Below are 57,671 nucleotides of genomic sequence, written 5' to 3' on the forward strand. Positions count from 1 at the left end.
TTAACCAAGAAAGTATCTGCTCCCTTAGTCGCGGTGGGGACGGCCTCTGTAAAAGCTTTTGAAGATGTCGATGCCGGAATGGATACGGTGATCAAGAAAACAGGAGCGACCGGGGACAGCGCGAAAGGATTAGAGTCGACCTATACGAAAGTAGCCGGGAGCCTATCCGCCAGCAAATCGGATTTTTCGGACGTCGGGAACGCCGTCGGCGAATTAAATACGCGTTTTGGATTTACCGGGGATACTCTGGAAACCGCGTCCGAGCAGTTCTTAAAATTTGCATCTGTCAATGGGGTCGATGTAAATGATGCGGTCAGGCTGGTTTCCCGTGCCATGGGAGACGCCAATATTCCCGCGAGTGAGTACAGTACTGTATTAGACGAACTAACGGTAGCATCTCAGCAAAGTGGAATTTCAATTGACACTTTGACTGAGGATATTACAAAATACGGTGCCCCTATGCGAGCACTCGGATTTGATACACAGTCGAGCATTGCAATCTTCAGTCAATGGGAAAAAGCCGGAGTCAATACAGAAATTGCTTTTTCCGGCATGAAGAAAGCAATCGGAAACTGGGAAAAAGCCGGTAAAGATTCAAAAACGGAGTTTGCTAAAACTGTAAAAGGAATTCAAGACGGATCAATATCCGCAGAAAAAGCGATTAGTATCTTCGGGACAAAAGCAGGACCGGATATGGTTGACGCGATCCAGCAGGGAAGATTTAATTATGAGGATTTCATGAAAGTAATTGAATCTTCAAAGGGGACAGTATCAGACACTTTTACGAGTATTATTCATCCGGCCGATCAAATGAAGCAGGCGCTGCATGAGATACAGCTTGCCGGGAGCGACTTAGGCGGAGAGATCATGCAACAGCTTGCCCCAAAGCTCACGGAACTAGGGGATTTTGTAAAAGACTGCGCGGAAAAGTTTCAAAACATGAGCAGTTCCGAAAAAGATAATGCGCTGCAGCTGGCAGGCTGGGCAATCGCAGCCGGTCCTATTTTGTCAGTCAGTGGGAAAATGATTTCTACAACAGGAAAAATGATATCCGGAGTCGGAAAAGTAACTTCCAATATTGGCGGACTGACGGCAGCATTAAAAGTTTCAAAAACGGAGCATATCAGCTTGTCGGCAGCGGCAGATACTCTCAAAGATAAGAACACTGGGCTTGCAAAAGCACTCGGCAGTACCGGACTAAAAGCGGGACTTGCGGTCGCCGCGATCACGGCGGTCGGAATTGGATTCTATCAGGCATGGCAGAAAGCGCATGAATCACAGATAAAGTTTAACAGCGATATGGATTCCTTGTCTTCCAAAGCAGAGCAGACCAGTAAATCGTTTGAGGACTTGCATAAGGCATCTGCGGAAGCGATTACCAAAGGAGACTCGGAAACCGATAATTTGACAAGTTTGGCGGCGGAACTGGATACTCTGGTCGATGCGAACGGCAGAGTAAAGGAAGGACAGGAAGACAGGGTCAATTATATTCTGAGTCAGCTAAACCCGGCATTGGGACTCAATATGACAGCCGAAGATGGGATCATTCAAAAATATGATGAGCAGAAACAGAAAATTGGAGAATTGATCGCCAAAAAACAAGCCGAGATGGAGCTGGATGCGCATAAGTCGGAGTATGAGGCAGCGCTGCAGAAGCAGTCGTCAGCCTTAAAAGATATGACCGATGCGCAAAATGCCTATAACGAAAAGAAAAAAGAAACTGCCGAATGGCAGGAGAAAGTGGACAACTGGACAGTAAGTGATTCCGTGTCGCTTGGTTATTATAAAAAGAAACTTGCAGAGGCGACACAAGAGCAGGACAAAGCTGCAACGACTTTAGGGGAAACGTCTTCTGCTTATGGACAGTGCCAGCAGACGATTCAAAACTATTCTGCGGCATCCGCTGCGATCCAGCAGGGAAATTACAAATTAGCAGAAGAGTATTTATCGAAACAAACGCTTGCCTATACCACTGCAGGGCACGCAACAGAACAGCAGTTATCCGATCAGGTGACTTCGACGGAGAGTAATTATGAGCAGTTAAAAGCGGCCTATGACAGAGGGGACGCCGGAGTCACGGAAACAATGGTAAAGAATGCGGAGTCTCTGAGAGATAAGGCAAAACAGGAATATGCAAAGACAGGCAAAGCGGAAAGTGACGCGGTCGCACAAAGCGCAGAGGAAGTAAAAAACAAACTGGATTCTGAAGGCGCTGCAATTTCTGCAGGAGCCGCCGCATCGATTGCCAATATGAAGCCGTCGCTGCAGAACGCGGCGGAAGACGCCTATATGGGAATTTATTCCGGAATGGAGTTAACAGCGCCGCAGCTGATCAACTACGCCAAAGATCTCGGAATCAATCTGCCAACCGAACTTGCAAACTCACTTGCCGGAGCTTCTCCTAATGTTAGACAGCAGGCCGTCGATATGATTTTGCAGATACAGTCGGCCTCAGACGAGCAAAAGCCGGGTTTGATCGAAAATCTACAGCAGTTCGGAAACGATAACGGAATCAGTTTTACCGATGCGATGATTTCCGCCGTTGAAGGGCAGACTCCGGATTGCCAAAAGTCCGGAGCGGATGCAGCGGACGCAACCAATAATGGTGCAAACGGAGAGGGCGACCCGGATACTAAAAAAGTTTCTGCTGAAAACACTGGAAATGGTGCAAAAACTGCAGATGATGTTATTAGCGATGTGAAGGGAGAAGGAGATGCGGAAATTTTGGCAAAATCGAAACCAGAAGATGCCAATGCTTCTTGGAACACATGGCATGCGATTTCCGATTGGTTTAAAGGCAACCCAATTATGGTCGCAATCAAATCATTTTTTGGCGGAGGCAGTCCAGATCAAAATGCCAACGGCGGAAAGATCACAGACCCTACCTTAACTTGGGTATCAGAGGCCGGATATCCGGAATACATCATCCCGACAGACCCAACGAAACGTGCCCGGTCATTATCGCTGATGTCGAAAGCAGCGGCCGATCTCGGTATGCAGGATCTATACGCTACGATGGACAGAGCCGCCGAAAATGTAACCTATGCGAAAACATCGTATAACAGCGGTTTCGGTATGGATTATGCGGCTCTCTTACAAGAAATCAAAAAGCTCGAATTGATAAAAGGAGATACTTATCAAATTATCAATCCGAGAAATGATTCTTATTTAGAAGCTGCAAGACAAATTAGAAATAGTAAAAAGAGGTTATTGCGATGAGTAAGAATCTTACAATAACGCTTAGCAGCAATGGACAAACGTGGAAGTTTGGAAGCAAAACCACCTATGGAATTATTAGTATCGACGGATTAGATGCTCTGGATATTGCAATCTCGACAAAGGATAATGCGCAGTACGACGGAGCAAGCGTTGAAGGAGTACACGTTGGGGCAAGGCACATTACAACCGATATTAAAATTCCGGAAGATGACCGGTCGGAAGATCTGAGAGATTGGCTGTTAGGATTTTTAAACCCTCATTATGAGGGAATTATGACGATTGAAAGAGAAAATAGTAAACGAACAATCAATTACCGGGTTGCAGAACGGCATACGGAGCGGGATGATCTCCATACGCCTATGACGCTGGTAATTGATTTTTTATGTCCAGACCCTTATTTTTCCGGAGATACTTTTTCAAAAAACATTGCATCATCTATCCCTACTTTAAGTTGCGGCTTAGATGCGTGGGAGGGTGCGGGGCTTTATGTGGAATGGAAAGAGTTTTCCGATACGGTGACGGTAGACAATCATGGAGATCTTGAATCTGGAATCGACATCAAATTTAAAGCAAATGGAGCGGTTGTCAATCCGCAGCTCGATAATCTCACGACAGGGGAATTTGTACGGGTCATCACAACGCTTAAATCCGGAGATATCCTCACAATCAACACGAATCGCGGAAACAAACGAATTGAGCTTAACGGGAAAAACATCAGCAACTTAAAAGATCGCGGAAGCTCCTTTTTTCAGATTGCACCGGGTCAAAACGTTTTAAAGTACAAAGCAGATGATGGATATACCAATTTAGAGGTATATCCGGAATGGACAACAAGGTATATGGGGGCATGATAAATGATTGAATTTAGAGTGCTGAATGAAAACTTTGTGGAGATTGGAACGCTTGACTCGTTTACGTCTCTGATATGGGACCGCAAATATTATGACGTTGGCAGCTTCGAACTGCATGCTGAAACAAAATATTTTGAATTGCTGGTAAGTGCGAAATATCTATGGTCGGAATCTTTTGTAGATACAGCGGTAATCGAAAATATTGTGCTCGATAGGGAGAATCACGACTTGACCGTTTCCGGAGACTTTCTGGATGAGATTCTTCGTAACCGGATTATTACCGATATTATTAATGCTAATAAAACGCCGGAAGAGTTTATGCGGGACTGGATCAACCGATATTGTATAGCGGATCCAGCTAGGAGAATTGATAAGTTAAAGCTGCAAAATGCAACGGGAATCGGATATAAAGTGCCGGTGCAGACAAGAGGGGATGAGCTGCCGTCCAAAATCAGAGAAATTGCAACACCGCAGGAGTGCGGATTTCGACTCCGGTATGATTATTATCAAAATGTTATGTGGCCGGAGATCTATCAGGGAAAAGACCGAACGGAGGAACAGACCAAAAATAGTTTGGCTGTCTTTTCCGACGATGATGATTCTGCCACCATGAGCAGTTACACACGGGATAACACGAATGTTAGAAACTTTGCCTATGTAGCGGGAGAGGGCGACGACAATGCTCGCATGATTGTTACGGTAGATCAGACAAACGGAAAAAAACGCCGTGAATTATGGGTAGATGCCAGAGATGTTCAAAGAGACGATGGAGAGTCTGACAACAGCTATCGCCAAAAGCTGCTCCAGAGGGGCAAAGAAAAGCTCTCAGAATTACGGCTGTCTGAATCCTGTGAATTTGCGCCGGAGGAAGCAAATTCTTTAAAGTATGGCGTCGATTATGATTTAGGGGATTTATGTACCGTTCATGATCAGGGAACCGGCATCAAATATAACGCTCGGGTAGAAGAAGTATCTATCTCGATAGAAAAAGGCAGCGTTACTGTAACGCCGACACTTGGAAAGCCTTCCGTTGCGCTGCTAGGAGATGATGCAATCAGTAAACTGCAGGCATCTGTGAGCCATACCGGGATCGTCCCTTCTGCGTTGCCCGCACATGGAGGAAATGCAGAAAAGTGGGACGGATGGAAATGTGAAGCAGGCGTAAAAACTGTGACGCTTGGTTCTGACTGCGGAGCCAGGGTGTGTTCGTGCATTGGAAAAAACGATGTGTTTTTTGCATCGTCCGGAGATGGTTCCGGGAATGGCTGGGCACCTATTTCAATGGTCGCGCGTTCCGGAAATAACTGGGCGATCTGGTCAACAACAGCAGGAAGCGGAGCACAGTACTGTGTTGCGTATGCTCATTTTTATCAACAATAAAGAGGTGCTATATGAAAAAAGTTTATGCGGCGGTAGGAGCTACCGGGATCGTACTTGATTTTAGCGATGTAAAAATTGACGGATGGAAAGAAGGGGAAATCGATGAATTAGAGCCGGTTAAAGATGTGAATGGAAATCACAATTACAGATATGATGCCGGAGAAATCAGAGCGGCAACAGACAGCGAAAAAGAAAAGGAGTCCATGCCGCCGAAATATCAAAATATAGAATCAAGAATCGCTGATATTGAGGATGTCCTTTCTTTAGAAATCCTTGGAGGTGCTTCAAGTGAATGATTCACTATTTCGCATCATTTGCAGAGTAGTAAAAAGAAGAGTGGAGGAGGGGGAGATGTTTGATCAGATTATTTTAGAATACCCAAGATTAACAGAGGACGATCAATCGAAAATCAAAAGTGAGGTGGAAAAATGGCTTTAAAGTATGGAATCTTTCCAAGCAAAAAAACAGGAACAACCGATGATGGACTTCCCATTGGAGACAGGACAAACGATGCAGAATATTTAGCTCGTAAATATAGTGGGATTATTGGAAACGGTGTCCTTGCAAACCCATCAACCTGTGGTCAGGTACAGGCAAGCGGACAGGGGCTTAAAATTCTGATTAAACCGATCGATGTTTGGATTAACGGCTGGTATGCTTACGATCTCAATGAAGAGAGTATCACGCTGGCAGGAGTAACGAATGACCGGGTAGAAAGAGTTTTTGCAAGATTGAATCATCCGGAAAGAAAAATTGAAATCATTACAGGGAGCGGATCGACGGCTCCGAATTTGACCAGAACAAACGATATTTATGATCTTGCTCTTGCTGATATTACGCTCAAAAAGGGACAGACCGTTGTATCGCAGTCGAACATTCGGGACTTGAGACTGAATAATACATACTGTGGGATCGTATCGGGGCTAATTAAGCAAATGGATACCAGCACGCTGCTTGCACAGATGGAGTCGTGGTTCTCAGAACAAAAATCCGCTCAAGAGTCTGACTTTGAGCATTGGTATAACACATTTACTGCTCAGTCAAAATCTGATTTTGACACGTGGTTTACGGGGATCAAAAATGTACTGGACAGCAATACGGCCGGCCATTTACTTAATATGATCAATGCAGTCAATGATTCCAAAGGAAAAGCAAATGGGATTGCTGGATTAAATTCAAAGGGAGCTGTTCCACCAGAACAAGGTGGTACCGGCCAGAACTCACTTGTTGACAGCCGTAATGTGATGGGGTTAGGAAAAACTACTGGACCGCTGCCAATCAAAAATGGCGGAACAGAAGCCAGTACGGTAAGTGATGCCCTTAAAAATCTGGGATTGTCACCGGTGGTGATATCAACCGGAGATCATTATATCCTGTTGAAAGCAGGACCTATCATGAACTTGCGAATTTATGGAGCGTCGGCAAATGACGTTCCAACGATCCCAACACAGTATCGTCCGCATATAATAGATGCATCAGGATTTGCATGGGTGCTTGGTGACTCTCCACAGGCTGGAATCCTGATCGTGTCAGGATATAGTGGAAGAGTATCGTCTTATGTGACAAGTGGACCGGATACATCATCAACAGAGTGCCGCGGATCCGTCGTGTGGATCGCGAATTAGGAGGAGGATAAAAGATGACTCAACAAGAATTTGAAATTATAAAAGCGCTCGCTTATGAGGAGACGCCGGAACAGATTGCGACTGCGGAAGGAATCTCGATGTCGGATGTGGAAGCAATCAGAGAAAAATTTGCAGATGAAATTATTTCTGCAAAGGCCGATCTTAAGAAAGCGGGGTACTTAAAATGAAAGGAATAGATGTCAGTGCCCATAATGGCTTTATCAACTGGGATGCAGTCAAAGCAGCCGAATATGATTTTGCCATCATTCGAACCGGCTATGGAAACGATATCAGTCAAAAAGACAGGTGGTTTGAACAGAATATCCAGGGTGCTCATGCTGCAGGTTTAAAAATTGGCGTTTATCATTTCTCGTATGCAATCAGCATCGAAGATGCGCGTACAGAAGCAAATTTAGTGTTACAGATCATCGCTCCATATCGGAACTGGCTTACATGGCCGGTCTTTTTCGATTACGAATACGATTCCGTTCGGTGGTCAAGACAAAACGGAATCGATCCGGGACCGCAGCTTGTAACAGATATGGCACTGACATTCCTACAGACAATCGCTGCTGCAGGATATCGGGTCGGAAATTACACCAATCTCGACTATTATCGGAATTGGTTCCAAATGGAGCGGTTAAAAGACTACCCGATGTGGTTTGCACAGTATGAAGTCGATAGCCCAGCCGTTTCCTGCCCTCTTTGGCAGTTTGGCGGTGAGAATGTTCCGGGCTGCAGTGGATTGATCGACAGCAATATTGCTTTTACGGATCTTTCTAGCGGAAATCCGGTACAGTCAGAAGGTGAAAGTGCTATTTCAATCGATGTGTTCCATAGAGTGCAGACAGCAGAAGACGGCTGGCTTGCAGAAGTGCATAACTTTGATGATTATGCCGGGATTCGGGGACACAAAATCATTGGCTGGGCGATCCGCACTTCCCATGGATATCTGAAATATCGCGTGCATGTTTTGGGGAAAGACTGGCTGGAATGGGTCGATACCCGCGACGGATACAATCTTGCAGATATCAACGGATATGCCGGAAATGGAGAGCAGATCGATGCAATCGAAGCTTACTTTGTTACGCCGGACGGAGAACCATATCAGTACGCCCATTACAAGGTCAGCCCTAATCTGCAAAGCTATTACCCGGAGCAAATCGACGACAATACCAATAGCGGTATGGACGGATATGCAGGCGTATTTGGCAATACCATTGATCGCGTGCAGTTAGAAGTTGAATGAGAATAAAAAGGAGAAAAAAATAAAATGGATACATTAACAAAAACAAAGGCGGTATTTACTGCCGTCGTAGGAGTGTTGGCGTCTTGGCTTGGAGAACTCGCCGTGCCAATGTTGGTATTGGTCATTTGTAATCTGATCGATTATGTTACGGGATTAGCGGCAGCATCAAAGCGCGGCCAAAAAATCAGCAGCTACCGAGGTATTCAGGGCATTGCAAAAAAGGTTTGCATGTGGCTTTTAGTCGCGGTCGGTGCTGTGCTTGACTGGCTTCTTTCTTATGCAGGCGACAAACTCGGAATGACCATTCATCTTCCGATGCTGATCGCGTCGCTTGTAGCTGTTTGGCTGATCTGCAACGAATTAATCAGTATCCTAGAAAACATTGGAGATATCGGAGCGCCGCTGCCTAGTTTCTTAGGACGCCTCGTTTCGATGCTCAAGAGTAAGGTCGACTCTCAGGTGCCGGAAGATACCAGCAATCAAAAGTAAATATCTACACAAAACGATCCCCAGCTATCCTTATTTTTTAGGACGGTTGGGGGATTTTTTGTTGTTAATACGTCTAATTACTCCATTTTAATTATGTTGAATCTTGACCAACTTTCGCACAAAGTGTTCCATTTTATGGGATTTAAGAGTATTATTAACGCAATGTAAATTTATTTTATAGGAGATAACTTTGATGAAATTGCCATTGCACCTGATTCTTAAGTTTCCTAATACATTTGATGTTGCTGGAAATGGAACCGATACGATTGAAGAACATAAATCATTATGTGAAACTAACAATAGATTAATATGGGGAGAAAGTTCTCAGCGAACACCAAACGGCGTTTCTGAAAAAAACAGGGAAAGAATAAAGCAACAAATACATGATGGTATAAATACATACACCTTTTTTTTAGCCAATAATAAAGGCAACCAAGAACTATATGTAGGCAGAATGATAAATATTTACGGCAAAGGTGAAATACCATCAACTAGTGAATTAAAAAAATATATTCCAAGTTATTATGCTTCGAATGTTGGAACTACTTCAGATACGGCTAATTTATTTGTAGATGTTACTACATTCTTTAAAATTGACACAAATTATTTAGATTCTATTACAGTTGAAAGTACCGGAAAGATTATTACTACTATCCATAATTCAAATTCTATTTTTCTAGTAAATATAAACAATAAATTGGAAAAAACATTAGCGGAACTAATAGCTAATTCTGAATTAAACTACCAGTATCAAATTGAAAAAGTAAATGCACCTCAAAGTAGCTCAATTGAAGACTCTCCTAAAAAAAAGCCTATAAAGACATTAGTCAATGGAACTAAAGCATACACGAGAAATCCAGAGACTGCTAAGAATGCAGTTGTTGCTGCAAAATATCAATGTGAAATTGATGGTAACCATAAAGATTTTATTTCAGAAACCACAAAAGAAAATTATGTTGAGGCACATCACTTAATACCAATGGAATATCAAGATGATTTTGAAAGTAGTATTGATATTGAAGCAAACATTATTTGTTTATGTGCAACTTGTCATAAAAAATTGCATCATGCCATAATGTCCGAAAAAAAGCCATTAATTGAAAAACTATATTATCAAAGAATAAAAAGGTTAAAAGATTGTAACGTTAATATAACTTTGCAAGATTTGCTAAAACACTATGATTGTAATGGCCCAGCGTTTTTGTAATACAACTGTCTAAACTGATTCAATCCATACCTCGCTTCATAGGGCGTTCGATAATCGTTGTAAGAGTGAGGGCAAACCTGATTGCACCAAAATAATTGAGGGTATATGAGATATCAGAAACTAAAGTAGAGAACAGTATAGTCATTAGTGTGGGTTAGAAAAATATTGTCCTTTTAAACAGGCGAAATTGCTAAGCAATAAGTTATAATATAAAAAGATGAAAAATATTATATGATTTCTTAAGGCAGTTGTAATGTCAACGGACAAGTATTTAAAAAATTGCATGATTTGAAATTTAGGGAGGATGTTATAGGATGGATGATAAGCGAAAAGTCTCACAGGAAATTTTTGATTCTGTCAGTGATGGCGTACAGAAATTGGCACAACTATTTCCATCTGCCGTAAAAGATGGCGAGGTGGATTTTAACGCACTGAAAGAGGAATTGGGGCAATTTACTCCGGTCGGAGCTGAAAAATATGAACTAAACTGGGCAGGTAAATCAGATGCAAAACGGATTGCCCGTGAAGACATATTGGGCAGAACGTTGAAATATGTGCCGCAAGACAGCAAGAATGCCGATACCACCGAAAATGTTTATATCGAAGGTGACAATCTTGAGGTGCTCAAACTTCTGCGCCAAAACTATTACGGCACAATCAAAATGATTTACATAGACCCACCCTATAATACTGGTAAAGACTTTGTTTATCACGACGATTTCACCATGAGCGGAGAAGAAAGTGCTGAAGCTGAAGGTGAAACTGTGGATGGCGAGCGCATGGTTATCAACCAGAAAAGTACTAACCGATTTCATGCTAACTGGCTCAATATGATGTACCCGCGCCTGAAAGTAGCAAAGGATTTGCTAAGAGAAGATGGAGTTATCTTTATCAGCATAGATGATAATGAGGTTGCACAACTCCGAAAGATTTGTGATGAAGTGTTTGGTGAAATAAACTTTATAGCACAAATTACTGTACTCAACAACCCTAAGGGACGTTCGCAAGATAAATATGTAGCCACATGCCATGAATTTTTACTTTGTTATTCTAAATCTGTTCTACCTAAAGGAGCGGTCTCCATACAAAAGACAGATGATGATATAAAAAGTGATTATCCTCTTGAAGACGAAAGGGGCACTTATAGGGAGGTGGAATTAAGAAACACTCATCGAGAATTCGGAAAGCACAACCGCCCCAATCTATATTACCCAATTTATGTGTATGACAGTGGACAAATTGCAATTACGCCCATATCGCAAGGAATCCCAGTTTACCCTATATGGGAAGATGGATTTGCAGGTTGTTGGACTTGGGGGCAAGACAAAGCAATCAATAATGCTGACCTTTTAACCGCTAAGAAAGTAAAAGGTTCATGGAAAATATATAGAAAATCTTACTCTGTGCAGGAAGATGGTAACGTCGAAAAACAGCTTAAATCTATATGGATTGACAAACGTTTCCATACTGAAAAGGGACAGGCAGTATGTAACGAGCTATTTGAAACTAAAAAAAAGTTATTTCAGTCTCCAAAGGCTGTTGATCTTATTACTGAGTTGATTAAGATGTCGAAGGCTTCTGACAATGATATCATTATTGACTTCTTTTCTGGTTCCGCGACGACCGCTCACGCAGTCATGCAGCTAAATGCAGAGGATGGTGGTAATCGTAAATTTATAATGGTGCAGGTACCAGAAGTTTGTGACAAGAATAGTGAAGCTTATAAGGCAGGCTTTAAAAACATTTGTGAAATTGGCAAGGAGCGCATCCGCCGTGCAGGTGAAAAAATAAAAACAGAAATTGAGCAGCAAAATGCACAGCTAGATTTTGATGAAGAACCAAAGCAAGTACCAGATATCGGCTTTAAGGTCTTTTGCACAGCAGATACTAACATTCGCTGGACGCATGAGGCACTGAAAGCCCAACAAATACATATTGATGAGTCTATGCTTTCCGACAAGGACAAGCTTGACTTTATGCCAGGCTTTAAAGATATCGATGTTGTTTATGAAATTTTGTTGCACCAGCGGGATATCCCTCTCTCCGCAGAAGTGGAAAAGCGGAATAAAATTGGTGAACGAACTTATTTTATCGCAGATACATACCTTGTCTGTCTTGAAGAAACAATTACAAAGGACATGTTGGAAAAATTGGCGGCAGTTGAACCGCTTCCAATTAAGTACATTCTGCGCGATAGCGCGTTTGAAGACAATATTTCGCTCAAGGATGAGACCATCCGCCGTTTGGAAGCCCTGATTGCCCGCAATTCTGGTGAGAATGAACAGACCTATACGGTTGAGTTTATTTGAGGGGGCGGAAAAATTGCAGGATAGAATAACCTTTCAGTTTGACGATAAGCTGGACTATCAAAAAAAGGCGGTAGATTCCGTTGTTGATTTGTTTCGCGGACTGCCTAAGAAAGCCAGTGGATTTTACTCAAATTTAAGTAGAGCAAAAAAGCTAGATGAGGGCAACCCAGTGCGCAATATTGAAATAGTGGGGGGAACCCGCCTACTTGAAAACTTGCGCTCCGTACAACTGCGCAACGGTTTGTTTGAGGACGATGAAATAAAAGGCAATAATTTTACAATTGAAATGGAAACCGGTACGGGCAAAACCTATGTATATTTACGAACCATTTTGGAATTGAACCAGCAATACGGTTTTACAAAATTTATGATTGTGGTGCCTTCCATTGCCATCCGCAAAGGGGTGGAAAAATCGATTGAAATGCTCAGCGAGCACTTTAAGAAGCTTGATTATAAAGATATTTTAAAACACAGCTTCGTGTATGACAGTAAAAATTTAAAAAATGTAAGCTGGAACTTTGTAGAAAACAAAGAGCTTTCGATTTGTATCATGAACATACAAGCATTCAATAAGGATACCAATAAAATTCGGACGGAAGATGAAGCCGGACAAAATCTGTGGGAGGATATCAAAGTAATTCGCCCTATTATCATCATTGACGAACCGCAGAAGATCGAGGGAACAAAAAAGAAAAAGAGCGCGTCTTTAAAAGCACTGGATGAGTTGAATCCATTGTTTACTCTGCGCTATTCCGCTACACATAAACGGCTCTATAATCAAGTGTATAAACTGGATTCTTATGATGCATTTCAAAAAGATCTCGTAAAGAAGATTGAGGTTAAAACAGTACACGGTACTGTAAGCAAGGATTTTCCTTATATCCGATATGTTGACTTTTCCGATAAAGCTCTCTCGGCAAAAATAGAAATTTTTTCTCAGACTCAAGGCGGAAAAATCCAATTTAAACTTTTTAAAGTGCGGGGCAATGCTTCGCTTTACGATCTTTCTGGAAATCTTTCACAATATTGGAACTATCGTGTGCAGGAAGACCCACATAAGCAGAAAACGCTTAAAATTGCAACACCGGATGGTATTGTTGAATTTAAAATTGGACAGTCCAATTTTGAGATCACGCAAACCGAAGCGGTACGTATACAAATCCGCCTTGCTATTCGAAGTAATATCGATAAGCAGATCAAAGTGCTGGAAAAAGGTAAAAAAATTAAAGTTTTAACTCTCTTTTTCGTTGATTCCGTAAACAAGGTACGTGATAACTCCGCTACGGATGGGCGTGGAGAATATCTGCGTATTTTTGATGAAGAGTATACCAAGATAATCAAAGAAAGCAAGTATCAGAATTTTTTTGAAGAGCACAAAAACTTGTTCCCGCAGTATAAAGATGCTCTTTCCGTGAGGGAAGGCTATTTTGCTATGGATAAGAATCAGAAAGCTGTCGATATTGAGGACTGGGACAGTTCGGTTAATGATACAGATGTTAAAGTTAAGGCAAAATCCCAGGAAGAGATCGATCGTGGCATTGAGCTGATTCTTGAACGCAAAGATGAACTGATATCCTTTAATGAACCACTTGCCTTTATTTTTTCACATTCCGCACTGCGTGAAGGTTGGGATAATCCAAATATTTTTACAATATGTGCACTAAAAAATAGCGGCAGTGAAATTGCTAAGAAGCAGGAAATCGGACGGGGACTGCGTTTGCCAGTTGATATCAATGGAGTGCAAAATAGAAAAGAAACAGATTTGAATGAACTCACGATTATTGCAAATGACAGTTATGAGCATTTTGCTGCTGCATTGCAAAAAGACTTTAATGAATCCATGCGTTTTAACAAAGATGAAGTAACGGAAGATATTCTTAAAAAAGTTTTATATAAAGCCGGAATCAATCCAGATAAAATCACTGATGAGCTTACAAGTATTCTTAAAGATGAACTTTTTTATGCGAGCATTATTAATACAAAGAATTTGCTGATCGGAAAACCTGAACAAAATGCAGAAAAACTAGATAAAATTAAATTTACAAACGATACTTTACATGAACATTCTATAAAAATCAAACAAGAATTCATAAAACAAATGATCGAAAAGGGGACACAAAAAATACCAATTAAAAACGGTGATAATGGCGATGTGGAAAACTATCAGTATTCTTATGTAAATGAAGGTGATTTTGCAGAAATACTGAGAACTTTGGAGCAAAGACTTTCAAAACGGACAATTTATACCACTGAAATTGATAAGGATACTTTTATTCAAAGTTGTATTGATGATATAAATGCTATATTGAAAGGTAGGCCAGTAAGAAATCTTTATTATGTGGAAACCGGTAAAGAAGAATTTAATAGTGTACAGAAAATGGCAATGACGAAGGCAAAAATTAAAGGAATTGAAAATATTGCTCAAAATGAAATTCACTCCAAAAGTGATTTTGAATTGTGCAATTATATCATGTATCATACCAATCTTCCGCGCTTTGCAATTTTTAAAATTTTGTGGGGCTTAGAAAAAAAAGATTTGCTTTCCAACCAGGATATATTAGAATTTGTTGTGGAAAGAATAAAAGATTTATTAATTGACGCAAAGGCAAATTCAAGCCAGTTAAGTTATGATGTGATTAACGGGTATTACTTTGATTCCCAGACAATTCTGGAAATGGACACTATCGACGAACAAATGCTTAACGATGCTAAAAAGCATGTTTATACAACAAATGAATCAAAGAGAAAAGCTATAAACAAATATTATCATGTAGATTCCGATGGCGAATATGATTTTGCACAATGGCTTGAAGATAATGACAACGTTTTGCTGTTTACCAAGATAAAAAAAGGCGGTTTTGTAATTGACACTCCCTATGGCAACTATTCTCCGGATTGGGCGATGGTTTATAGAAAAGGAAAATCAAATTTACGCCTTTGCTTTATTGTTGAGTCAAAGTTTGAGAAAAAAGGCAGAAATCTAATGGAAGAAGAAAAGTTGAAAATAAAATGTGCTAAGCTACATTTTAAAGCCGTATCACAGGATATTCAATTTGATTGGATTAACAGTATTGATGATTTTAAGACGAAGTTTAACGTTGAATAATAATTAAATAAACTTGGCATTATGTTTCATAGATTCACGGTAACTACAAATTACATATTTTGTTGACTTAATTCTTTTATAAGAAGTTTGAGACTATGAGGATGCAATGATGAAAATAAAAGCTGATGATTATTTTAACAATGGCTTGTTCGAAATAGCTCGTTTTGGCAAACAAACTGTGATGAAAAACATTATGACACCAGAGCAGCATCGTGAGTACACCCAGGAATTGAAATCAGATTATATGGGATTAAAGGAAAAAATAGATGCAAAGATTTTAGCTATTCGTGAAAAAGTAACGCATTGTAATCCCATTCAATTATTATCATTTTCGGCTGATATGTTTTTGAGGGATATGCTTGGCATCCAATCTGAAATTCAAGTTTCAAAGCAAGATATTCCAATAGAGAGAATGACAGAATACATTCAAAGTATTTTAGTTTCTTCACCTAATTACTTTATAGAAGATGAAGTATCAGACCCGAGTGAAATGTTCTATTCCATACAAAGTGATATTATTCAACTATATGCCTTAATAAATCGGTTTTATTTTAGTTGGGGAACTTCCCTTGAAGATTTACATCATGATTGGGATGAATCACTGATTAGGACTGTTGTAGAATCACAAATGTTATATCTTGTACGTGGGCAACGATATCAAGCCTTTGAAATTGAGTACTATGAAAGTCTGCTACTTATTCATAACGATGTTTTTCAAAGACTGTTTGATTTAAGCGCAACTGATATTATATCAGGAATAAAAAAACTTCAGCACTCGTTATCTCAAGGTATAATAGATGCCAAAAATAAACTTGAGGCACTCTTTGATGGGGTTCCCAATGATGAAAGTGTTGACTGTGAGAAATATTTTGAAGATCATCATGATGACTTTGAAAGGCTTTACAATGAGAGTGTTGGCACAAAATTACGCGAAGTAATAACTGTAACGAGTTGGAACGAGAAATTTGTAAAAGAGCTATCATATGGTTTTAATGATGATAAAAAATTTTTTGGAGAATCCGAATTTGCTGGATGGCCTGTTATTGATTTACCTATTCAAAAACGCCCTTTTATTAAAATTGGGGATAAATATTATTGCTTTGACTACTACTCGTTTATGGATAATTTCTATAGAGCTATCCAAAAAGCAGTCACACGTATAGAGCCGGGGTATTTGTGGAAAGACGGTCAGCAAAAAGCTAGTGAAAAAATGGTTGAAGATATATTCAAACAAATTTTACCGAATTGCTTGACATATCGAAACAATTATTATCCTATCAATGGGTCAACTAAGCACCTTACTGAAAATGATTTAATTGTTGTATATTCAAAAGTTCTGATTATTGTAGAAGTAAAAGCAGGATCTTTTGTATATACTCCACCGTTAACAGATTTCGATGCTCATATAAGATCGTATAAAAAACTAATTGAAGACCCAGATTTGCAATGCAAACGCACATATGATTATTTGAAAAGCACTGATTCACCAATTATTTATGATAGAGAGAAAAATGTTAAACTTCAACTAAACATGTCGGATATTTATGATATTTATATGATGTCAGTAACGGTAGACAATATAAATGATTTTGCTGCACGGGCAGAAAAGTTAAATTTTTTAAATTTGGGTTGCAATGCAATAAGCATTTCTGTAGATGATTTAATGGTCTATAGAGAGTACTTTCAATCACCACTTCAATTTCTACATTTTTTAAAGCAAAGGAGATTGGCAACTCAAAATAAAAAACTTGCATTAAGCGACGAATTAGATCATTTAGGCATGTATATAGCACATAATTATTACACATTTCAAACGGATATAGCTCCCCAAAATGCTTCCATCCGTTTTTATGGATATCGAGAAGCCCTAGATCAATATTTTGCTAGCCTTTACAACCCGCAATTTCATTTTGAAAAGCCTCTGCCTAAAATACCAGACTTATTTCTGAAAATTATAAATTATTTAGAACAAGCAGATATTGAAAATAAAGTGGAAATTGCAAATTATTTATTAGATTTTTCTTTTGATGCAAAAAAGGGACTTTGTGAGCAAGTAGGTTATACTATTCAGAGACAACTGAAAAGATCATGTCAGATAGCCATTAATGCAGCCGGTACGGGAGATTCGTTAAGATACACTTGCTTTGTTAATCAGCCCAGGATTTCTTTGTTTTCTGATAGCCAAAAAAGAGAATATGTTTTATCTTCTCTGCTTTGGAATCAGGATCCTGAACGAATATTGTTGGATTTATATTTTGACACAAATAAAACATTTTGCAAGTTGATCTTCAAAAAATATACAGAAAAAGATATTTCAGAAAATGAAAAAAGTGACTTGTATATGAAAGGAAAGCAACGTGCAACTAAGCGCATTGAAAAATATAAATTATCACACCCTGGAAAAATAGGGAGAAATCAACCATGCCCTTGCGGCAGCGGAAAAAAATATAAAAAATGTTGTGGACGTTAATGCAGAGTATTGCTAATTTCAATCACATTAATTTTCAGATCAATTGTTAATATAAAATGTATTTTTGGGGTGAGAGTATTACTTCTTTTACTATAAACTTTTTCAAAAGCCAAAATTTTGAAAGCTCTGCTAGAACAATATCCCAATATTTTAGTATTGACTATGAAGATGTAATTCATGAACTATATCCAAATTATCAAAGAGATTATAATCTATGTTATTTTATCAAAAAATTTAGAATCGATATGAAGCGTCAGTTCTTTGATAAAACATATATTACATGTAGGCATGCGATGACTACATGTGATGGATTAGAATATATGAGAAAAAAAGGACTACTAAATTTAAGGCAGATGCTCGAAAATGAAACTCCGCTATCCGTATTTTTATTAAAAAATGGTATCAGTGTTAATATAGACAAGAAAACAATTTATTGTGAAGGAATAAGTTATCCAATTCTACATAGTGACGAGCGATGCTCTAAATGTATTTTTAAGGAATATCAATGTAAATCTTTTTTCAATAATAATTTGCCTGATTATAAAAGTTGCGATTACAGAAATAAGTTGAATCTCTTAGAAGTTAAACTCTATTGTGATAAATGTGAAACAGAAGTTTTTATTAATGGAACGTTGGAAGATATATATAGATATAGCTCCATAAGATATTCTCCTGAGATACTCAATACCATAAATAATATTACTTGTTTTTATAATCGTAAAACAGGAAGTTTGCAAAGCAAGTGGATGAATATACCAAATAACAAATACTACATCCTTGAATTTGATAGCGAAATTAATAACTTTGAATGTATAAGTACAAATCACATGTGTGATGGATATGGAGAAATCAGTGATATATTACAACATTTTGGATACGACGAAAGTGACTTCATTGATAATAATGTAAATCCTATACTGTATCAAAATTTATTTATTTTAAAAGGACTGATAAACAACTTTATTTGGGGTGGTGCCCAAAAATATGGTCAGCTTTTTCCGGAAACCATTATTGAAGGAAATAATATTAGAGTGATAAGAAAACAAAATATAAATGATAGGGAAAAAGAGGAATTATAAAGGAAACAATGAAATATTTGTTTTTGACCTGTTGCTGCAGAGTTTCTAATTGCTATAAATCTGTCTAAGTAAAAAGATGGAAAACTCTGATATGTCATGCTTTGATATCTTAATGTTGCGGATAAAACAATTTAAAGCACTTTTTGACTTTGTACTTAATTGTCTTCCAACTAAAAAGAACCACCACCAACCATCCAATAAAAGGATAGTTGATGGTGATTTTTGTATGTGAATATAATTCACATAAGAATAAATTTATTTTTATATTATCTTCTTGCTTACAGCCCAGCAATTTTTTCGAAGCAATAAAACAATACAGTAAAACCGAGTGGGAATAGGAGTGGGAATAGGAAGCAATTTTTATTAATTAGGAGTGATAATAATCAACATTTATCAAAAAAGAAAAGCCGCATAAACTCAGCGTTCATGCGGCTTTGGCGGAGAAAGTGGGATTTGAACCCACGCGCCGGTTACCCGACCTACTCCCTTAGCAGGGGAGCCCCTTCACCACTTGGGTATTTCTCCAAGGTGAATTAAAATCATTTATATCAAATTTTTCAATCGAATTGGCAGTGGCGGAGAGGAAGAGATTCGAACTCTTGGTCCCTCGCGGGATCACTGGTTTTCAAGACCAGCTCCATAAACCACTCGGACACCTCTCCTTACAAGACGAGATTTATTTTATCATAAAAGGGATTCGCTTGTCAAGAGATTGAAAAAAAATATTAAAAAATTGTGCAAAAATTCAAAAAGAAAATAAAAACGAAAAGGGCAGATAAAAATCGATTCTTTACGAAAAGATCAATTCTTTTCCAGACAGGCACTTTACTTTTATGGGAAAAAACGCTATAATCATCTTGCAAGAATTGTCCAAGTTGACGATAAATTCACAAACGGAGGAATCAAGTAATGATGACAGAGTCAAAGGGCAGCGGTATGCTGACTAAATTGATTAAAAACCTGAAAAAAAATCCTCGTCGGATTATCTTTACCGAAGGGGAAGATCATCGTATTCAAGAAGCGGCATCCCGCCTGAAAAAAGAAGGATATCTGACGCCGATTATGATTGGTAATCCCGAAAAGGTACAGGCTGCAGCGAAGAAAAACGGAATCGACATTGATGGAATTGAGATTGTTGATATTAAAACATTCCCTAAATTTGATGAGTTCGTTGCAAAAATGGTTGAACTGCGCAAAGGAAAAATGGATGAGGCTGCATGTAGAGCGGCTCTTTCTAAATCCAACTATTTTGGCACCATGTATGTAAAAATGGGTTATGCCGATGCACTTTTGGGCGGTGCGACTTATTCTACTGCAGATACGGTTCGTCCGGCACTGCAGCTCATTAAAACAAAGCCCGGTAACAAGATCGTGAGCAGCTGCTTCGTTCTGAATCGTCCAAAGGCTGATGGCAGCGATGAAATGTATGTAATGGCAGACTGTGCTATTAATATTGATCCTTCTGATGATGATTTGGTTGAGATCGCTCTGGAATCTGCAAAGACCGCTCGTTTCTTTGATATGGATCCAAAGGTTGCGGTACTTTCTTACAGCACAAAGGGTTCCGGCAAGGGAGAGAGCGTGGATAAGATGCGTTCTGCTACTGAGAAGATTTTGGCTGCAAAACCAGACTTCGATGTAGATGGCGAATTCCAGTTTGACGCTGCATTCTCTAAAGAAGTCGGCTCTTTGAAGGCTCCAGGTTCAAAGGTTGCCGGTCAGGCAAACACCTTTATTTTCCCGGATATCAACGCTGGCAACATCGGTTATAAAATCGCTCAGCGCCTTGGTGGATTTGAGGCGATTGGGCCGATCCTGCAGGGCCTGAATGCACCGATCAATGACCTGTCCCGTGGCTGCAATGCTGAAGAAGTATACAAAATGGCAATTGTAACAGCTGGTATGGCTTGATCCTGTAAAAGATTTATATTTACTATTCTCAGTGGTTTCCTTTTATTTGAAGCAAATCTGTTTTATCGGAGCGTTTTAAGTAGGAGGGAGCCGCTTTTTATTATAAAAGCAATGGAAATTTGTATGATATGTAAATAATTGGGAATATTTTAAATAAATCTTATCTATTAGGGGGGAATCTCGATGAAAAGCCGAATTACAAAAATTACGGCGCGCTGGATTTTAGATAGCAGAGGCAATCCAACAGTAGAAGCAACGATGTTTTTAGCAGATGGAACTCACGCGAAGGCGGCAGTTCCAAGCGGGGCTTCTACCGGTCAGCATGAGGCAGTGGAATTGCGGGACGGCGGTGCGTTTTTTAATGGGATGGGCGTCAAAAAAGCAGTTCAAAATATTGAGCAGGAAATAGCACCGGCTTTGCATGGGATGGACGCCTGTGATCTGATGTCACTGGATGCTGCAATGTGTGCATTGGACGGTACCAAAAACAAGGAACGTCTGGGAGCCAATGCAATTTTAGCAGTCAGCATGGCAGCAGCCAGAGCGGCCGCAGCGAGCGGCGGACAGGCATTGTGGGAGTTCCTGCAGGAAGAAGAAAACTTCACAAGAACAAAGCCGCCGGTACCGTTTTTGAATGTCCTGAATGGTGGTGCTCATGCTGGAAATAAGTTGGATACCCAGGAATTCATGTTGGTGCCGCAGGGAAAAGATTTTGAGGAAAATCTGCGGCGCAGCGCGGAGGTTTATCATGCTTTAAAGAAAATTCTGCAAGAAAGAAATCTTTCTACTGCGGTGGGAGATGAGGGCGGTTTTGCACCGGAGCTTGAAAGTGATGAGGAAGCCCTTGACTGCCTGACAGAAGCGATACAAAAAGCAGGATATGAGCCCGATAAAGATTTTCAATTTGCATTGGATTTTGCAGCGAGCGAATGGGCCGATCAAGAAGGACATTATCTTCAGTCAAAGAGCGGCCATATTTTTACCACGCAGGAATTGGTGGAATATGAAAAGAAATTGATTGAAAAGTATCCAATCTGTTCTCTGGAGGACCCAGTTGGAGAGGAAGATTGGGAAGGCTGGAGAATGATCACAAAGGAATGCGGGGATCTGGTATGGCTGGTCGGCGATGATTTCTTTGTTACAGATTCTAAGAGGCTGCAGCGCGGCATTGACGAAAAATGTGCCAATTCGATTTTAATTAAGCTCAATCAAATCGGAACGGTTACCGAAACGCTGAATGCTATCCGCACAGCACAGTCAAATCAGTATCATGTAATTGTTTCGCATCGGTCGGGTGAAACAGCGGATACTTTTATTGCTGATTTAGCGGTGGCTGTTGGAGCGGATGCCTTAAAATCAGGTGCGCCGTGCCGCTCGGAGCGAACGGAAAAGTATAACCGTATGATGGAAATCCTTTCACCGCAAAAGTGAAATTTACTGGGAGAGGGCGACTGACGAACTTGTCAGCCGCCTTTTTATGCCTTTTTGAGAATGTTGCAGCAGTTAAAATTTTTTTAAAAAGTGCTTGACAATCAAAAGAGCCGAGTGTATTATTGTATTAAGTTGTTAATACAATTAAAAATAGAACTGGTGAAGACGAAAGGAGGAGAGACGATGGTATGGAAATTCACAGAAGATCGTCCAATTTATACGCAACTGGTTGAACAGCTTCAACTGCGGATTGCGATGGGGCAGTATCCTCCGGGAGGAAAATTTCCCAGTGTTCGTGAGTTAGCGTCTGAGGCTGCTGTTAATCCCAATACGATGCAGCGAGCGTTAACACAGCTGGAAAGCAGTGGCCTGATTTATAGCGAGCGTACCGCAGGAAGATTTGTAACAAAGGAGGCAGACCGAATTATGCAGATGAAAAAAGAGATGGCACAACATTTGATGACAGAATTTTTGCGTGGAATGAAAGAACTTGGTTTTACAAAAGAGCAGACGATTCGGCTGCTTCAGCAGATGGAGGAGGAATCAGTATGAATGAGCAATTAGAACAGACCGCCCCGATTCCACAGGTGCAGGGAGAGCATGCTCCTATATTGGTCTGTGAGCATCTGAGCAAATTTTATCCGCAGTGCCTGGCTCTTAATGATCTAAGCCTTTCGCTGCAGCCGGGCCGAATTGTTGGGCTTCTCGGCCCGAACGGAAGCGGAAAAACGACCCTTATTAAATTGATCAATGGACTTTTAACGCCTACCAATGGGCAGATCACAATCAGTGGAATGAAACCGGGCCCTCAGACAAAGGCGATCGTTTCTTATCTTCCGGATCGGAACAGCCTCCCGGAATGGATGACGACTGAAGAATTGCTTCATTTCTTCGCGGATTTTTATGCGGATTTTGATATTGGAAAAGCTCGTGAAATGCTTCAGCATTTGCACATCACAGAAAAAATGCGCTTGAAGACCATGAGTAAAGGAACCAAAGAAAAGGTTCAGCTGATTTTGACAATGAGCCGTGCTGCAAAGTTGTATTTGTTAGACGAACCGATTGGCGGGGTTGATCCGGCAGCCAGAGATTATATTTTGGAGACCATTATCAGCAATTACAGCAAAGATGCCTGCGTCATTATCAGTACTCATTTGATTGCAGATATTGAGAAAATTTTGGATGAAGTTTTGTTCTTAAATAGCGGAGTGCTTGTAATGCAGTCTAGTGTAGATGATATTCGGGAAAAAGAGGGTAAGAGCGTTGATGCGCTTTTCCGGGAGGTATTCAGATGCTAAGAAAGTTATTAAAATATGAATTAAAAGCAACTTCACGGACCTTCCTGCCGATGTATGGATTACTTCTTTTATTTTCGATTGCAATGCTGATTATGTTTAAGAATACATCCGGACCTTTTTCAACGACTCCCATGGTCCTCATTGGATTTTTGATCGGTATTGGATACGCTGCTTTAGTGACGGCAATTTTTGTGATGACTATCGTTATCAGCATCCAGCGCTTTAACCGCAATCTTTTAGGGCATGAGGGATATTTAAGCTTGACTCTGCCAACAACAATTGCGCAACATATCTGGGCAAAACTTTTGGTTTCCTGCCTTTGGGTAATCCTAAGCTGTATTGCTTTGGTGATTTCCGTTATGATCATGGCAGCGAATGACAATATGATGCGTGTCCTTTCGTCCATATTCTCTTCTATCGGTAAGGCAACTCAGATGTACGGCGGATCAGTTTGGGCTATGGGATTTTCTGTACTCGCTTTCATAGTCACATGCCTGCTGCAGTGCATTCTTGGCGTTTATATGGCAATCGCGGTGGGGTCTCTTTGCCCGAAGCATCGGGTGCTTACAGGAATCGGAGCCTATACGGTCGGCGGAATTGTGCAGGGCACTGTCGGCTATTTCTTCTTCAGAGGATTTGATCGAGCAACGAGTGCCGACGGTATCTTGGCAGGTTGGTTTCAAACGCTTTCTATAAGTGACAATTTCAGCCAAGTTGAGATCGATATTCGAGAGATGCATATGTTTTCGATTGCTCTAGGCAGTATGACAATCTTTTTCCTGGTGTTCTGTGCGATCTTCTTTGTAATTACGCATCAAATTCTCAAGAATCATCTGAATCTGCAGTAAAAAGGAGGAAGCTTCGTGGAACAAAAACAATATATTTGTCCCAAATGTGGGAATCAATCTTTTGAATCAGATCAATTTCAGGCAACCGGTGGGAATTTCGCAAAAATCTTTGATATTCAAAATAAGAAATTCTATACCATTACCTGTACGCAATGCGGTTATACAGAACTTTATAAGACAATGACTGACGAGGCGTGGAATATTTTAGACTTTCTGATTGGAAAATAATAAGCGGCAGCACTTCGGTATTTTTGAACTCGAAGTGCTGCTTTTTTTGGAAAAAGTGCGCAATGCGTTGACATTTGAAAAGAGGAGTCGTATTCTGGAACTATTAAGAATTTTGTTGAACGGGGGCTGTTATGGAAGCAATCCTTACAAAAAAACTTACAAAAATTTATTCGGAAAAAGTTGTTGCCTTAAATGACTTTTCTTTTACAGTTTCCGAGGGGACTGTTTATGGCCTGCTGGGCGGAAAAGGCGCCGGAAAGACAACTTTGGTAAAGCTTTTAAGCGGCCTCGAAAAACCTACTTCTGGAGAATGTACCATCCTAAATTGGAACCCGATGAAAGCACCCGAACAGATTCACCAGAACTGTGGAGTGTTAACACAGACGGCGGGATTGTATAAACAGATGACCGGATGGGAAAATCTGTTGTTCTTCGGAGGCGTCTCCGGACTAAAAAGAACAGAATGTGGAGAACGTGCAGCAGAATTGATGCGGGAATTGGATATTCTGCCGCTTCGAGATCAAAAAGTCTGGAGGTATACAACGAGTGAAGCACAGCGCCTATCGCTTGCGCGTGCACTAATGCATCGGCCGAGTGTGCTTTTATTGGATGAACCTGTCAGCGGACTTGATTCGGATACAGCATCTGCCGTGTTGAGCTTGATTTTTGGAATTGTCCAAAACGAGGGAATGACGGTTTTGCTTTGTACACGATTTCCACAGGAAGCAGAAGTTCTCTGCGAAAAGTTTGGGGTGCTGAGTCATGGATGCTTGATTGCGGATGGAGATTTAAATACGCTTTCAGAGAAAGCAGGCTGCTGGCCGAAAGCGGTACTGCGCGTTCCCGAAGAGGATCATCTGCAGGATTGGACTTTGCAGGAAGATGGTTTTTGGGGGAAAAAGATTCAAAATGAATCAGAAATGCCTGAAATTCTTCGTGAAATGGTAGCAAAAGGGCATGATATTTATGAGGCGCGGGTCATAAAACCGACTTTGACCAATATTTATAAAGCCCTTTTAGGAGGAATGACAGAATGCACAAAAGGCGGGCAGTAAAAACAGATAGAATTCTTATCAGAAAAGAGCTTACTGAAATCTGGAACGACCGTGTCGCGCGCAGTTGTATGATTATCATTCCGATTGTTTTGGCCTTGCTGATTCCAGGCGGATATCTTGCAATGCTGATGATTTTTCATCAGCACGCTCCTTTGGGAGAAGGACTGATGGCTCTTTTAACAACAAAAAATGAATGGATGAATGAACGGCAGGCTCTGTTTGCCATTTTCAGTCGGTATGTCTGTCCGATGTTGTTTTTAATGATTCCACTTCTTTGTTCCTGTATTACGGCGGCTTCCAGCTTTGTGGGAGAAAGAGATCGTCAAACGCTGGAATCTTTGCTTTTAACACCGGTTCGTACATCAAGAGTCTTTCAGATCAAGGCAATTTGCTGCATTATGATTTCTGCTGTTACTACGGTGATTTCTTTTGCTTTGATGGCTCTGGTGCTTTCAATCGGAGATATCCTTTTAAAGGTTCCGTTTTTCTTTCGTCTGGAATGGTTGATTGTGCTTGTTTTGATTGCGCCGTCGATTACGGTGTTGGGGACTCTTTTTACAGCCGCCGGTTTCTTTAAGAGCGGTTCTTATCTCGAAAGCATTCAGACCAGTGCATATCTGGCTTTTCCATTGACTTTGTGCTGTATTGTACCGTTTACTGGACTTTTGGCTTTTTCTGCGCATGTTCTTCTGATCTTCTGGGGAATCATATTGTTGGCAGATGTGATCCTCTGGTGGATAAACCGCCACTCTTTTCGAATTCAAAAGATTGCATTTTAAAGTAGAATTTGTTTTTTAAAGGGTCACCATTTTAAAACGGTGACCCTTATTCTGCCGAAGGACAAAAAACGTTTGTTGCAAAACTATAAAATTTGTATTATAATACGGATAGAATAAAAAAACAACAGTTAAATGTAAATTTTTAAAAAATAAAAAGGTGGGGTGATTGGGTGCCAGCAGATCTGCATTGCCATACCAAGATTTCCGATGGTTCTGTCAGTATTGAAGAACTATTGCAGCTTGCAAAACGGAAAGGGCTTAAAACAGTGGCAGTAACCGACCATGATACCTTTGCAGGAGCAATCAGGGCAAAGGTTTATGGAAAGCGAAATGAAATCGAAGTGATTCCTGGAGCAGAGTTTTCCACCGCCGATACCGAGACAGGAAAACGTGCTCATATTTTGTGCTATTTTTGTTCCAATACAGACCGTCTGGAGGGCCTTTGTAAGCATACCAGTGATGCACGCAGACGTGCGTCCTTAGTAATGCTCCAAAAAGTGATTCGTTTGTATCCGGTTACAGCAGAGATGATTATGCGCCGAGCACAGGGCAGCACTAATATTTATAAGCAACATGTGATGCACGCATTGATCGATGCCGGATGTACAGATGAATTTTATGGACCCGTTTATCGAAAACTTTTTGATCGTAAAGTGGGGCTTGCTTATAGTGCAGTTCATTACCCGGACACCCGCGATGTGATTAAGCGAATTCACGATGCAGGAGGAGTGACTGTTTTTGCTCATCCCTGCCTTTATGATGGATTTCCCCTTTTGGAGAAACTTGCATCGGAAGGGTTATTGGACGGCGTAGAAGTCAGCCATCCCTGCAATAAAGAAGACGATGAAGAAAAAGCTCGTGCGATTGCGCAGAAATATCATCTTGCAATGACCGGCGGCAGTGATTTTCACGGCATGTATACGAATCATCGGACAGAGGTCGGTGCCTGCCTGACGGAGGATGACCAAATTGAGCTGCTGAAAAAGCGTGCGGCAGCGCTCCGAAAATAATTCTTACCGGAAGATTTTCCATACTTTAAAGAGAGGGTTTTTCGATGAAATATAACTACAAAACAAAAGGAACTTGCTCTCGTGAGATCCAGTTAGAGCTTGACGGAGATCGGATACAGGATATGAAGGTCATTGGAGGGTGCAATGGAAATCTAAAGGGAATTTGCGCTTTGGTAAAAGGGATGAAAGCGCAGGACGTGATCGACCGCTTTTCTGGAGTGCGTTGTGGATTCAAACCTACTTCCTGTCCGGATCAGATTGCCAAGGCACTCCAAGAAGCATTGAAAAAGAAGGATATCTGAAAAGAAATCCTGAAGATAAAGAATAAGGGCTGCAGGAAGTATCTTCCGCAGCCCTTATTCATTCAAATTCTAGGAACTTGCAGATTAGTAGGATTAGCAGCCGCAATTGTTATTATTGCATCCGCAGCCATCGTTGCCACAGCCACCGCCACAGCCACCACAGCCACTGCCGCAGCCACTGCCGCCGCCACAGCATACGAGAATGATAATCAGAAGGATAATCCAACTGCATCCACTGAATCCACCACAATTATTGCACATAAAGTATTGCCTCCTTCTTTGTTTTACATGCCAGTATACGAAGAAAGCATAAAATGTGTGCATTGCTCACAGAGAAAAGAGAATTTCATAATTTTTTCACATTCTGGCAGTATACTAATTCCAACTTTAAAGAGATTTTGATTGGGAGGAACGATTATGCTATGTCAATCCTGCGGGGAACAAACCGCTACAATGCGAATCAAAGAGATTGTAAACGGTCGTTTGACAGAGTATGCAATTTGCGCTTCCTGTGCAAGGAGACTGGGATATAACACTTTGCTGTCCGGTTTAGGCAGAGGGTACGGCAGCATGTTGAGTGAATTTTTTGGAGACCAGCCGCCGGAACCGGAAAAGCGCTGTCCGCAGTGTGGGGCTTCCTTTGAAGAAATTGCAAGAACCGGCAGAGTCGGCTGCGCACTTTGTTATGAAGCCTTTGAGGAAGAATTGATGCCGCTGATTCAACGACTGCATGGAAATGAACTTCACTGCGGAAAATTTCCAGGCGAAAATTTGCCGCAGCCTCGTTTGCAGAGTCAGATGATTCCTATGCGTGAAATGCTGGAAAAGGCAATTCGGGAAGGAAACAAGAATCTTCTGAAGGGTGGAGAAAGCGATGCATAAATGGTATGAAAAATCCGGACCCGATTCAGAAACCGTGCTTTCGTGCAGAGTGCGTTTAGCGCGGAATTTTGCAGACCTTCCGTTCCCATCGAAGATGTCCCGCTCTGACTTGGAGCGCAGCCGAGAGAGGGTAAAAAGAGCGCTTTCTCTTTGCAGTAGGGCGCAGGATTACCGTTATATTCTGATGGAAGAAATGACGGAGAGCGAGGCGGTTTCCTTTGCAGAGCGGCAGCTTTGTACTCCTGAATTTATTGCAAAGACTTCCGGAAGAGCGCTGTTTTTCACTTCGGATGAAGGGGACAGCATTACGGTAAATGGCGCCGATCATTTGCGGATTCAAATTTTGAGAACAGGAAACCAGCTTTCTGAGGCATTAGAGACGGCCGATCAGTTAGATACTCAGCTGGATCGTAGCCTGCGGTTTGCGTTTCGCAGAGACCTTGGTTATCTTACGCAAAGTCCCATGGATCTGGGAACTGGCATGGTGGCGGGATTGCAGCTGCATTTGCCGGCTTTGGAACAACTCGGTGAGATGGATCGAATCTGTACAGATTTGATCGGGCTTGGATTCGTAATGCGCAGCCTTTATGGAGCGGATGCTGCCATTTATGAAATGCGTAATCGTATTACTCTCGGAATCAGCGAAACAGAGGCTGTCCAAAATCTTTCTGCTTTGGCAAAACAAGTGATTATGCGAGAAAAAAGTGCCAGAGAAGAGATGCTTTCACAGCCGCAAACACAGGAAAAAATCCGGGGTAGTCTGAGCACTTTACAGACTGCAAGAATTTTGCCACAGGAGGTATTCTTTGATTGCTACTCGAAGATACGGGTGGGGATTTTTGCAGGTTTAATTCGGGGACTGACTGCAGAACAGCTTGATACCTTAAAAATCGCGGTGCAGCCTGCAACTTTGACAGTGCAGGCAGGAAGAGAACTAGATGCTAAGCAATGCCAGATTCGCCGTGCACAGCTTATCAGCACGGCCTTACAAGGCGTTCGCCTTTGCTAAAAAGTTATTTATTTGTCATGAAAAGGAGTGTTTTTCATGGAATTGCATCAAAAAATAACGGAGAACGAAAATTTTGCGGCAGCACTTTTAGCACGTGCGGGAGTTTATATTTCTCATAATCCCTTAATGGACAGTAAGGCAGATCAGATGATTGCCGGATTTCGAACACAAAAAGAAATTTATCAGAAGGTGATTGAGCTTTGTTCTTCCTGTCATTCTTCCCTTTCGGAATATCTTTCCGTAATGGCATACAGTATGCTAGGCGAGGGGTATGAGGATGGTGTAATTCGTTGTGCAAAAGAATTTCTCAATACACCTTCTAATTGGAACAGCGGAAATGAAGAAATTTTAATCCAGGACGGAATCCGGAAGAGAAGAGCGGATTTGCGCCGCGGAGAAGTCTTAATGGCAATGGCAACAGCGGAATCTCAACAATCCTGCTATGTTTCGGCTTTAATGCATCAGAAACAAGCTTATGCGCTGATGCCTTATAGTGCAGAGGCCGCTGTTCGGTTGTCTCAAATTCTTCGCCACGAGGCTGGAACTGATGCCGCTGTAAAGTTTTTACAAGATCAGCAGCAGAGCGTTTTTTATCCGCCATTTCTCTATGTGGATGAAGAAGGAAAGCAGAAACACAATGATGCTTTTTCGAGAGACATTAAATCCGAATTGGAAAAGCTAAAAAAAGAATCATAAAAGAAGGGCGCCCCGCTGATGAAGACGGAGTGCCCAGTAATGATTTTTAAGGTGGATTCGGTGCATTTTCCGGTTTGGAAATAGAAAAATCATTTTGTTCAGGAGAAAAAATCGTTTCAATTCGTTTCGGACAGTCGGATGGAGAATAGATAAATCGATCCATATGACTGCCGCTGAAAAAGTATTCCGGCGGTTTCGGAGCCCATTCCTGATCAAAAGCGTCAATGATAACAAGCTTTACTTTCATGCGGGATGGAAGAATATTTTTGATGTAAACACTTGCCTGCTGTCCCGGCAGAATATTCGGACGGCTTTCGGCAAGCCCGGCTAAATTTGGGGTCAGTTCTACAAAAATCCCATAGGGCTCTACACTGCGGATCACGCCTGCAACGGTCTGACCGGGTGAAAAACGAGCGGCATTTTCTTCCCATGTTCCGAGCAGTTCTTTTTCGGTCAGCGTGATGCGGCCGTCTTCAATGCTTTTAACGACGGCTTTTAGATCCATTCCAACGCTAAAACGTTCTCGGGGATGATTAATTCGGGAAATGCTGATACAATCAATCGGCATTAGGGCGGAAATTCCGCAGCCGACGTCTAAAAAAGCGCCGAAAGGTTCCAGATGGGTAACCCGTGTATCGATGATATCTCCAGGATTAAGCTTGCTGAGATAGGATTCCATGCAAACGTTTTGTGCTTTTCTTCTGGAAAGAATTGCACGCTGTCCATTTTCGTTTTCTTCAATATCGGTTACGATGAAAGAGACAGGACGGTTTACCCGAGATAAAATTGCAATATCACGGATTTTGCCCTCACGAATTCCTATGGCGCCCTCTTCCCGCGGAATAATGCCGCGCATACATCCGAGATCGACGATCAGATCGTGATCAGAGGTGCAGACTAATGCGCGTCCCTCTAGAATTTTTCCTTCCCTCATAGCTTCTTTAAGAGATGCCGGACTGTTGAGCGCTGCACGATTTTCAATGCAGTTGATCAACCGTCCTTCTGGCTCAAATCCAAGCATTCTTTGACTACCTCCTTTTTTACTGCCGTTTCATAAATATGCGGAGAAAGAAGGGGGTATTCACAATGATTTTTTTAGAAAGTTAATGATCAGGAGGTTCTTACATGCGACTTACTAAATCTATTCCAATTTTTTTATCTTTGATGATCGGCTTTTCTATGACCGGCTGTGGTTCTTCATCTGGAAATTCTTCCGCAGCGCCTTCACAAGTTTCTTCAGGAGCAGTGTCTGAGAAGACGCAGTCAACGGCAAGCCAGGACTCGTCAACTAGCAGTCTGCAGCTTGGAGATCAATTACAGCTTCCTCAAAAAGGCGAGCAGATCGCGGTTCTGCAAACAAATTATGGAACCATAAAAATTCGGCTGTTTCCACAGGAAGCTCCAAAAACAGTTGAGAATTTTGTAGGACTGATTCAAAAAGGATATTATAACGGACTTACCTTTCACCGTGTCATGAAGGACTTCATGATTCAGGGAGGAGATCCGAAAGGAAACGGTACCGGAGGGCAAAGCCTTTGGGGCGGAACTTTTGAAGATGAATTCAGCGCAAACCTTGTTAATTTGCGCGGCAGCCTTTCGATGGCCAATAGTGGGGCCAATACAAACGGAAGCCAATTTTTTATCAATCAGGCAGGCCCGGTAAACTCCAGCGTGTGGAGCCAATATGAAAGTCTTTACAGCCAGCTAAAAACATATGACCAGTCTAAATGGCCTCAGATTGCAGCAAATCAGTATACCATTTTAAATACGGATTCTTTAACCGACACTTATAAAAAGCTTTATGAGAAACAGGGCGGAAATCCTTCTTTAGACGGTGCTTATAATGCCTTTACTCCAAAACGCGGGCATACTGTTTTTGGACAGGTATTTGAGGGGATGGATGCCGTAGATGCGATTGCGCAGGTAGAAGTAGACAGCACCTCCAAAAAGCCGAAGGCAGATGTTGTGATTCAAAAAGCCACGGTAGAACAATATAAGGGATAAACTTTCGATTATTAGAAAATGATGTTTTTGTCGAAAAGTCAGTCCTTTACATTGACAAGTGCATTGGTTGAGCGATATAATAACTTTAATTGTTTAAAAAAACCAATGGATTCAGATGGAGGGAAATCATGGCTGCAAAATTCATTTTTGTCACTGGCGGTGTGGTGTCCGGGTTGGGAAAAGGCATCACGGCGGCGTCTTTAGGGCGCCTGTTAAAGGCACGAGGTCTGCGGGTTACGATGCAGAAATTTGATCCTTATCTCAATGTGGATCCCGGAACGATGAATCCTTTTCAGCATGGAGAAGTCTTTGTAACGGATGACGGCGCTGAAACCGACTTGGATTTGGGACATTATGAACGTTTTATCGATGAAAATCTGAGCCAGAACAGCAATGTTACTTCCGGACGGGTTTATTGGAATGTGATCCAGAATGAGCGAAATGGTGATTACGGCGGTGGCACAGTTCAGGTGATTCCGCATATCACCAATGAAATTAAGGCGAGAATTTCAGCCGGCAAAGAAAATGTAGATGTTGCGATTATTGAAGTCGGCGGTACGGTCGGCGATATTGAAAGTCAGCCATTTTTGGAGGCAATTCGTCAATTCGCAACGGAAGTAGGCCGTCAGAACTGCCTGTTTATTCATGTTACGCTGGTGCCGTATCTTGCCTGCTCGGACGAGCATAAATCCAAACCGACCCAGCACAGTGTAAAAGAGCTTCTGTCGATTGGAATTCAGCCGGATATTATTGTTCTGCGTTCTGACCGAAAAATTGAGCAGGAAGTCAAAGATAAGATCGCTCTGTTCTGCAATGTGCAGAAAGATTGCGTGATCGAGAATTTGGATCTTCCCAGCCTTTATCAAGTGCCGCTGGCGCTCCATGAAGAAAAGCTGGACGATATTGTCTGCAAACGCTTTAGCTTAGATACTCATGGACCGGAACTGGCCGATTGGATTTCCATGGTTGATACGGTGACCTCTCTTAAAGAGAGCGTTAATATTGCACTGGTAGGCAAATATGTAGGACTGCATGATGCCTATTTGAGTGTGGCCGAATCGTTGGCACACGGTGGCTTCGGAAATAAAGTGAAGGTTAATATTAACTGGATCGATTCTGAGACCATTACAGAGGAGAACGTCACACAGGTATTAAAGAGTATGGATGGAATTTTAGTTCCAGGTGGCTTTGGACAGCGCGGAATTGAGGGCATGATCATTGCAATTCAATATGCGCGTGAGAATAAAGTGCCATTCCTCGGAATCTGTCTTGGAATGCAGCTGGCAATTATCGAATATGCACGCCATGTCATGGGACTTTCTGATGCCAATTCTGCCGAATTTGATCCTCAGAGCACGAACCATGTCATTGATCTGATGCCGGAGCAGAAGGATGTTGTTCAGCTTGGCGGAACCATGCGCCTTGGAAAATATCCCTGCAAGCTTTTGCCCGGTACCATGGCGAGTGAGCTTTATGATGGACAATCTTTAATTTCTGAGCGCCATCGTCATCGTTATGAGGTCAACAATGACTATCGTGAAGATATGGAAAAGCATGGCATGATTCTTTGTGGAAGAAGCCCTGACAATCATATCGTAGAAATGATGGAGTTGCCTAGAGATCAGCATCCTTACTATATTGGAGCGCAGTTCCACCCTGAGTTTAAATCTCGTCCCAATCGTCCGCATCCGTTATTTCAAGGTTTGATTAAAGCAGCAAAAGAACATCATATGGCTGCTGAAAAATAAAATAAAGGGCCGCCTGAAAGATTTCAGTCTTTCAGGCGGCCCTTTTAAAATCAACGGAGTTTCTTATTAAAGAATATCAAACGGGCAGAAATTCTAAGAAAGTTAGAATTTTTGCCCGTTGTTGTTTTTACGGAAGAATGATTATCGGCAGCCGCCGCCACCGCCACCAAAGCCGCCGCCGCCACCAAATCCACCAAAGGAACTTCCGCCGCCAAAACCAGAGCCGGTAGAAGAGCTGATAGAAGGATGTGCAAGACGTGTTGCAGCCTGTGTGATTTGATTCATCGAACTGGAGAACTGTTCTCCAAAATCGTAGTTGTAATGATAGAAATTTCCGTACCAGAAATAGGCGTACATCCAATTTCCACCTTGATAATCAGCATTATTGAGCTGTGGGTAAACCATTTTGAGCTGTTTTGCCACTCTTTTAGAAATTCCCATCATGGTGGCATAAACAAGATATTCTTCCCAAAGTGCCAACTGTGGAACTTCATATTCCTTCAGATTGGAAAAATCAAGCATGTATTTTTTAAGTCCATGCCATTGATCCCATTCTGTTTGGCCTGTTTTGGTAAGTCTCGGCTTTTTAGAGGAGCAAGAGATGGCGAGAATGATTCCGCCAATCAGCATACCCAGCGGGAGATAGATCATCGTCAGGTCGGCAGTGGTCAAAAGGACTACAAAGAGAACGATACCCAAAATAGCAACCATAGAGGCGATCGTTATGAAAACTTTAACCGCTTTTGGACGTTTTTCATACCAATCAGCCTTAGTGTGTTCGCGCTCTGCCGTTACCCAAAATCTGGAGATCAAAGAGTCAACAGAGACATACTGCTTTTTAGCATACTGTTTAAAGTCCTTCATGGAAAAAGAACCATTATAATGCTCTGCCACATTGCTAAATAATTGTTGGAAAATAGCTTCGCTTTGAGTCAGGTCTTCGTGAGCCTTATCGTCCGTAATTGAAATGCGAAATTCCTTCTCATTTGGGTCCGGAGTAAGGCTAACATAACCTTTGCGTGCAAGACTCAGGAGAGTAGCACTATAAACTCTGCCCTTTTGCTCCTGCGTCAGATCTACACCACCATCATAATAGTAGAACAGCTTGGCAATTCCACCTGGAGAAGCTTCTTTTGGAATCTCTCGATAATATTCCGGAGAATTGAGCTGATAAGGCTTAAAGTATTTTTTGCGGATATAAATCGTCAAAAAGATTGCCAGTACTAAAAACAAAATACCACCAATCACGTCAATATATCCGAGCCGTTTTTGCGTCTCTTGGTGCGCGATTGCTTTATCAACTAAAGCTTGTTCCTCTGCCGCAATTTCAGATTCTTTCGCCTCATTTATTTGTTTTGGCGATTGTGAAAACAGGGCTGCGGGCGCAAGCATTCGTAAGGCAACCATCGTTTCTTTCGGAATGTTGTCCAGAGAAAATGTGAGTCCGGTACCGTCCGGAAGGACCTTCCAAAAACCGGAGGCAGTGCTGTGAAGCCATGCGCGGATCTGGGTATTCGGATCAGAGACTGCCTGAGGCAGTCGAATGGTTCCGGTCAGTTTCGTGATTGGAAACGAAAATTTATCCGGTACAAATGTGTCAAAAATTTCTCCGACGTCCTGATAAACGTTCATTACATTGTGAATCGTATAGGAAAATGTGAAGGTACGGTTACCAGAAGTGAATTTTGGAGCAAACCAACCAACTTCAATCTGATTCCCAGATTTGTGCAGATAACAGGAGTTTTGCGGCCCTGTTACATTTTCAGGATTAATGTCACCGATATTCCGGTATTCAATCCCGCTATCCTCATCAAATACACTGTTTAGCGTGATTGAATCAGCAGAAATGCCATTGCTGCCGGCCATATCGAATGTCCGGTAAAAATTGGAGTATGCTTTGCTGCGCTCTGTTACATTGAGCGCCCACTTTTCTGTGACAAGAAGATCTCCATTTGATTGTGCCTGCGCATCAATCGTCATCTGCGTAACGGTTTGGCTGCCGCTACTGCTTGCAGAGGCGGAAATAGTGCTGCCCCAAAACAGAGAGCAAATTAAACTAAAGAGTAAAAAACTGAGAAGAGAAATTTTTGAAAATTTTCTTTTCATTTTTATCATATTAAAATTTCACCTGCGGTGTTTCGCGCTCTTCATCTGAAACTTCATAATACGGACGGGAATGGAAATGGAAAATGGAAGCGATCAAATTGCTGGGGAATTGTATGGTAAATTCGTTATAGCGCATGACGGTATCGTTATAGAACTGGCGGGAAATAGCAATCTTGCTTTCAATATCTTCGAGTTGTTTTTGAAGAGAAAGGAAGTTTTGATTTGCTTTCAGATCCGGATATTGTTCTGCCGTAGCAAACAGATTAACGATCGCATGGGAAAGTTGATTGTTTGCATCCATCAGTTCCTGCGGATTTTTGGCACTGCCGGCAGCGGCGCGCCATTTTACAACTTCTTCCAAAGTCCCTTTTTCGTGAGTGGCATAGCCTTTTACTGTTTCTACCAAGTTTGGAATCAGATCAAATCGCTTTTTTAGCTGAACATCTACCTGACTCCAGCCATTGTCTACTCGGACGTTTAATTTTACGAGGCGGTTATATGTTCCTGCAAACCAAAAAATCAGGATCAGAATGATAACACCAATAATAATCCAATACATAGAGATTCCTCCTTTTTAATGAAAAATCAGATGGGTTTAGTTGGACATTCGATAGCAAAGAGTCATCAGGCTATCATTTAAATGAACATTTTCCACCACAACATCCGGATAGCGCATTGCAATATCGTAATGGCTGAAGTTCCAAAAATTGCGGATTCCAACTTTGTAAAGATAGTCGACATTTTTCTGGGCGCAACCACGGGGAATACAGAGTACGGCTACATCAGGATGTTCTTCTTGATAGAAGCTTTCAAAAGTTTCCGTCATACGAATGGGAAGACCATCGGCGATTTTTCCGACTTTCAGGGGATCATTGTCAAAAATTCCGATCAGCTGAAATCCCATTGCTTCAAAAGACATATGGCTGGCGATGGCTCTGCCAAGATTCCCGGCACCAAAGAGAACCGCTTTATAGCAGTGGTCAAGACCTAGAATCTGGCGAATTTCAGAGCAGAGCTGATCTACCATATATCCGTAACCCTGCTGGCCAAATCCGCCGAAACAGTTAAGATCCTGACGAATCTGACTGGCGGTGAGCCCCAGACGCTTTGATAATTCCGTCGAAGAAATCCGGGTAGCGCCCTCTTTCTGCAGTTGGCGCAGAAATCGGTAATAGCGCGGTAGACGCCGAACCACCGACATTGATACATTTTCACGTTTCGGCATGAGCTTTATTTCCTCCTTGCAACAATCGTTGCTAAACATCTTTGTGTTTTCTCGAAAAATTCCCTGTGTTAACTCTGTACTTTTGGACAGTGTGTAATGTAAAAGGGAAATCTCCGGTCAACATCCTTTTTCCAATTCTAATTAAGAACACCTTTTTTAAAGTTTCGACTCCAAAAGATGGCGAGAGTGAAATTGGAATTGTTTTATTCTCCTTTTTAATTTATGAAAAGAGCGCTGAATAGTATCATTCTTTGGAGTGATTTCCGACCCTGGGTTTCATGAATTCTTGAAAATTTATCTCCCTAATTTTTAATACCTTTTGCCGCAAAAAAGAAAACACAGAATGCTTTTTTGGAGGAATGCTATCTGTCATTTTACCCATCTATGAGGATTTCTATTTTAAGGGATAATATCGTTTTAAAAAAGGCCCCAATTACAAAGATGAGAAACTAAACGGCAAGATTTAAAAAAGTATCTAAGATGGTTTTCCCTTTGGGCGGGGATGAATATTCGCGCTGCAAAAATTTTTATTTTTTTAGTGATCTTTAATGCTAGTTGGGAAGAACGGAAAATTATGATTTGAATTGAATTTTTCTGATTATCCGGTCATCAAAAATAAGATGATGAAGAATGATCCTTTCTGCAAGGGAGTCTTGTGTAATATTTACCTTTTGGTGTTTCGACAGAATAGACCCCTTTACTTTATTTATAATAACATATTATCTAATAAATTTATGCAGTTGTCAATCAATTAACACCGAGAAAATAATGAAAAAAGGAAACTCTTTTCCTTCTCTTGCACAGAGCGGGAGGGAATGTTATAATAAAGCGATTCCTATAAGATGATTTGCTTTTTTGAATGGGTCGGTTTTTTTAGGGCAGACTATCAGCTGGGAGGCGAATCTGTCTTGAAAAATAAACGGCCTTATGCATTAATGGATACGGATTCTCCGGAAAAAGAAGAAAAAGACGAAGACGAAGAACGTCGGGACGAGATCAGCGAAAGCGGAAGTGTTACGGCGGGAAAACCGGGGCATCGAATCCATTGTCTGACCATTATCGGCCAGATTGAAGGACATTTTATCTTAGCAAGTCAAAATAAGACCACAAAATACGAGCATGTGATTCCACAGTTGGTCGCGATCGAGGAAGCACCGGATATAGACGGCCTGCTGATTATTCTCAATACCGTCGGCGGAGATGTGGAGGCTGGGCTTGCACTGGCTGAACTGGTTTCTGGAATGAAAAAGCCAACAGTCAGTTTTGTGCTTGGCGGGGGACATTCAATCGGGGTCCCTTTAGCAGTCGCTGCAAAGCATAGCTTTATTGCACCAAGCGCTACCATGACCATTCATCCGGTCCGCATGAATGGCACATTGCTCGGAGTACCGCAGACATTGGAATATTTTCAGCGTATGCAGGAGAGAATCACACATTTTGTGGTGGAAAACAGCAAAATTACTGAAAAGCGTTTTATGGAACTCTCAATGAACACGAAAGAACTAGTCATGGATGTAGGAACCATTTTAGACGGTCCTGACGCGGTACGAGAGGGGCTGATTGATTCTCTTGGAAACTTATCGGACGCGTTGGACTGCCTTTATGGAATGATTGACAAGAGACGAAAGAAAACAGTTAGACCAAAAAATAAAGAAAAAAAATGAGGCGTTTTTACGCCTTACATAAGTGGAGGTAACTTATGAGTATTCTGCAGGCAATTATTTTAGGAATTGTTCAAGGTGCAACAGAGTTTTTGCCGGTTTCCAGCAGCGGGCATCTCTCTCTGGCACAACATATGATGGGCCTTTCGATGCCGGGTCTTTTCTTTGATGTTATGCTGCATTTAGGCACATTGATTGCAGTGATATTTGTTTATCGAAATTTGATTCTTCGGCTTCTGCGGGAATTGGTCAGAGTGGTACAGGATCTGGTACATAGAGAGTTTCACTGGAAACAGATGAGCCCTGACCGTCGTTTGCTGATGATGTTGATTATTGGCCTTTTGCCGTTATTCCTCTTGTTCCTGCCGGTCCCTGGAACCGGTCATTCTATTAAAGACTATGCGGATATATTCTCCGAAGACAGCGATATTTTGGTTGAAGGATTTTCTTTCCTTGGTACCAGTGTGCTTCTGTACTTTGGAATACAGATGAATCGAAAAGTCCGTCCGATGATGAGAGACGGCAGAACGATGCCCGGGGGACGCAGGCAGTATAATCCCGTGGATGCGCTTTGTGTTGGCTTGGGGCAGGTAGTTGCCGCGGTATTTCCGGGCCTTTCCCGCTCCGGGACGACGCTGAGTGTTGGTCTCATGCGCGGCATCAATAAACAATCTGCTTTGGACTACTCATTCGTTATGGGAATTCCCGCTATTTTGGCAGCGGTTGTTTTAGAGACAAAAGATGCAGTTGCTCAGGGAACCGGCGGCATTGGATTTGGTGTGGTAATTTGTGGATTACTCTCGGCAATGATTGTCGGATTTCTTGCAATTAAACTGCTCAAATGGATTGTTTCTTCCAACAAGTTAGCGATCTTTGTCGTTTATACCGGGATCCTCGGCGTCTTGACCATTATTATTGGAATTATTGAGCATGTGACTGGATTCAATCTTTTCTCTCATATGCCGCTTTAAAATATTTTTTGTTATCCGTTACATAAAAAAGGAGCTTCAAAAGTGTCTCAGAAGAAAACAACAAAAAGGTCGGCAACTTCCGGCACTAAAAGATCCTCTGCACCGAGGAGCAGAAAGCCTGCTTCTAAAGGGAGGACAAATCGGTCTGCACCGGCTTCAGAACCGGTACGGCGCCGAAATAAACAAGCGGCTGCAGTGCTCTTATTTTCGATTGCAGTTCTGTTAGTCTGCATGATTATTTTACCCGGTGCCTTTTTCTGGAACTGGATTCATAATGCACTCGGCGGACTTTTTGGAAACTGCGCGATCCTTTGGCCTGCATTGCTTCTTTATATTGCAATCATAACCTCCATGGATCGGGAAGATGTCCGTTTAAGCGGCAGAGTTTGGCTGATGGTCATTATTATCACTCTGTTTTGTTCGGCAGTCTATTCTTTTGGCAGTCACAGCGGAACTGCTACGGTAAAAGAGTTTGGCAGTCAGCTGACAGCACTTTACCGCGCGGGAGCCGATGGGCAGGGCGCAGGATTATTCAGCGGCCTTCTCGGAATTCCTGTCTGTGCAGCGCTTGATTATGCTGGTGCGCGTATTTTCTTTGTTCTGGCTATTTTTGTGGGTTTGATGCTGCTTACCGGCACCACATTGATTAAATTTATTCGGACTCTTACAAAGCCGGTGGAGAAGGCTGCGGAAGCGGTCAACACGGTTCGGGAAAATCGGCAGGGAGAGATTATCCGCAGCACCGATATTGATGTGCCGTTGGATGATGGAATGCCGCAGCACCCGGTTCGCTCCAAGGCTGTTAAGACTCCTGAGAAAATTCCTGCAGAGGCACCTAAAAATGATAAATTGGAGCGGCTCAAAGAAGCGGTCAATCCTTCTGTTTTCGGGCAAGATAAAAAGCTTGAGACTCCGGATTCGAAAACGGGTTCCGAGGGAATCCCAGTGCAAATGATGCTGGAAACGCCGGCTCATGCAGATGGCAGCGCAGAAGCAGCACAGGATTTTATAAAGCGGAAACGAAAGCTCGATCAGGAGCAAAAGGCGTTGGAAACTGCAGTCAATGGAACCACCACGCCGATGGATATTTCTGTTCACTCAACAGAAGATTCGGAAGGATATCATGTTCCTCCGGTCTCTATGCTGAATGTAACCAAAGAGCCTGATCAGCAAAATGTGACAAGTGAACTTCAGCAGAATGGGCAGAAGCTGATTTCTGTTCTGAAAAGTTTTGGCGTTTCGGCAAAAATTGTGGATATCAGCAGAGGCCCTTGCGTTACCCGCTATGAGCTGCAGCCGGCAGCCGGAGTTAAGATCAGTAAAATTACAAATCTTGCTGATGATATTGCGATGAATCTGGCAGCTTCAGGCGTTCGTATCGAAGCACCGATTCCGGGAAAAGCTGCTGTTGGAATTGAAGTGCCAAATAAGCAGAAGTCAATTGTGCGGATGCGCGATCTGGTGGAGTCAAATGCTTTTGTTTCGGCTAAAAGCTTCTTAACGGTCTGTCTGGGAAGAAATATTGCAGGAGAAGCTACTGTGACCGATCTTGCGAAGATGCCGCATCTTCTGATTGCCGGTACCACTGGCTCCGGTAAATCAGTTTGCCTCAATTCTTTTATTATCAGTCTGCTTTATAAATCCACGCCGGAAGAAGTCCGCTTTTTAATGATCGATCCAAAAGTGGTCGAACTTTCTATTTATAATGGAATCCCGCAGCTGCTTGTCCCGGTCGTGACCGATCCCCGTAAAGCGGCAGGCGCTTTGGGCTGGGCGGTAACAGAAATGCTCAAGCGCTATAAGATTTTTGCCGAATATAATGTGCGTGATTTAAAAGCCTATAATGCACTTGCAAAATCCTGCAATTATCAGACGGAGGATGGCCTTCCAATGGAGCACATGCCCCAGATCGTTATCTTTATTGAGGAGCTGGCAGATTTAATGATGGCTGCTCCAAATGAAGTGGAAGATAGTATCTGCCGCTTGGCACAGATGGCGCGTGCCGCCGGAATGCATCTGGTGATTGCAACACAGCGCCCGAGTGTAGATGTGGTTACCGGCTTAATTAAAGCGAACATTCCGAGTAGAATTGCGCTCTCCGTTTCGAGCCAGGTGGATTCCCGTACAATTATTGATATTGGCGGCGCAGAAAAGCTTTTGGGCAACGGCGATATGCTCTTTTCTCCCGTTGGCACGCAAAAACCGATCCGAGTGCAGGGCGCATTTGTCAGCGACAGCGAAATCGAAAGCGTTGTAGAATACATTAAAAAGAGCAGCGAAGGCGAGTATGATCAGAAGATCGCCGATGAGATCGAAAAGAACGCTGTTGCCGAAAAAGGCAGTGATTCTGCATCGCAATCGGACAATGATCAGGATCCGATGATGGAAGACGCGATCAAGTGTGTCGTAGAGGCTGGACAAGCCAGCACCAGCCTTTTGCAGCGGCGTCTGCGGCTCGGCTATGCGAGAGCGGGACGTTTGATTGACAATATGGAGCAGATGGGGGTCGTTGGCCCGCATGAAGGCTCCAAACCGCGTAAGGTGCTGATTACTTATCAGCAGTGGCTGGAACGCAGTATGCAGAAGGGGGATGCTCCGGAACAAAAGCCGGAAGAAGCCTCCTCTAAAGAAAATTCATAAAAGAAGCAGGACTTATGCTTCTTCGCATTTTTAGCTTTTTAGAGGTGTTTTATGCCGTTTTTACCCGTTACAAATGAAGAGATGAAAGCCCTTTCGTGGGACGCTCCGGATTTCGTTTTGGTGACCGGAGATGCCTATGTGGATCACCCGACTTTCGGAACAGCAATTATTTCCAGAGTGTTGGAGAGCTGCGGTTATCGGGTGGCGATTATTGCGCAGCCGGATTGGCGCAGCCTTCGGGATTTTCAGCGCTTTGGGCGTCCAAAATTAGGATTTCTTGTGAACGCCGGAAATCTGGATAGTATGGTGGCACATTATACGGTGGCCAAACGTCCGCGGCGCATGGATGCTTATTCTCCGGGAAATCAAACCGGAAAAAGGCCTGACCGCGCGGTTACGGTTTATAGCCGTTGTATCCGGAAAGCCTATCCCGATGCACCGATTATTCTGGGTGGGCTGGAAGCTTCTCTGAGAAGATTTGCCCATTATGATTATTGGGATGATTCGATTCATCCCAGTATTCTTGTGGAAAGCGGCGCGGACCTTCTGATTTTTGGGATGGGAGAACGCCCGGTTAAAGAAGTTGCGCAGAGACTTCAAAATGGACAGAAAGCTTCGGAGATTCGGGATGTTCGGGGGACCTGCTATCTGATTCCCACAAAGGAATATGAGCCCGGACCGGCAGTCGACTGCCCCAGCTTTGAACAGGTACAGAAATCAAAAAAGGAATATGCGGTTTCCTGCCGAAAACAGCAGGATGAGCAGGATGCTTTTCGCGGGAGAAGAGTCCTGCAAAAGCACGGCAGCATGCTTTTGGTGCAGAACCCTCCCGCATTACCGCTTTCTCAAAAAGAGCTGGATGCGGTCTATGAGCTGCCTTATATGCGCACTTATCACCCAATGTACGAAAAAGAAGGCGGAGTCCCAGCTATTCAGGAAGTGGAGTTTTCCATTACGCAGAATCGCGGTTGTTTTGGTGCCTGCAATTTTTGTTCTCTTGCATTCCATCAGGGGAGATATGTGACCTCCCGCAGTGAAGAGAGCATTTTGAAAGAAGCAAAACTTCTGATAACCCTGCCGAATTTTAAAGGCTATATTCATGATGTCGGCGGGCCTACCGCCAACTTTCGTCATCCTTCGTGCCTGAAACAGGAGAAAAATGGTCTTTGCCCAGGCCCCAAAAAATGTTTGGCGCCAACCCCATGCCCGGCTTTGCAGGTCGATCATAGTGAATATTTGGACATTCTTCAAAAAATTCGAGCTTTGCCGAAAGTAAAAAAGGTGTTTATTCGTTCCGGAATCCGATTCGATTATTTGATGGCAGATCCGGATGATTCCTTCTTTCGGGAACTTGTTAAATATCATGTCAGCGGACAGCTCAAGGTAGCGCCGGAACATTGTGTGCCCGAAGTGCTGGATGCCATGGGAAAGCCTCACATTGAGTCTTTTCTGCGATTTCAAAAGAAATATTTTGCATTGTGCCGGGAATATGGAAAAGAGCAGTATCTGGTTCCGTATATGATGAGTTCGCACCCCGGAAGCACTTTGAAAGATGCTGTAGAACTGGCATTATTTCTTAAAAAACAGCACTTGCGTCCGGAACAGGTGCAGGATTTTTATCCGACGCCGGGAACGATTGCAACCTGCATGTATTATACGGGCCTCAATCCATGGACAATGAAACCGGTCTATGTGACAAAAAATCCAAAGGAAAAGGCAATGCAGAGAGCTTTGCTTCAGTATTTTGAACCGCATTTGCAGCGAGAAGTGATTGCAGCGCTGAAAGCGGCGGGACGTGCTGATTTAATTGGAGACGGTTCGCAGTTTCTTGTTCGTCCAACGCCTGAAATGCGGCGTGAACAAGCAATGAAAAAAGCAGAAAACAATCGGGAAAGCGACGAGAATGGGTCCCGTAGCTTTTTTAAAAACCAATCTCAGACCAAAAGAACAGATGGAAAGAGAGGACATCATCATTATGAGAATCGTAAGCATTGACCGCTTTGAGGGAACACTGGCAATTTGTGAAGATCAAGATGGACGCTTTTTTGCATTGGAATCGACAGAACTGCCAAAAGGAGCAGTGGAAGGGAGCGTTTTGCGGATTGATGATCAAGAGGGAACGCTTTGTATCGATGAAGAGGAAACAGCTCGCCGCCGCTCAAAGAATCGCAAAATGGAAGACAAGCTTTTTCGGTGAAAGATTGACAGATTCTAATTGATAAGATAAAATACAAAGAGACCAAAAGGGGAATGCGGTTAAAATCCGCAACAGCTCACTCTACTGTAAGGGGCAACGAAAATCCGAAAGCAGTCACTGCCAAAAGCGGGAAGACCGGATTAGTAGGCATTTGGCCCAAAAGTCAGGATATCTTTTTGGTTAAAAATAAAAAGCAAATTATTCGGTGAGGAAATTGGTTGCATAAAAGAAAAAGAAAAGATCCTTCCAGCTGAAATGATCGGAGGGCTTTGTATCCTTTTATTTGCGGCCGTAAAAGGCTGCTTTTTTATTTTTAAGAACAACAAAGGGGAAGAGAATCGATATGAAAAAACGGATTGCCAGCCTATTCTGTGCGATTGCCTTTTTATTTGTATTTGTCGTACAGCCTGCGGTGGCTCAAGAGCCAGTACAAACAGCAGGGATTACGGTAACTCTGAGAGTAGAAGGCTATGGAAACACAGAAGTGCAGCCGGTTAAGGTGACGCTGCCTGCAACTTATCAAACCTTTAGCGACTACGGCCTTAATATTAGTCAGGACCCCGGCTATGATACGCCGCTGCATGTGCTTGCGCAATACTGTAAAGACGAATATGGTGCGGATAAGGATGCAATGTCTGCTCTTATTAATGTAACGGCAGGCGGATTCCTGAATGATTTTTGTAATGATAAGGATAACTGGCCGACTGATGTTTATTGGATGTATGCAGTTAATCAGGATTCCTGCCCTTCCGACAGCAAAGGGACGGGCTATACGGCTGCGTCTTGTCCAATCAAAGATGGGGATACCGTTGTATTTTATGCCAGTTGGTATTCTTCTTTTGAACCGAGCAATTATGCTTATTTTAATGAGACGGAAGCTGCAGCGACGATTGATCAGCCGCTGACTCTTACCTTGCTTGGAAAAGGAAATATGTCGGCTCAAAGTACGGCATCGGCTATTAATGGAGCGAGTCTCCTCCTTTATGATCAGGATGGACAGGCACTTTCCAGCAGTGATTATACCCTTTCTTCTGCTAACACAGGAGCAGACGGAAAAGATTCCATTACTTTTCATAAGGCCGGTACCTATTTTGTTAGCGCAGAGAGACAAAGCACTCAATGGTACGACAGTAAGGGGAACTATGCCTATAATATCAGCAATCCAAGCTGTAAAGTAACCGTTACCCAAAATCAGCAGGAAAGTTCTTCTTTTTCTTCATCTTCTTCCTCTCAGGTTTCTTCTTCTGAAGAGTCTTCACAGATTTCATCTTCGTCGGCTTCTTCCAATAGTTCTAGTTCATCAGGGGAAACACCAATAGTCCTTTCTTCTCAATGGCCGCAGCACCTCGGAAATGCACAGAATAATGCTACCACTTTAGCTTCCACTCCTGTCGATGGAAAGCTGCTTTGGAAAAGTCAATGCAAGAATCCGAATTCGTGGGGTGGTTATGCAGGTTCTCCGCTTTTAGTCAATGGTCAGGTTTATGTGGCACGGGACAATGAAGTTCAGATTTTGAATGCTTCTACTGGAGCAATTGAAAAATCACAGGGACTGGCTTCTTCTCTGGGATACTATTCTTATCCTACTTACGGCAACGGAAAACTGTTTGTTCCTTTGGGGAATGGGCAGATTGAAGTTTTGAATGCTTCTACCTTGGAGCCCCTTTTTATCACGGAACTGATGACGGATGGTTCTGGTAATTCAAAATACCAGGGGCTGTCTCCGGTTTATTATGATGAGGCAGACGATATGTTTTATGTGGGATTGACCGATGCTTCAAGCAGCGGCACTTTTGCAGCATATTCGGCAGAAGATACGGACAGCACAAAAGGGACGGAGACGATTTCGCCCAAATGGACATACGGGACCGGCAGCTATTATGGAGCCGGTGCAGTAAAAATAGATGATCGTATTTATTTTTGCGGGGACGATGGAGTCCTTGTTTCTGCTGACGCAAAAACGGGAAGCGATCGGTCTACCTGTCAGCTTGGAAAAGTTCGTACTTCGCTGGTTTCTGCGCAGGGATTTCTTTGGGCAGCTACAGATGACGGCGTGCTTTATAAAGTAACGCCAGGGGAAAATCCTCAGATCGCAGGTTCCGTATCGCTGCCTGCCAGTGCAAAAACAAGTCCGATTGTGGTTGGCGGAAACGTTTTTGTAGCGGGCGGTACATATGGACAAGCTGGTTATCTAAAAGCGTTTGATCTGAATGATTTATCAGAGATCGCTTCACAGACGCTGGAAGATGGTGTCTGCTATGGAATGTTAGCAGCGTCGGATGCTGTTTCCAATGAGATGTGTGTTTATTTGACACAGAATAATAATCCCGGTGCATTATATTTGGCGAGGTTAAAGGGAAATTCTTTTACATTTTCGACTTTGTATCAACCGGCAGATTCTCAGCAGAATTATTGCATGAGCATCATTGCAGCTGACAATAACGGGACTCTTTATTACGGAAATGATTCGGGAGTGCTGTTTGCAATTACGAAAAATGAAAATCCGCAGCCACCAACTCCAGAATCATCTTCTTCATCAGCCTCTTCCAATCCCACTTCTTCAGAGCAAAATGGGGAAAGTTCCTCACAAGGTTCGGAGAATGGAAATCAGGATATCAGCAGCGATCAGAACGGTTCTGGTGCCGAAACCGCTTCTAATGAGGAAACGACACAAGAAACGCCGCTTGGAACGATTTGGCAAGCACTTAATGGTCAAAGTGGAGAGAACGACGATGAGAATACTTTAACCGATTCGATCGCGCAGAAAGTCCGTGAAGCAGGACAGAATGGGCAGACATTACTTTCCATTGCCAAAAAAGACGGAGAGCTTTCTTCTCAGACCTTTTCAGAACTGAAAAAGTATCCGAATCTGCGCCTTTCAGTAGATGCGGGCAATTATGCGGTCAGCTTTTTGGGGCAGGATGTACTTGATCCCACAAAAGGACTGCGGCTTGGGATTACGGTCCTTTCGGATGGGGAAACAAAGGCAAAGCTTCCGGATAATCTGGGAAACCATCTGATTATCCGTTTTGCAGACAGTGGAAAGCTTCCGGCTAAGACAACAGTGGTTTATCGTCTGCCGGAATCCATGCAGAATGAGACCACCATTTATGTTTATCGTTTGACCGATGGTCAGGACCCGCAGTTCTTGCAGCAGGCGGTTGTTGATAATAAATGCGTGATGTTTACTGCAGAATATGGTGGAGAATATCTTTTTACAACAGCCAAATTGGGGACGGCAGCTGCTGATTTGAAAGCAGGAAACGGTTCCAATCAACTTTCTCAGGGAACTGACAATTCTGTTGCTTTTCAGATCCCGGTGTGGGCTTACGTCACTTTTGCAGTTGGAATTCTTGCGATTGTTGGAGTCGTGATTTATTTAGTTCATTGGAAGAACCGAAAAGAGGAGTAAAAGTTTGAAAAGTCGTTTTGGTGTTTTCATTGTTTGTTTTTTAAGCATCCTTCTTTTTTCAGGCTGTTCTAAGGAAAAAATAACGGCGTCTCAAGTCCCTTCCGACGTGGTATCTTCACAGGTTTCTTCGGAAGAACTGCAGCAGGGATCGATTCCATCGGAATTGATGCCGGGATGGGGATCAGAAGAATCTTCTTCCGATGAGGAAAAGGTTTCTTCTGGGGAAACGCAGAATCATGAGGGTACTGCATCTGCACAAAAAGGGCAGGCAATTTCCCAAAACGGGGCGGCAGCAAAAACCGGAAATAGTGGGTCTGGTGCTGGCGAGACACAGACGCAAGAAAATCATAAGGTTCCGGTGCAGCAGATTACAGTTTCTTTTACCATTGATTCCTCTACCGCTGTGGCAAAGGGAAAAAGCGGGCCAGCCTTTTCTTCCTCTGTGACATTGAGTCCCGGTGCTACGGCTCTGGATGCACTGATGGCTTCCGGCGTTTCCGCAGATGTTTCGGGCAGTTATGTTGCTGGAATTGGCAATCTATACGAGAAGGACTGCGGTTCTATGAGCGGCTGGCTTTATGCAGTTAACGGTCATGCTCCCAATATAGGCTGCGGCAGTTACGCTCTCAATAACGGCGATTCTGTGCTCTTTATTTATACTTGCAACATGGGAAAAGACATAGGATATGGAATTGGTTAAAAAGGATTGAATTTAAAACATGAAACGAGCTTCCCTTTTGCGTGTTTTTGAGGCAGCGGCCGTTATTTTGCTGCCGATAGCGTTGGTGGGTTCGGCATTTTTAGAGGCGGAAGCTGCTGCTGCGCTCAGTCTTTTGTGCGTAGGATTGGCGCTGATGCCTTTTCTTTTATCATTTGAAAATAAAAAACCGCGTCCGAGAGATTTGGTCCCAATTGCAGTGATGAGCGTGATTGCGGCTTTAGGAAGAACGCTTTTTTCAGCGATTCCAAGCTTTCAGCCTGTAAGCGCAATTATTCTGATCACGGCGATTGTGTTCGGCCAAGATGCCGGATTTTTAACCGGTGCTTTGACGGCACTTTCGAGTAATCTGCTTTTAGGGCAGGGACCGTGGACTCCATGGCAAATGTATGCGTGGGGAATGATCGGCTTTTTTGGAGGCCTGCTTTACCGAGCAGGCTTTTTTCGAAAACGCTTTTTTTTGCTTCTTTTTGGATTTATCAGCGGAATCCTTTTTGGGTGGTTTATGGATTTGTGGTACGTCCTTGGATTTATCCGTCCCGTAAATCTTGCCGCTTTTTTAGCGGCCTTTGCTTCCAGCGCGTGGATGGATCTGATTCACGGGATTTCTACTGTGTTATTTCTTTTGCTTTTGGAAAAGCCATGGGGCAAAAAACTGTATCGGATTCGGGAAAAATATGGGATTGGGCCGGAGGTAAAAGAAAAATGAAAGAAGAACCTATTTTTTCTACCCTGCATCCCGGCTTGCTTTTCTTTTATTCTCTGACAACTGCCATTTTCGCAATGTGCAGTCTGAATCCACTTTACCTTGGAACTAGCCTGATGGCAGCACTGCTGTCATATTCTTTTTATTTTGGTGCAAAAAGAGCCTTGCGTATTTTTATAGAGGGCCTTCCGGTGGCTTTTGTTTTTGCCGCTTTTAATGTGCTTTTTAATCATCGCGGAAAAACAATTTTATGTCATTTGTTTGGTTCTGCAATTACGCTGGAATCGTTTCTTTATGGGCTTTGCAGTGGGATTATGCTTTTAACGGTTTTAATGTGGTTTCGTTGTATGGATGTCCTTTTGACGACGCAGAAATTTTTGTATCTTTTTGGACGAAGGTTTCCAAATCTTGCCCTCCTTTTATGTATGACACTGAGGCTTTTTCCCAAAACAGAAGAACGAATTCGCTGTATCCGTCAGGCACGGCATAGTTTGGAATCTACGTCCGACCGCTTTGGCGATAAAATTAAAAATGGAATGCGCCATATTTCCTGTCTGCTCGAATGGTCGATGGAAGACGGTCTTGATACGGCTGATTCGATGAAAGCACGCGGTTATGGGATTATGGAGCGAACTTGCGGAGAAGAGTATCCGTTTACCGGGAAAGATTTTTTCTGGCTGGTTGCTTTTTTGATCCTTACTTTCCTTTCTGCCTTTGCAATTTTTGGGAAGAATTCTGTGATGCAGTATTTTCCGCAGCTCCATTTTTCCGCGGATATTTGGTCCATTATTTTAGCAGCTTTTTATTTCACTTTTTTGATTCTTCCGGTTTTATGGGAGAAAATCTCAGAGATTCGGCTCTTTTGGGCGCAGAAAAAAATCCAGAACAGAAGGAAGAAATCCTATGAGTGAATTGGTCAAACTTTCTCATTTTTCATTTTATTATCCAAAACAGTTGTCTCCAGCGGTCCGAGATGTGACTTTGACAATTAAGAGCGGAGAATTCTTTTTGCTCTGTGGTGCTTCCGGTTGCGGAAAAAGTACGCTTCTGCGCAGCCTGAAGCCTCAAATTACGCCGCATGGAATGATAAAGGGAGAACGGACTTTTAAGTTTTCTGAAAATTCTGATACAGATCAGACCGCCTCCGAGATAGGCTTTGTTTTTCAAGATCCGGAAAATCAAATTGTCACGGATACGGTTTCTCATGAATTGTCTTTCGGTCTGGAAAACCTAGGGCTGCCTCCAATTGAAATTCGGCAGCGGGTGGCGGAAACCGCTTTGTTTTTGGGAATTGACCATTTGATTCAAAAACCGGTCAACGAGATCAGCGGCGGGGAAAAACAGCTTTTAAATCTGGCAGCGATCCTTGCGATGCGCCCAAAGCTGCTTTTGTTAGATGAACCGACGGCTCAGCTTGACCCGGTTGCGGCGAAACATTTTTTGGAGCTGCTTCTAAGAGTGAACCGCGAAATGGGAATTGCAGTGATGGTCAGCGAGCATCGTATGGAGGACTTACTGCCAATCTGTGATCAGGTTTGTTTGATGGAAGAGGGGGCACTTCATATGCCGCTGCCGCCAAGAGAGTTTGTACGCAATATTATGGAAAATCCCGCCCATCCATTTTGGGAAGCAATGCCGGCGGCTTCCAGGATTGCTTCCCAAAATGGTGCTTTAGATGAGAAAATACCGCTGACTGTGCGGGAGGGCAGAGTATTTTTGCAGAATTTTCCAGAAGGAGAAATGAAACTGCCGGTTTGTTCAAAGGCGGATTGGATTTTTTCCTGTAAGGAGATCTGGTTCCGCTATCGAAAGGAATTGCCATTCGTGCTGCGCGGAGTTGATTTTTCGCTGCATAGCAGAACAATTCATGCTCTTCTCGGAGGAAACGGTGCAGGAAAAAGCACTTTGTTTCAGTTGCTTTCCGGAGAACTTTTTCCGCAGAGAGGGAGTATCAAATGGAAACATCCGAAGCCTCGCATTGCTTTTCTATGGCAGGAACCAAAGGCGATGTTTAGCCGGGATACCGTAAAGGAAGAGCTCCTTTCACAAAACGGTGCATTAGAGCTGGGACAAAAAATGGGGCTGGAGCCGCTCTTTGAGCGTCATCCCTATGATCTGAGCGGGGGAGAGCAGCAGCGGCTGGGCATTGCCCTGGTTCTTGGAATACAACCGGATCTGCTGCTTTTAGATGAACCGACAAAAGGGCTTGATCCATGGAATAAAAAACTTTTAGCAGAATTGCTTGATCGTTATCGTCGACAGGGCGGAACCGTTTTGTTAACCACTCATGATGTAGAATTTGCCGCTCGCTTTTGTGACGAATGCAGCCTTCTTTTCGGAGGGCGGATTGTATCCAGCGCGCCGACGCGCACGTTCTTTTCTGCCAATGCACTTTATACAACAGATGCAGCGCGGATTATGAATGGAAAAATCAAAAATGGACTTTTGTGTGAAGATGTCGGACAGGGGCTGAAAACGTATAAAAATCAGTTGTAATAAAACTTTCTGCGTTGATTTTTTAGAAGGCGTCCATTATACTAATGGTATCTATCTTGAGGAGGAAAATCTGTGATTGGAATTATTGGAGCGATGGAGCTGGAAGTTCAAGAAATTCGCTCAGAGATGAAAAATATTCATACGACTACCATTTTAGGAATTCATTATGATCAGGGGACGATAGAAAATGTTCCGTGTGTACTGGCGCGCTGCGGAGTCGGAAAGGTTGCGGCGGCGGCCTGTGCGCAGACGATGCTGCTCGAGTATCACCCGCAGCTGGTGATCAATGTAGGGGTTGCCGGTGGGATTGGAGAAGGAATTCAGATCGGCGATTTAGTGATTGCTCAAAAGCTGGTGCAGCATGATATGGATACGACGGCTGCAGGAGATCCACCTGGATTTTTAAGCGGCCCGAATTTGATTTATCTGGAAACGGCAGAAAAAGTTCTTAAGACAGCGGTGAGTGTTTCTTCTCAGTTTTATCCTTCTCCGGTTCATTGTGGGATTATTGCTACCGGAGATCAGTTTGTGGCAGATGGAGAACTGCGCAAAAAAATCTGTCAGCAGTTTGATGCGGTTGCCTGTGAGATGGAAGGCGGCGCGGTCGCACAGATTTGCTGGAATGGAAAAACGGATTTTTTGGTTTTGCGGGCAATTTCAGATAGTGCAGACCAAAAGGCTGTTATGGCGTTCCCGATGTTTGCACGTATGGCTGCAAATAGAATGTTTCAACTTTTGCCAAAGCTTTTGCCGGCCTTAGAAGGGCTCTATCATTCTTCAAATTAAGCTTTTATAAAATAAAAAAGCCGGTATCATTTTTTATGATACCGACTTTAAAAATTCTTTATGGTTCATAATAACGGTAGACTGCAACTACGCGGCCCAGAATCCGGACTTCCTTCGAATAAATTGGGGAAAAATCAGGATTTTCAGGCTGTAGACGCACACGATCCTTCTCTTTGAAAAAGCGTTTTACGGTTGCTTCGTCTTCAATCAGCGCAACAACAATTTCTCCATCAGAAGCTGTTGGCGTCTGCACTGCAACGACAATATCTCCGTCTAAAATTCCCGCATTGATCATGCTTTCTCCGTGGACATTCAGTGCAAAATATTCACCGCTTTTGTTTTTGGGAGAGTAAGAAACATAGCCTTCGTTTTCCTGTACGGCAAGAATCGGCTGCCCTGCAGCGACGCGACCAATAATCGGCACCTGAATCGTGGGGGTTTCTCCCGCCATATGGATTGCGCGGTTAAGACCGGCGTCTCGGGTGATAAGCCCCAATCTTTCCAATGTTTTTAGATGTGCATGAACGCTGGAAGTGGACTTAAGCCCTGTTGCGATACAGATTTCGCGCACCGTAGGCGGAAGTCCGCTTTGTGTCCGTTTCTTTAAATAATCATAAACCTTTTGTTGGCTTTTAGTCAGCATGAGGGACCCCTCCTTTGTTTTCATTGCCATTATATCATGCTTTTCGACAGAACACAAACATTCGTTTGATGTATGTGCAGAATTAATATATTGTTCATAAATAATTAACAACATTTATGAATGATGTAGGTATACTATAAAAGAAATCAAGAGAACGGAGCCGCACCGTTCTTTTGATGCATGTTCTACCCTCCTCAATTTACCCCTCAAGCTTAAGAAAAGAGGTCAAGCTTTTTGCTTGACCTTTTTTTCTTTGCATAAAATGCCAATTTTAGATCCATACTATGTTCGGAGGTGGCAGATTTGAGCAATTTGCATCTTGTGAACAAAGACAATGGTGGAAAACCGGGGCGCAGCTTTTATGTTGCTTTGGGACTCTGCCTGGCGGCGGTCGCGGTGGCGGGATGGACCACTTATGACAGCATGGTACATTATGCCGATAATACTGCCAGTGCAGCGCAGAATGCAGCAAATACAGTCAGCGGCGTCATGGTGTCGAGTACATCGGCGCTTGTTCCAGAAGTTCCTTCAGAAACCGAAACATCATCTGTAGCATCTGAGGAAGAGACCGTTAAAATCGTTCCCGCTGAGGCGGCAGTTACGCAGCTAAATAAACCGATACAGGGCGATATCATTACGGCGTTTAGTGAATCTCCGGTTTATTATGAATCACTGGGAGACTGGCGGGCACATACCGGGATCGATATTGCGGCAGATGAAGGCGTTTCTGTTGGTGCAGCAGCTGCAGGTTCGGTTTCTGCAGTTGAAGACGATCCGCTTTACGGAACGGTCGTTACTGTTTCGCATCAGGGTGGTCTGACAACCATTTATGCGGGGTTGTCCGGTTCATCCGTTAAGCAGGGGGATCAGGTAAAGGCTGGGCAGGAACTAGGCCGGCTTGGATCTGTTCCTGCAGAAGCGGAAGAAGAAACCCATCTGCATTTTGCGGTGCAGAAAGATAGCACTTTTGTAGACCCTCAAACTTTATTTTCCTGAAGCTCTCGTTCTCGTTAAGGAGCAGCCGTGAAGCGTGATTTTCGCTTCACGGCATTTTTTATTCTTAAATAGACTAAAATATATGACAAAAGTATTAATTTTTTATGAAACTTGATTTACAAATATTGAATTATGTAAACGCTAATGATATAATAAAAATACAAATGAGAAAGGGAGATGAAAAAATTTTTACAAAATGTTAATGAAAATTCAACGCTCTGTTTCCATATGGAGCGATCGAAAAGCATATACTTAAAACTGTCAGGAACAAAATGACTTAAAAAGTCAATGAAAGGAGACCTGATTGTGAGAAAACATGCACCTGTTCTCGTTTGCGTAACAGGCCAGCACGATTGTGACCGGTTAATTCGTGTGGGCAAGACGATTGCCGAAGAGAGACATAGTCCTCTACATGTGGTCAGTGTTGTACCGAGTGACACGAAGGATTGCTGTGCAGAACTAGAGTATCTGAGGCAGAACGCCCAGAATGCAGGAGCAGAGATGACCATATTTTTTCATGACGAACCGGCTTATGTGACAGCGGCTTTTTTGAAGCAGATCGGCGCACAACAACTGGTAACCGGCATGGCAGAGGCACCGATCAATGGATTTATAGAAGTGATTCATCAGCTGATGCCGCGTGTACCGATTGCGATGGTGGATAAGGACGAAACAGTTTATCATATTTGTCCTTCTGCGCAGACGGCAATTTCTCAGCAGCCCATATGGTCACGATAAAAAATACATAATTGTAAAAAAGAAAAAGCGCCTGATGAATTTCGTTCATCAGACGCTTTTATTACTTTCCGGCTTTTTTTATGTAAGAAAAATTTCGGTGCTGTGATTTTTCTTCTGAAATCCGGCGGTATTTTTCCCGGGTTGCCTGCCCGCCACGGATATGCCGCTGGGCCTTATTAAGCTCCAAAACCTCTTTGACCTTCTGATAAAGTTGGCGATCAATCTGCTGGAGCCGCTGGGCGACATCTTTGTGGACGGTCGATTTAGAAACGCCGAATTTTTTGGCAGCAGCGCGTACAGTGGCACCGCTTTCGCAGATATATTGTCCGAGCTCAACCGCCCGCTCTTCTACATTGCCTTTCATAAGCTTGCCCTCCCATATCCAATTGTTCATTCTTATGCGAAGAACATTATTTTTATGAGATGACAAGCAATTTTATCAAAAGAAAGTTTATCGGGAATGAGAAAGAAGAATGCTATTAAGCTCCGCTCCCATTAAAATGATCATTCCGCTTAGGTAAAACCAGAGAAGCAAAATGATAACGGCTCCGATTGCGCCGTAGACGAGCGTGTATTTTCCAATATGCTCTACATAAAAGGCATATCCGCCGGAAACCAGAATCCAGAAAATTAGTGCGCAGATTGTTCCGGGGAGCGCTTCTTTTGAGGAAAGCCCGCCGGGAGCGAGGCGATAGAGAGAAAGCAGAATCCAGAAAACTAAAGCGGCTAAGAGAAGCATTCGAATCAAAGACCAATAAGATTCCAAAAAATGTAGGGGAGGAATAAATTCTGCTAGAAAGTGAATCGCACCGGGGCTTAAGCTCAAAGCGATGATGCTGATAAATACAGTACCGATCAAACCTAAGGCAGAGACGAAAATCAGAGCCTGCTTTTTAATAGGAGCGTTTTCGCGCAGAGGCAGACTATGTGCACGGCGTATTCCAAGGATTAAACAATTCATAGCACGCATGGAAAACCAGACGGTCAGAGAAAATCCCAGCATAAAGGAAGGGGCGCTGGGGGATTCTGCAAGGTAAATAAAATAATTTTCGATAATTTCGATGACTTCTTCGGGAAGAAGCCCCGCAAAAGCTTTAACAGAAACTGGCTGCAGATGAAATACACCCGGTAATGAGCTGATCATCAATAAAAATGGAAAGCAGGTAAAAATTAAGTAGTAAGAAAGCGCGGCGGCGCTGCGCCCAATTCCGTCACGAAAGTAACGGAGAATCAGTTTACGGATTATTTTTGGAAATGGCAATCCTGTCACCTCGATTTTTATATTTATCATGGATGAAAAATGAAATTACTCCAGTTTCTTTACTTTTTGTAGTCTCCTCGGTACAATAAGAAAAGAGTTTTGTTTGAAACTCTGAAAAATGAGGAGGACTTTTTTTTGGATCTGAGAGATGGAGTACAGCATACACTTTTTACGAAAAGAGATATTTCACGGCTTTTGTGGCCGCTTGTAGTAGAGCAGATACTGGAGGTCACTGTCGGAATGGCGGATGTTCTGATGGTTTCTTCTGTGGGGGAAGCAGCGGTCAGCGGTGTTTCTTTAGTCGATATGATCAATGTACTGATTTTAAATATTTTTGCGGCGATGGCGACCGGTGGAGCGGTCGTGGTCAGCCAATGGCTGGGGGCTCAGGAGCGGGAAAAAGCCTGCCACACAGCTGCCCAGCTTTTAACTGCCGCCTTTTTGCTGGCAGTTTGCATCATGATTTTGGTGCTCGTTTTTCGCAGTTCGCTTTTGCATCTTTTTTTTGGCCCCGTGGAACCGGATGTGATGGATGCCTGCCTTATTTATTTTTCCATTTCAGCATGGAGTTATCCCTTTATTGCACTTTATAATGCGGGTGCCGCCCTTTATCGTTCGATGGGGAACAGCCGTATTTCTATGTATACTTCGATTTTTATGAATATAGTCAATGTCAGCGGGAATGCGATCTGTGTTTATGGATTGCATATGGGAGTTGCCGGGGTAGCAATGCCGTCTCTCGTTTCCCGCTTTTTGGCGGCGATTTTGATGATGCTGCTTGTTCGTTCAAAAGAAAACAGCGTCTATGTGCGTTATCGTTGGAGCGAGCTTCGACCTAAAGCACCCTATATGAAGCGGATTTTACATATTGCGCTTCCAAGTGCCCTGGAAAACAGTATGTTTCAGTTGGGCAGAATCCTTGTTGTCAGC

At 42.8% G+C, this 57,671-nt stretch carries 51 protein-coding genes, 2 tRNA genes, 1 pseudogene and 1 riboswitch (2 of these 55 cut by a window edge); of the genes and pseudogenes, 43 read left to right on the forward strand and 11 right to left on the reverse strand.

The window, feature by feature from the left end; all coding sequences use genetic code 11:
- From ACVS9P_RS03675 to ACVS9P_RS03740, 14 genes and pseudogenes are all read left to right on the forward strand, one after another.
- On the forward strand, positions 1 to 3,219 hold the 3' portion of the coding sequence (locus ACVS9P_RS03675) for a phage tail tape measure protein (RefSeq protein ID WP_452104289.1). The gene continues 540 nt to the left of window position 1, outside the view; the window shows 3,219 of its 3,759 coding nt (coding positions 541-3,759); its start codon lies off the left edge, out of view; its stop codon occupies positions 3,217 to 3,219.
- Complete coding sequence (locus ACVS9P_RS03680; RefSeq protein ID WP_452104290.1) at positions 3,216 to 4,070, forward strand: phage distal tail protein; 855 nt, start codon at positions 3,216 to 3,218, stop codon at positions 4,068 to 4,070. Before ACVS9P_RS03675 ends, ACVS9P_RS03680 begins: the two co-directional genes overlap by 4 nt.
- Before the next feature lie 3 nt (positions 4,071 to 4,073).
- Positions 4,074 to 5,450, forward strand: a complete 1,377-nt coding sequence (locus tag ACVS9P_RS03685; protein WP_452104291.1) for a siphovirus ReqiPepy6 Gp37-like family protein — start codon at positions 4,074 to 4,076, stop codon at positions 5,448 to 5,450.
- 11 nt (positions 5,451 to 5,461) lie between these two features.
- Positions 5,462 to 5,746, forward strand: a complete 285-nt coding sequence (locus ACVS9P_RS03690; RefSeq protein WP_452104292.1) for a hypothetical protein — start codon at positions 5,462 to 5,464, stop codon at positions 5,744 to 5,746.
- The gene (locus ACVS9P_RS03695) at positions 5,739 to 5,888 is read left to right on the forward strand and encodes a hypothetical protein (RefSeq protein WP_452104293.1); all 150 of its coding nucleotides are present in this window, start codon (positions 5,739 to 5,741) and stop codon (positions 5,886 to 5,888) included. Before ACVS9P_RS03690 ends, ACVS9P_RS03695 begins: the two co-directional genes overlap by 8 nt.
- Entirely contained in the window at positions 5,879 to 7,075 is a 1,197-nt protein-coding gene (locus tag ACVS9P_RS03700; protein ID WP_452104294.1) for a hypothetical protein, read from the forward strand. The genes ACVS9P_RS03695 and ACVS9P_RS03700 overlap by 10 nt, the downstream gene beginning before the upstream one ends.
- Positions 7,076 to 7,089: 14 nt before the next feature.
- Entirely contained in the window at positions 7,090 to 7,263 is a 174-nt protein-coding gene (locus tag ACVS9P_RS03705) for a hypothetical protein (protein WP_452104295.1), read from the forward strand.
- On the forward strand, positions 7,260 to 8,324 hold the full coding sequence (locus ACVS9P_RS03710) for a glycoside hydrolase family 25 protein (protein ID WP_452104296.1): 1,065 nt from the start codon (positions 7,260 to 7,262) through the stop codon (positions 8,322 to 8,324). The genes ACVS9P_RS03705 and ACVS9P_RS03710 overlap by 4 nt, the downstream gene beginning before the upstream one ends.
- A 24-nt stretch (positions 8,325 to 8,348) precedes the next feature.
- The gene (locus ACVS9P_RS03715; protein WP_452104297.1) at positions 8,349 to 8,813 is read left to right on the forward strand and encodes a phage holin family protein; all 465 of its coding nucleotides are present in this window, start codon (positions 8,349 to 8,351) and stop codon (positions 8,811 to 8,813) included.
- 193 nt (positions 8,814 to 9,006) lie between these two features.
- The gene (locus ACVS9P_RS03720; RefSeq protein WP_452104298.1) at positions 9,007 to 10,020 is read left to right on the forward strand and encodes an HNH endonuclease; all 1,014 of its coding nucleotides are present in this window, start codon (positions 9,007 to 9,009) and stop codon (positions 10,018 to 10,020) included.
- 314 nt (positions 10,021 to 10,334) lie between these two features.
- Positions 10,335 to 12,329 carry a site-specific DNA-methyltransferase gene (locus tag ACVS9P_RS03725; protein ID WP_452104299.1) on the forward strand — a complete coding sequence of 665 codons (1,995 nt, stop codon included), beginning with the start codon at positions 10,335 to 10,337 and terminating at the stop codon, positions 12,327 to 12,329.
- Positions 12,330 to 12,342: 13 nt separating this feature from the next.
- On the forward strand, positions 12,343 to 15,435 hold the full coding sequence (locus tag ACVS9P_RS03730; RefSeq protein ID WP_452104300.1) for a restriction endonuclease: 3,093 nt from the start codon (positions 12,343 to 12,345) through the stop codon (positions 15,433 to 15,435).
- A 2,350-nt stretch (positions 15,436 to 17,785) separates the two neighbouring features.
- Positions 17,786 to 17,905, forward strand: a pseudogene (locus tag ACVS9P_RS03735) (SEC-C metal-binding domain-containing protein); the annotation flags it as partial.
- 320 nt (positions 17,906 to 18,225) lie between these two features.
- Positions 18,226 to 18,984 (forward strand): hypothetical protein, encoded by a 759-nt coding sequence (locus tag ACVS9P_RS03740; RefSeq protein ID WP_452104301.1) that lies wholly within the window; start codon positions 18,226 to 18,228, stop codon positions 18,982 to 18,984.
- Between the two features lie 435 nt (positions 18,985 to 19,419).
- Here the strand turns inward: ACVS9P_RS03740 and ACVS9P_RS03745 are convergent.
- A tRNA-Ser gene (locus tag ACVS9P_RS03745) sits at positions 19,420 to 19,509 on the reverse strand.
- 48 nt (positions 19,510 to 19,557) lie between these two features.
- Positions 19,558 to 19,646: transfer RNA gene (locus tag ACVS9P_RS03750), tRNA-Ser, on the reverse strand.
- 274 nt (positions 19,647 to 19,920) lie between these two features.
- On the opposite strand from ACVS9P_RS03750, the gene pta reads away from it, so the two are divergent.
- The 10 genes from pta (at position 19,921) to ACVS9P_RS03800 (ending at position 27,846) form a co-directional block, all read left to right on the forward strand.
- Positions 19,921 to 20,895, forward strand: coding sequence for a phosphate acetyltransferase (pta, locus tag ACVS9P_RS03755; protein WP_452104663.1), 975 nt, complete (start codon positions 19,921 to 19,923; stop codon positions 20,893 to 20,895).
- Positions 20,896 to 21,078: 183 nt separating this feature from the next.
- Complete coding sequence (gene eno / locus ACVS9P_RS03760) at positions 21,079 to 22,326, forward strand: phosphopyruvate hydratase (RefSeq protein WP_452104302.1); 1,248 nt, start codon at positions 21,079 to 21,081, stop codon at positions 22,324 to 22,326.
- Positions 22,327 to 22,509: 183 nt separating this feature from the next.
- Positions 22,510 to 22,878 (forward strand): GntR family transcriptional regulator, encoded by a 369-nt coding sequence (locus ACVS9P_RS03765; RefSeq protein WP_452104303.1) that lies wholly within the window; start codon positions 22,510 to 22,512, stop codon positions 22,876 to 22,878.
- On the forward strand, positions 22,875 to 23,624 hold the full coding sequence (locus tag ACVS9P_RS03770; RefSeq protein ID WP_452104304.1) for an ABC transporter ATP-binding protein: 750 nt from the start codon (positions 22,875 to 22,877) through the stop codon (positions 23,622 to 23,624). Before ACVS9P_RS03765 ends, ACVS9P_RS03770 begins: the two co-directional genes overlap by 4 nt.
- Positions 23,618 to 24,472, forward strand: coding sequence for a hypothetical protein (locus tag ACVS9P_RS03775; RefSeq protein ID WP_452104305.1), 855 nt, complete (start codon positions 23,618 to 23,620; stop codon positions 24,470 to 24,472). The genes ACVS9P_RS03770 and ACVS9P_RS03775 overlap by 7 nt, the downstream gene beginning before the upstream one ends.
- Positions 24,473 to 24,487: 15 nt before the next feature.
- Positions 24,488 to 24,700 carry a zinc ribbon domain-containing protein gene (locus tag ACVS9P_RS03780; protein WP_452104306.1) on the forward strand — a complete coding sequence of 71 codons (213 nt, stop codon included), beginning with the start codon at positions 24,488 to 24,490 and terminating at the stop codon, positions 24,698 to 24,700.
- A gap of 131 nt (positions 24,701 to 24,831) precedes the next feature.
- A complete protein-coding gene (locus tag ACVS9P_RS03785) occupies positions 24,832 to 25,755 on the forward strand; it encodes an ABC transporter ATP-binding protein (protein ID WP_452104307.1) in 924 nt (307 codons plus the stop codon).
- A complete protein-coding gene (locus ACVS9P_RS03790; RefSeq protein WP_452104308.1) occupies positions 25,734 to 26,534 on the forward strand; it encodes an ABC transporter permease subunit in 801 nt (266 codons plus the stop codon). Before ACVS9P_RS03785 ends, ACVS9P_RS03790 begins: the two co-directional genes overlap by 22 nt.
- 170 nt (positions 26,535 to 26,704) lie before the next feature.
- Positions 26,705 to 27,544 carry a PHP domain-containing protein gene (locus ACVS9P_RS03795; protein WP_452104309.1) on the forward strand — a complete coding sequence of 280 codons (840 nt, stop codon included), beginning with the start codon at positions 26,705 to 26,707 and terminating at the stop codon, positions 27,542 to 27,544.
- Positions 27,545 to 27,588: 44 nt separating this feature from the next.
- On the forward strand, positions 27,589 to 27,846 hold the full coding sequence (locus ACVS9P_RS03800; protein ID WP_452104310.1) for a TIGR03905 family TSCPD domain-containing protein: 258 nt from the start codon (positions 27,589 to 27,591) through the stop codon (positions 27,844 to 27,846).
- A 93-nt stretch (positions 27,847 to 27,939) separates the two neighbouring features.
- Here ACVS9P_RS03800 and ACVS9P_RS03805 read toward each other — a convergent pair whose 3' ends face one another.
- Positions 27,940 to 28,107, reverse strand: a complete 168-nt coding sequence (locus ACVS9P_RS03805; RefSeq protein ID WP_452104311.1) for a hypothetical protein — start codon at positions 28,105 to 28,107, stop codon at positions 27,940 to 27,942.
- A 156-nt stretch (positions 28,108 to 28,263) separates the two neighbouring features.
- On the opposite strand from ACVS9P_RS03805, the gene ACVS9P_RS03810 reads away from it, so the two are divergent.
- Genes ACVS9P_RS03810 through ACVS9P_RS03820 form a run of 3 tightly spaced genes read left to right on the forward strand, consistent with a single transcriptional unit; the run spans position 28,264 to position 30,433 of the window.
- On the forward strand, positions 28,264 to 28,728 hold the full coding sequence (locus tag ACVS9P_RS03810) for a UvrB/UvrC motif-containing protein (RefSeq protein WP_452104312.1): 465 nt from the start codon (positions 28,264 to 28,266) through the stop codon (positions 28,726 to 28,728).
- The gene (locus tag ACVS9P_RS03815; protein ID WP_452104313.1) at positions 28,721 to 29,737 is read left to right on the forward strand and encodes an ATP--guanido phosphotransferase; all 1,017 of its coding nucleotides are present in this window, start codon (positions 28,721 to 28,723) and stop codon (positions 29,735 to 29,737) included. Before ACVS9P_RS03810 ends, ACVS9P_RS03815 begins: the two co-directional genes overlap by 8 nt.
- 36 nt (positions 29,738 to 29,773) lie before the next feature.
- Positions 29,774 to 30,433: a hypothetical protein gene (locus tag ACVS9P_RS03820; RefSeq protein WP_452104314.1), complete on the forward strand. Its 660-nt coding sequence runs from the start codon at positions 29,774 to 29,776 to the stop codon at positions 30,431 to 30,433.
- 46 nt (positions 30,434 to 30,479) lie between these two features.
- Here ACVS9P_RS03820 and ACVS9P_RS03825 read toward each other — a convergent pair whose 3' ends face one another.
- Positions 30,480 to 31,454, reverse strand: coding sequence for a S1 RNA-binding domain-containing protein (locus ACVS9P_RS03825; protein ID WP_452104315.1), 975 nt, complete (start codon positions 31,452 to 31,454; stop codon positions 30,480 to 30,482).
- A 104-nt stretch (positions 31,455 to 31,558) separates the two neighbouring features.
- On the opposite strand from ACVS9P_RS03825, the gene ACVS9P_RS03830 reads away from it, so the two are divergent.
- Positions 31,559 to 32,437, forward strand: a complete 879-nt coding sequence (locus tag ACVS9P_RS03830; protein ID WP_452104316.1) for a peptidylprolyl isomerase — start codon at positions 31,559 to 31,561, stop codon at positions 32,435 to 32,437.
- 128 nt (positions 32,438 to 32,565) lie between these two features.
- Positions 32,566 to 34,185 (forward strand): CTP synthase, encoded by a 1,620-nt coding sequence (locus tag ACVS9P_RS03835; protein WP_452104317.1) that lies wholly within the window; start codon positions 32,566 to 32,568, stop codon positions 34,183 to 34,185.
- Between the two features lie 141 nt (positions 34,186 to 34,326).
- On the opposite strand, the gene ACVS9P_RS03840 is transcribed toward ACVS9P_RS03835, so the two are convergent.
- The 3 genes from ACVS9P_RS03840 to ACVS9P_RS03850 are packed head-to-tail and all read right to left on the reverse strand — an operon-like array spanning position 34,327 to position 37,516.
- Complete coding sequence (locus tag ACVS9P_RS03840; protein WP_452104318.1) at positions 34,327 to 36,300, reverse strand: DUF2207 family protein; 1,974 nt, start codon at positions 36,298 to 36,300, stop codon at positions 34,327 to 34,329.
- Position 36,301: 1 nt separating this feature from the next.
- The gene (locus ACVS9P_RS03845) at positions 36,302 to 36,850 is read right to left on the reverse strand and encodes a LemA family protein (RefSeq protein WP_452104319.1); all 549 of its coding nucleotides are present in this window, start codon (positions 36,848 to 36,850) and stop codon (positions 36,302 to 36,304) included.
- A gap of 36 nt (positions 36,851 to 36,886) precedes the next feature.
- On the reverse strand, positions 36,887 to 37,516 hold the full coding sequence (locus ACVS9P_RS03850) for a redox-sensing transcriptional repressor Rex (RefSeq protein WP_452104320.1): 630 nt from the start codon (positions 37,514 to 37,516) through the stop codon (positions 36,887 to 36,889).
- Between the two features lie 935 nt (positions 37,517 to 38,451).
- Between ACVS9P_RS03850 and ACVS9P_RS03855 the strand changes: the two genes are divergently transcribed.
- Positions 38,452 to 39,180 (forward strand): ClpP family protease, encoded by a 729-nt coding sequence (locus tag ACVS9P_RS03855; protein ID WP_452104664.1) that lies wholly within the window; start codon positions 38,452 to 38,454, stop codon positions 39,178 to 39,180.
- Positions 39,181 to 39,215: 35 nt separating this feature from the next.
- Complete coding sequence (locus ACVS9P_RS03860) at positions 39,216 to 40,148, forward strand: undecaprenyl-diphosphate phosphatase (protein ID WP_452104321.1); 933 nt, start codon at positions 39,216 to 39,218, stop codon at positions 40,146 to 40,148.
- A 47-nt stretch (positions 40,149 to 40,195) separates the two neighbouring features.
- Here the strand turns inward: ACVS9P_RS03860 and ACVS9P_RS03865 are convergent, their stop codons facing one another.
- Complete coding sequence (locus tag ACVS9P_RS03865; RefSeq protein ID WP_452104322.1) at positions 40,196 to 40,381, reverse strand: hypothetical protein; 186 nt, start codon at positions 40,379 to 40,381, stop codon at positions 40,196 to 40,198.
- Here ACVS9P_RS03865 and ACVS9P_RS03870 point away from each other — a divergent pair.
- The 9 genes from ACVS9P_RS03870 to ACVS9P_RS03910 all read left to right on the forward strand — a co-directional run bounded on the left by ACVS9P_RS03870 (position 40,380) and on the right by ACVS9P_RS03910 (position 53,103).
- Positions 40,380 to 42,788: a DNA translocase FtsK gene (locus ACVS9P_RS03870; protein ID WP_452104323.1), complete on the forward strand. Its 2,409-nt coding sequence runs from the start codon at positions 40,380 to 40,382 to the stop codon at positions 42,786 to 42,788. The two genes, ACVS9P_RS03865 and ACVS9P_RS03870, sit on opposite strands and share 2 nt — an antisense overlap.
- 51 nt (positions 42,789 to 42,839) lie before the next feature.
- Complete coding sequence (locus ACVS9P_RS03875; protein ID WP_452104324.1) at positions 42,840 to 44,783, forward strand: YgiQ family radical SAM protein; 1,944 nt, start codon at positions 42,840 to 42,842, stop codon at positions 44,781 to 44,783.
- Positions 44,764 to 44,985: a DUF3006 domain-containing protein gene (locus ACVS9P_RS03880; protein WP_452104325.1), complete on the forward strand. Its 222-nt coding sequence runs from the start codon at positions 44,764 to 44,766 to the stop codon at positions 44,983 to 44,985. The genes ACVS9P_RS03875 and ACVS9P_RS03880 overlap by 20 nt, the downstream gene beginning before the upstream one ends.
- Positions 44,986 to 44,996: 11 nt before the next feature.
- A riboswitch (cobalamin riboswitch) is annotated at positions 44,997 to 45,179 on the forward strand.
- Between the two features lie 149 nt (positions 45,180 to 45,328).
- On the forward strand, positions 45,329 to 48,397 hold the full coding sequence (locus ACVS9P_RS03885; RefSeq protein WP_452104326.1) for a hypothetical protein: 3,069 nt from the start codon (positions 45,329 to 45,331) through the stop codon (positions 48,395 to 48,397).
- A 4-nt stretch (positions 48,398 to 48,401) separates the two neighbouring features.
- A complete protein-coding gene (locus ACVS9P_RS03890; RefSeq protein ID WP_452104327.1) occupies positions 48,402 to 49,097 on the forward strand; it encodes a DUF4430 domain-containing protein in 696 nt (231 codons plus the stop codon).
- Positions 49,098 to 49,116: 19 nt separating this feature from the next.
- A complete protein-coding gene (locus tag ACVS9P_RS03895; RefSeq protein WP_452104328.1) occupies positions 49,117 to 49,824 on the forward strand; it encodes an ECF transporter S component in 708 nt (235 codons plus the stop codon).
- The gene (locus ACVS9P_RS03900; RefSeq protein WP_452104329.1) at positions 49,821 to 50,732 is read left to right on the forward strand and encodes an energy-coupling factor transporter transmembrane component T; all 912 of its coding nucleotides are present in this window, start codon (positions 49,821 to 49,823) and stop codon (positions 50,730 to 50,732) included. Before ACVS9P_RS03895 ends, ACVS9P_RS03900 begins: the two co-directional genes overlap by 4 nt.
- Positions 50,725 to 52,317 (forward strand): ABC transporter ATP-binding protein, encoded by a 1,593-nt coding sequence (locus ACVS9P_RS03905; RefSeq protein ID WP_452104330.1) that lies wholly within the window; start codon positions 50,725 to 50,727, stop codon positions 52,315 to 52,317. The genes ACVS9P_RS03900 and ACVS9P_RS03905 overlap by 8 nt, the downstream gene beginning before the upstream one ends.
- 72 nt (positions 52,318 to 52,389) lie before the next feature.
- Positions 52,390 to 53,103 (forward strand): 5'-methylthioadenosine/adenosylhomocysteine nucleosidase, encoded by a 714-nt coding sequence (locus ACVS9P_RS03910; protein ID WP_452104331.1) that lies wholly within the window; start codon positions 52,390 to 52,392, stop codon positions 53,101 to 53,103.
- 58 nt (positions 53,104 to 53,161) lie between these two features.
- Here the strand turns inward: ACVS9P_RS03910 and lexA are convergent, their stop codons facing one another.
- Positions 53,162 to 53,746: a transcriptional repressor LexA gene (lexA, locus tag ACVS9P_RS03915; RefSeq protein WP_452104332.1), complete on the reverse strand. Its 585-nt coding sequence runs from the start codon at positions 53,744 to 53,746 to the stop codon at positions 53,162 to 53,164.
- A 303-nt stretch (positions 53,747 to 54,049) separates the two neighbouring features.
- On the opposite strand from lexA, the gene ACVS9P_RS03920 reads away from it, so the two are divergent.
- Entirely contained in the window at positions 54,050 to 54,742 is a 693-nt protein-coding gene (locus ACVS9P_RS03920) for a peptidoglycan DD-metalloendopeptidase family protein (protein WP_452104333.1), read from the forward strand.
- Positions 54,743 to 55,048: 306 nt separating this feature from the next.
- Entirely contained in the window at positions 55,049 to 55,480 is a 432-nt protein-coding gene (locus ACVS9P_RS03925; RefSeq protein ID WP_452104334.1) for a hypothetical protein, read from the forward strand.
- Positions 55,481 to 55,541: 61 nt separating this feature from the next.
- Here the strand turns inward: ACVS9P_RS03925 and spoIIID are convergent, their stop codons facing one another.
- Together spoIIID and ACVS9P_RS03935 are read right to left on the reverse strand one after the other, a co-directional pair.
- Positions 55,542 to 55,844: a sporulation transcriptional regulator SpoIIID gene (gene spoIIID / locus ACVS9P_RS03930; RefSeq protein ID WP_266163049.1), complete on the reverse strand. Its 303-nt coding sequence runs from the start codon at positions 55,842 to 55,844 to the stop codon at positions 55,542 to 55,544.
- A gap of 87 nt (positions 55,845 to 55,931) precedes the next feature.
- The gene (locus ACVS9P_RS03935; RefSeq protein WP_452104335.1) at positions 55,932 to 56,741 is read right to left on the reverse strand and encodes a YihY/virulence factor BrkB family protein; all 810 of its coding nucleotides are present in this window, start codon (positions 56,739 to 56,741) and stop codon (positions 55,932 to 55,934) included.
- 135 nt (positions 56,742 to 56,876) lie between these two features.
- On the opposite strand from ACVS9P_RS03935, the gene ACVS9P_RS03940 reads away from it, so the two are divergent.
- Positions 56,877 to 57,671 carry the 5' portion of an MATE family efflux transporter gene (locus tag ACVS9P_RS03940; protein WP_452104336.1) on the forward strand. Its footprint extends 570 nt past the window's final position, so 795 of the gene's 1,365 nt are visible here — the first part of the coding sequence; its start codon is at positions 56,877 to 56,879; its stop codon lies off the right edge, out of view.

Source organism: Caproicibacterium sp. NSD3 (genome assembly GCF_053613275.1).

Coding starts and splice junctions, on each gene's coding strand:
- ACVS9P_RS03680 (WP_452104290.1), top strand. CDS start 3,216: ATGAGTAAGAATCTTACAATAACGCTTAGCAGCAATGGACAAACGTGG.
- ACVS9P_RS03685 (WP_452104291.1), top strand. CDS start 4,074: ATGATTGAATTTAGAGTGCTGAATGAAAACTTTGTGGAGATTGGAACG.
- ACVS9P_RS03690 (WP_452104292.1), top strand. CDS start 5,462: ATGAAAAAAGTTTATGCGGCGGTAGGAGCTACCGGGATCGTACTTGAT.
- ACVS9P_RS03700 (WP_452104294.1), top strand. CDS start 5,879: ATGGCTTTAAAGTATGGAATCTTTCCAAGCAAAAAAACAGGAACAACC.
- ACVS9P_RS03705 (WP_452104295.1), top strand. CDS start 7,090: ATGACTCAACAAGAATTTGAAATTATAAAAGCGCTCGCTTATGAGGAG.
- ACVS9P_RS03710 (WP_452104296.1), top strand. CDS start 7,260: ATGAAAGGAATAGATGTCAGTGCCCATAATGGCTTTATCAACTGGGAT.
- ACVS9P_RS03715 (WP_452104297.1), top strand. CDS start 8,349: ATGGATACATTAACAAAAACAAAGGCGGTATTTACTGCCGTCGTAGGA.
- ACVS9P_RS03720 (WP_452104298.1), top strand. CDS start 9,007: ATGAAATTGCCATTGCACCTGATTCTTAAGTTTCCTAATACATTTGAT.
- ACVS9P_RS03725 (WP_452104299.1), top strand. CDS start 10,335: ATGGATGATAAGCGAAAAGTCTCACAGGAAATTTTTGATTCTGTCAGT.
- ACVS9P_RS03740 (WP_452104301.1), top strand. CDS start 18,226: ATGAGAAAAAAAGGACTACTAAATTTAAGGCAGATGCTCGAAAATGAA.
- pta (WP_452104663.1), top strand. CDS start 19,921: ATGCTGACTAAATTGATTAAAAACCTGAAAAAAAATCCTCGTCGGATT.
- eno (WP_452104302.1), top strand. CDS start 21,079: ATGAAAAGCCGAATTACAAAAATTACGGCGCGCTGGATTTTAGATAGC.
- ACVS9P_RS03765 (WP_452104303.1), top strand. CDS start 22,510: ATGGTATGGAAATTCACAGAAGATCGTCCAATTTATACGCAACTGGTT.
- ACVS9P_RS03770 (WP_452104304.1), top strand. CDS start 22,875: ATGAATGAGCAATTAGAACAGACCGCCCCGATTCCACAGGTGCAGGGA.
- ACVS9P_RS03775 (WP_452104305.1), top strand. CDS start 23,618: ATGCTAAGAAAGTTATTAAAATATGAATTAAAAGCAACTTCACGGACC.
- ACVS9P_RS03785 (WP_452104307.1), top strand. CDS start 24,832: ATGGAAGCAATCCTTACAAAAAAACTTACAAAAATTTATTCGGAAAAA.
- ACVS9P_RS03790 (WP_452104308.1), top strand. CDS start 25,734: ATGCACAAAAGGCGGGCAGTAAAAACAGATAGAATTCTTATCAGAAAA.
- ACVS9P_RS03800 (WP_452104310.1), top strand. CDS start 27,589: ATGAAATATAACTACAAAACAAAAGGAACTTGCTCTCGTGAGATCCAG.
- ACVS9P_RS03805 (WP_452104311.1), bottom strand. CDS start 28,107: ATGTGCAATAATTGTGGTGGATTCAGTGGATGCAGTTGGATTATCCTT.
- ACVS9P_RS03810 (WP_452104312.1), top strand. CDS start 28,264: ATGCTATGTCAATCCTGCGGGGAACAAACCGCTACAATGCGAATCAAA.
- ACVS9P_RS03815 (WP_452104313.1), top strand. CDS start 28,721: ATGCATAAATGGTATGAAAAATCCGGACCCGATTCAGAAACCGTGCTT.
- ACVS9P_RS03820 (WP_452104314.1), top strand. CDS start 29,774: ATGGAATTGCATCAAAAAATAACGGAGAACGAAAATTTTGCGGCAGCA.
- ACVS9P_RS03825 (WP_452104315.1), bottom strand. CDS start 31,454: ATGCTTGGATTTGAGCCAGAAGGACGGTTGATCAACTGCATTGAAAAT.
- ACVS9P_RS03830 (WP_452104316.1), top strand. CDS start 31,559: ATGCGACTTACTAAATCTATTCCAATTTTTTTATCTTTGATGATCGGC.
- ACVS9P_RS03835 (WP_452104317.1), top strand. CDS start 32,566: ATGGCTGCAAAATTCATTTTTGTCACTGGCGGTGTGGTGTCCGGGTTG.
- ACVS9P_RS03840 (WP_452104318.1), bottom strand. CDS start 36,300: ATGATAAAAATGAAAAGAAAATTTTCAAAAATTTCTCTTCTCAGTTTT.
- ACVS9P_RS03845 (WP_452104319.1), bottom strand. CDS start 36,850: ATGTATTGGATTATTATTGGTGTTATCATTCTGATCCTGATTTTTTGG.
- ACVS9P_RS03850 (WP_452104320.1), bottom strand. CDS start 37,516: ATGCCGAAACGTGAAAATGTATCAATGTCGGTGGTTCGGCGTCTACCG.
- ACVS9P_RS03855 (WP_452104664.1), top strand. CDS start 38,452: ATGGATACGGATTCTCCGGAAAAAGAAGAAAAAGACGAAGACGAAGAA.
- ACVS9P_RS03860 (WP_452104321.1), top strand. CDS start 39,216: ATGAGTATTCTGCAGGCAATTATTTTAGGAATTGTTCAAGGTGCAACA.
- ACVS9P_RS03870 (WP_452104323.1), top strand. CDS start 40,380: ATGATTATTTTACCCGGTGCCTTTTTCTGGAACTGGATTCATAATGCA.
- ACVS9P_RS03865 (WP_452104322.1), bottom strand. CDS start 40,381: ATGCAGACTAACAGAACTGCAATCGAAAATAAGAGCACTGCAGCCGCT.
- ACVS9P_RS03875 (WP_452104324.1), top strand. CDS start 42,840: ATGCCGTTTTTACCCGTTACAAATGAAGAGATGAAAGCCCTTTCGTGG.
- ACVS9P_RS03880 (WP_452104325.1), top strand. CDS start 44,764: ATGAGAATCGTAAGCATTGACCGCTTTGAGGGAACACTGGCAATTTGT.
- ACVS9P_RS03885 (WP_452104326.1), top strand. CDS start 45,329: ATGAAAAAACGGATTGCCAGCCTATTCTGTGCGATTGCCTTTTTATTT.
- ACVS9P_RS03895 (WP_452104328.1), top strand. CDS start 49,117: ATGAAACGAGCTTCCCTTTTGCGTGTTTTTGAGGCAGCGGCCGTTATT.
- ACVS9P_RS03900 (WP_452104329.1), top strand. CDS start 49,821: ATGAAAGAAGAACCTATTTTTTCTACCCTGCATCCCGGCTTGCTTTTC.
- ACVS9P_RS03905 (WP_452104330.1), top strand. CDS start 50,725: ATGAGTGAATTGGTCAAACTTTCTCATTTTTCATTTTATTATCCAAAA.
- lexA (WP_452104332.1), bottom strand. CDS start 53,746: ATGCTGACTAAAAGCCAACAAAAGGTTTATGATTATTTAAAGAAACGG.
- spoIIID (WP_266163049.1), bottom strand. CDS start 55,844: ATGAAAGGCAATGTAGAAGAGCGGGCGGTTGAGCTCGGACAATATATC.